At 66.3% G+C, this 54,134-nt stretch carries 57 protein-coding genes and 3 pseudogenes (1 of these 60 running past the window's edge); 38 read left to right on the plus strand and 22 right to left on the minus strand.

Features of this window, described 5'->3' with window-relative positions:
* The 4 genes and pseudogenes from FXO19_RS19040 to FXO19_RS00015 form a co-directional block, all read left to right on the plus strand.
* Positions 1-362: pseudogene (locus FXO19_RS19040) on the plus strand (hypothetical protein); the annotation flags it as partial.
* A gap of 738 nt (positions 363-1,100) precedes the next feature.
* Entirely contained in the window at positions 1,101-1,616 is a 516-nt protein-coding gene (locus FXO19_RS00005) for a hypothetical protein (RefSeq protein ID WP_149193025.1), read from the plus strand.
* On the plus strand, positions 1,613-1,822 hold the full coding sequence (locus FXO19_RS00010; RefSeq protein WP_149193026.1) for a hypothetical protein: 210 nt from the start codon (positions 1,613-1,615) through the stop codon (positions 1,820-1,822). The genes FXO19_RS00005 and FXO19_RS00010 overlap by 4 nt, the downstream gene beginning before the upstream one ends.
* A 253-nt stretch (positions 1,823-2,075) precedes the next feature.
* Positions 2,076-2,792 carry a dihydrofolate reductase family protein gene (locus FXO19_RS00015; protein WP_223115386.1) on the plus strand — a complete coding sequence of 239 codons (717 nt, stop codon included), beginning with the start codon at positions 2,076-2,078 and terminating at the stop codon, positions 2,790-2,792.
* A gap of 166 nt (positions 2,793-2,958) precedes the next feature.
* Here the strand turns inward: FXO19_RS00015 and FXO19_RS00020 are convergent, their stop codons facing one another.
* Positions 2,959-3,861, minus strand: coding sequence for an AraC family transcriptional regulator (locus FXO19_RS00020; RefSeq protein WP_149193027.1), 903 nt, complete (start codon positions 3,859-3,861; stop codon positions 2,959-2,961).
* Positions 3,862-3,924: 63 nt separating this feature from the next.
* Here FXO19_RS00020 and FXO19_RS19045 point away from each other — a divergent pair, with 63 nt between their 5' ends.
* From FXO19_RS19045 to FXO19_RS00035, 4 genes are all read left to right on the plus strand, one after another.
* Entirely contained in the window at positions 3,925-4,113 is a 189-nt protein-coding gene (locus FXO19_RS19045; RefSeq protein WP_187775553.1) for a hypothetical protein, read from the plus strand.
* 283 nt (positions 4,114-4,396) lie between these two features.
* Complete coding sequence (locus FXO19_RS00025; RefSeq protein WP_149193028.1) at positions 4,397-4,615, plus strand: hypothetical protein; 219 nt, start codon at positions 4,397-4,399, stop codon at positions 4,613-4,615.
* A 93-nt stretch (positions 4,616-4,708) separates the two neighbouring features.
* Positions 4,709-5,539 carry a helix-turn-helix domain-containing protein gene (locus FXO19_RS00030; protein WP_187775554.1) on the plus strand — a complete coding sequence of 277 codons (831 nt, stop codon included), beginning with the start codon at positions 4,709-4,711 and terminating at the stop codon, positions 5,537-5,539.
* 42 nt (positions 5,540-5,581) lie between these two features.
* The gene (locus FXO19_RS00035) at positions 5,582-6,037 is read left to right on the plus strand and encodes a VOC family protein (RefSeq protein WP_149193030.1); all 456 of its coding nucleotides are present in this window, start codon (positions 5,582-5,584) and stop codon (positions 6,035-6,037) included.
* Between the two features lie 63 nt (positions 6,038-6,100).
* Here FXO19_RS00035 and FXO19_RS00040 read toward each other — a convergent pair whose 3' ends face one another.
* Positions 6,101-6,397: a hypothetical protein gene (locus FXO19_RS00040; protein WP_223115387.1), complete on the minus strand. Its 297-nt coding sequence runs from the start codon at positions 6,395-6,397 to the stop codon at positions 6,101-6,103.
* 127 nt (positions 6,398-6,524) lie between these two features.
* Positions 6,525-7,013: a YaiI/YqxD family protein gene (locus FXO19_RS00045; protein ID WP_149193032.1), complete on the minus strand. Its 489-nt coding sequence runs from the start codon at positions 7,011-7,013 to the stop codon at positions 6,525-6,527.
* 154 nt (positions 7,014-7,167) lie between these two features.
* Here FXO19_RS00045 and FXO19_RS00050 point away from each other — a divergent pair, with 154 nt between their 5' ends.
* Positions 7,168-7,344, plus strand: coding sequence for a type II toxin-antitoxin system RelE/ParE family toxin (locus FXO19_RS00050; protein ID WP_149193033.1), 177 nt, complete (start codon positions 7,168-7,170; stop codon positions 7,342-7,344).
* Positions 7,345-7,359: 15 nt separating this feature from the next.
* Positions 7,360-7,722 (plus strand): HigA family addiction module antitoxin, encoded by a 363-nt coding sequence (locus FXO19_RS19775; protein WP_425481429.1) that lies wholly within the window; start codon positions 7,360-7,362, stop codon positions 7,720-7,722.
* Here the strand turns inward: FXO19_RS19775 and FXO19_RS00060 are convergent.
* The 4 genes and pseudogenes from FXO19_RS00060 to FXO19_RS00075 all read right to left on the minus strand — a co-directional run.
* A pseudogene (locus tag FXO19_RS00060) lies at positions 7,638-8,285 on the minus strand (type 1 glutamine amidotransferase domain-containing protein); the annotation flags it as partial. The gene FXO19_RS19775 and the pseudogene FXO19_RS00060 sit on opposite strands and share 85 nt — an antisense overlap.
* Before the next feature lie 191 nt (positions 8,286-8,476).
* The gene (locus FXO19_RS00065) at positions 8,477-8,905 is read right to left on the minus strand and encodes a Dabb family protein (protein WP_149193035.1); all 429 of its coding nucleotides are present in this window, start codon (positions 8,903-8,905) and stop codon (positions 8,477-8,479) included.
* A gap of 156 nt (positions 8,906-9,061) precedes the next feature.
* Complete coding sequence (locus tag FXO19_RS00070) at positions 9,062-9,955, minus strand: pirin family protein (protein WP_149193036.1); 894 nt, start codon at positions 9,953-9,955, stop codon at positions 9,062-9,064.
* 138 nt (positions 9,956-10,093) lie between these two features.
* Positions 10,094-10,747, minus strand: a complete 654-nt coding sequence (locus tag FXO19_RS00075) for a hydrolase (protein WP_149193037.1) — start codon at positions 10,745-10,747, stop codon at positions 10,094-10,096.
* 143 nt (positions 10,748-10,890) lie between these two features.
* Between FXO19_RS00075 and FXO19_RS00080 the strand changes: the two genes are divergently transcribed.
* The 4 genes from FXO19_RS00080 (at position 10,891) to FXO19_RS00095 (ending at position 15,273) form a co-directional block, all read left to right on the plus strand.
* The gene (locus tag FXO19_RS00080; protein WP_149193038.1) at positions 10,891-11,784 is read left to right on the plus strand and encodes a LysR family transcriptional regulator; all 894 of its coding nucleotides are present in this window, start codon (positions 10,891-10,893) and stop codon (positions 11,782-11,784) included.
* Between the two features lie 184 nt (positions 11,785-11,968).
* On the plus strand, positions 11,969-12,952 hold the full coding sequence (locus FXO19_RS00085; protein WP_187775555.1) for a sensor histidine kinase: 984 nt from the start codon (positions 11,969-11,971) through the stop codon (positions 12,950-12,952).
* Entirely contained in the window at positions 12,949-13,677 is a 729-nt protein-coding gene (locus FXO19_RS00090) for a LytR/AlgR family response regulator transcription factor (RefSeq protein ID WP_149193040.1), read from the plus strand. Before FXO19_RS00085 ends, FXO19_RS00090 begins: the two co-directional genes overlap by 4 nt.
* Positions 13,678-14,094: 417 nt before the next feature.
* Positions 14,095-15,273 carry a PQQ-dependent sugar dehydrogenase gene (locus FXO19_RS00095; protein WP_149193041.1) on the plus strand — a complete coding sequence of 393 codons (1,179 nt, stop codon included), beginning with the start codon at positions 14,095-14,097 and terminating at the stop codon, positions 15,271-15,273.
* Positions 15,274-15,421: 148 nt separating this feature from the next.
* Here the strand turns inward: FXO19_RS00095 and FXO19_RS00100 are convergent, their stop codons facing one another.
* Entirely contained in the window at positions 15,422-15,820 is a 399-nt protein-coding gene (locus tag FXO19_RS00100) for a helix-turn-helix transcriptional regulator (RefSeq protein WP_255516171.1), read from the minus strand.
* Between the two features lie 219 nt (positions 15,821-16,039).
* Here FXO19_RS00100 and FXO19_RS00105 point away from each other — a divergent pair, with 219 nt between their 5' ends.
* From FXO19_RS00105 to FXO19_RS00125, 5 genes are all read left to right on the plus strand, one after another.
* Entirely contained in the window at positions 16,040-17,257 is a 1,218-nt protein-coding gene (locus FXO19_RS00105) for a type III polyketide synthase (protein WP_305067710.1), read from the plus strand.
* Positions 17,254-18,186: an aldo/keto reductase gene (locus FXO19_RS00110; RefSeq protein ID WP_149193042.1), complete on the plus strand. Its 933-nt coding sequence runs from the start codon at positions 17,254-17,256 to the stop codon at positions 18,184-18,186. Before FXO19_RS00105 ends, FXO19_RS00110 begins: the two co-directional genes overlap by 4 nt.
* Positions 18,187-18,214: 28 nt before the next feature.
* On the plus strand, positions 18,215-18,667 hold the full coding sequence (locus tag FXO19_RS00115; RefSeq protein WP_149193043.1) for a nuclear transport factor 2 family protein: 453 nt from the start codon (positions 18,215-18,217) through the stop codon (positions 18,665-18,667).
* Positions 18,668-18,781: 114 nt separating this feature from the next.
* On the plus strand, positions 18,782-19,369 hold the full coding sequence (locus FXO19_RS00120; protein ID WP_149193044.1) for a hypothetical protein: 588 nt from the start codon (positions 18,782-18,784) through the stop codon (positions 19,367-19,369).
* Positions 19,370-19,468: 99 nt separating this feature from the next.
* Positions 19,469-19,678, plus strand: coding sequence for a hypothetical protein (locus FXO19_RS00125; RefSeq protein ID WP_149193045.1), 210 nt, complete (start codon positions 19,469-19,471; stop codon positions 19,676-19,678).
* Positions 19,679-19,893: 215 nt separating this feature from the next.
* Here the strand turns inward: FXO19_RS00125 and FXO19_RS00130 are convergent, their stop codons facing one another.
* Both FXO19_RS00130 and FXO19_RS00135 read right to left on the minus strand, forming a co-directional pair.
* Positions 19,894-20,805: an SDR family NAD(P)-dependent oxidoreductase gene (locus FXO19_RS00130; RefSeq protein ID WP_317133779.1), complete on the minus strand. Its 912-nt coding sequence runs from the start codon at positions 20,803-20,805 to the stop codon at positions 19,894-19,896.
* Between the two features lie 197 nt (positions 20,806-21,002).
* The gene (locus FXO19_RS00135; RefSeq protein WP_187775556.1) at positions 21,003-22,523 is read right to left on the minus strand and encodes a Kelch repeat-containing protein; all 1,521 of its coding nucleotides are present in this window, start codon (positions 22,521-22,523) and stop codon (positions 21,003-21,005) included.
* 287 nt (positions 22,524-22,810) lie between these two features.
* Between FXO19_RS00135 and FXO19_RS00140 the strand changes: the two genes are divergently transcribed.
* Positions 22,811-23,563 (plus strand): hypothetical protein, encoded by a 753-nt coding sequence (locus tag FXO19_RS00140; RefSeq protein WP_149193047.1) that lies wholly within the window; start codon positions 22,811-22,813, stop codon positions 23,561-23,563.
* Positions 23,564-23,994: 431 nt separating this feature from the next.
* Here the strand turns inward: FXO19_RS00140 and FXO19_RS00145 are convergent, their stop codons facing one another.
* Together FXO19_RS00145 and FXO19_RS00150 are read right to left on the minus strand one after the other, a co-directional pair.
* On the minus strand, positions 23,995-25,128 hold the full coding sequence (locus tag FXO19_RS00145; RefSeq protein WP_223115389.1) for a Gfo/Idh/MocA family protein: 1,134 nt from the start codon (positions 25,126-25,128) through the stop codon (positions 23,995-23,997).
* Positions 25,129-25,341: 213 nt separating this feature from the next.
* Positions 25,342-26,541 (minus strand): S1 family peptidase, encoded by a 1,200-nt coding sequence (locus tag FXO19_RS00150; RefSeq protein ID WP_149193048.1) that lies wholly within the window; start codon positions 26,539-26,541, stop codon positions 25,342-25,344.
* A 184-nt stretch (positions 26,542-26,725) separates the two neighbouring features.
* On the opposite strand from FXO19_RS00150, the gene FXO19_RS00155 reads away from it, so the two are divergent.
* From FXO19_RS00155 to FXO19_RS00165, 3 genes are all read left to right on the plus strand, one after another.
* Complete coding sequence (locus tag FXO19_RS00155; protein ID WP_149193049.1) at positions 26,726-27,586, plus strand: class I SAM-dependent methyltransferase; 861 nt, start codon at positions 26,726-26,728, stop codon at positions 27,584-27,586.
* Between the two features lie 439 nt (positions 27,587-28,025).
* The gene (locus FXO19_RS00160) at positions 28,026-28,979 is read left to right on the plus strand and encodes a glutaminase (protein ID WP_149193050.1); all 954 of its coding nucleotides are present in this window, start codon (positions 28,026-28,028) and stop codon (positions 28,977-28,979) included.
* A 371-nt stretch (positions 28,980-29,350) separates the two neighbouring features.
* Positions 29,351-30,091 carry a LysM peptidoglycan-binding domain-containing protein gene (locus tag FXO19_RS00165; protein ID WP_149193051.1) on the plus strand — a complete coding sequence of 247 codons (741 nt, stop codon included), beginning with the start codon at positions 29,351-29,353 and terminating at the stop codon, positions 30,089-30,091.
* Between the two features lie 56 nt (positions 30,092-30,147).
* Here FXO19_RS00165 and FXO19_RS00170 read toward each other — a convergent pair whose 3' ends face one another.
* Positions 30,148-31,062: a LysR substrate-binding domain-containing protein gene (locus FXO19_RS00170; RefSeq protein ID WP_149193052.1), complete on the minus strand. Its 915-nt coding sequence runs from the start codon at positions 31,060-31,062 to the stop codon at positions 30,148-30,150.
* 137 nt (positions 31,063-31,199) lie between these two features.
* On the opposite strand from FXO19_RS00170, the gene FXO19_RS00175 reads away from it, so the two are divergent.
* From FXO19_RS00175 to FXO19_RS00200, 6 genes are all read left to right on the plus strand, one after another.
* Positions 31,200-31,595: a RidA family protein gene (locus tag FXO19_RS00175; RefSeq protein ID WP_149193053.1), complete on the plus strand. Its 396-nt coding sequence runs from the start codon at positions 31,200-31,202 to the stop codon at positions 31,593-31,595.
* 1 nt (position 31,596) lies between these two features.
* Positions 31,597-32,742 (plus strand): oxidoreductase, encoded by a 1,146-nt coding sequence (locus FXO19_RS00180; protein ID WP_149193054.1) that lies wholly within the window; start codon positions 31,597-31,599, stop codon positions 32,740-32,742.
* A gap of 250 nt (positions 32,743-32,992) precedes the next feature.
* A complete protein-coding gene (locus tag FXO19_RS00185) occupies positions 32,993-34,417 on the plus strand; it encodes a circularly permuted type 2 ATP-grasp protein (RefSeq protein WP_187775557.1) in 1,425 nt (474 codons plus the stop codon).
* Positions 34,417-35,358 (plus strand): alpha-E domain-containing protein, encoded by a 942-nt coding sequence (locus FXO19_RS00190; RefSeq protein WP_187775558.1) that lies wholly within the window; start codon positions 34,417-34,419, stop codon positions 35,356-35,358. The genes FXO19_RS00185 and FXO19_RS00190 overlap by 1 nt, the downstream gene beginning before the upstream one ends.
* Positions 35,358-36,173, plus strand: coding sequence for a transglutaminase family protein (locus FXO19_RS00195; RefSeq protein ID WP_149193057.1), 816 nt, complete (start codon positions 35,358-35,360; stop codon positions 36,171-36,173). Before FXO19_RS00190 ends, FXO19_RS00195 begins: the two co-directional genes overlap by 1 nt.
* Positions 36,174-36,226: 53 nt before the next feature.
* Positions 36,227-36,652 (plus strand): 1-acyl-sn-glycerol-3-phosphate acyltransferase, encoded by a 426-nt coding sequence (locus tag FXO19_RS00200; RefSeq protein ID WP_255516173.1) that lies wholly within the window; start codon positions 36,227-36,229, stop codon positions 36,650-36,652.
* Here the strand turns inward: FXO19_RS00200 and FXO19_RS00205 are convergent.
* Positions 36,600-37,133 (minus strand): GNAT family N-acetyltransferase, encoded by a 534-nt coding sequence (locus FXO19_RS00205; RefSeq protein ID WP_149193058.1) that lies wholly within the window; start codon positions 37,131-37,133, stop codon positions 36,600-36,602. The two genes, FXO19_RS00200 and FXO19_RS00205, sit on opposite strands and share 53 nt — an antisense overlap.
* Before the next feature lie 215 nt (positions 37,134-37,348).
* Between FXO19_RS00205 and FXO19_RS00215 the strand changes: the two genes are divergently transcribed.
* Together FXO19_RS00215 and FXO19_RS00220 are read left to right on the plus strand one after the other, a co-directional pair.
* Positions 37,349-37,765 carry a MarR family winged helix-turn-helix transcriptional regulator gene (locus FXO19_RS00215; protein ID WP_149193059.1) on the plus strand — a complete coding sequence of 139 codons (417 nt, stop codon included), beginning with the start codon at positions 37,349-37,351 and terminating at the stop codon, positions 37,763-37,765.
* 45 nt (positions 37,766-37,810) lie between these two features.
* Positions 37,811-38,206: a tautomerase family protein gene (locus FXO19_RS00220; RefSeq protein ID WP_149193060.1), complete on the plus strand. Its 396-nt coding sequence runs from the start codon at positions 37,811-37,813 to the stop codon at positions 38,204-38,206.
* 479 nt (positions 38,207-38,685) lie between these two features.
* On the opposite strand, the gene trmY is transcribed toward FXO19_RS00220, so the two are convergent.
* A complete protein-coding gene (trmY, locus tag FXO19_RS00225; protein WP_255516175.1) occupies positions 38,686-39,390 on the minus strand; it encodes a tRNA (pseudouridine(54)-N(1))-methyltransferase TrmY in 705 nt (234 codons plus the stop codon).
* A gap of 30 nt (positions 39,391-39,420) precedes the next feature.
* On the opposite strand from trmY, the gene FXO19_RS00230 reads away from it, so the two are divergent.
* Together FXO19_RS00230 and FXO19_RS00235 are read left to right on the plus strand one after the other, a co-directional pair.
* Positions 39,421-40,299, plus strand: a complete 879-nt coding sequence (locus FXO19_RS00230) for an acyltransferase (protein ID WP_149193061.1) — start codon at positions 39,421-39,423, stop codon at positions 40,297-40,299.
* A 130-nt stretch (positions 40,300-40,429) separates the two neighbouring features.
* A complete protein-coding gene (locus tag FXO19_RS00235) occupies positions 40,430-40,990 on the plus strand; it encodes an outer membrane beta-barrel protein (protein WP_149193062.1) in 561 nt (186 codons plus the stop codon).
* A gap of 160 nt (positions 40,991-41,150) precedes the next feature.
* On the opposite strand, the gene FXO19_RS00240 is transcribed toward FXO19_RS00235, so the two are convergent.
* On the minus strand, positions 41,151-43,142 hold the full coding sequence (locus FXO19_RS00240; protein WP_223115390.1) for a TonB-dependent receptor plug domain-containing protein: 1,992 nt from the start codon (positions 43,140-43,142) through the stop codon (positions 41,151-41,153).
* A 286-nt stretch (positions 43,143-43,428) separates the two neighbouring features.
* Here FXO19_RS00240 and FXO19_RS19780 point away from each other — a divergent pair.
* Positions 43,429-44,277, plus strand: a pseudogene (locus FXO19_RS19780) (acyl-CoA thioesterase/BAAT N-terminal domain-containing protein); the annotation flags it as partial.
* 203 nt (positions 44,278-44,480) lie between these two features.
* Positions 44,481-44,765: an acyl-CoA thioester hydrolase/BAAT C-terminal domain-containing protein gene (locus FXO19_RS00250; RefSeq protein ID WP_149193776.1), complete on the plus strand. Its 285-nt coding sequence runs from the start codon at positions 44,481-44,483 to the stop codon at positions 44,763-44,765.
* Between the two features lie 181 nt (positions 44,766-44,946).
* Here the strand turns inward: FXO19_RS00250 and FXO19_RS00260 are convergent, their stop codons facing one another.
* The 4 genes from FXO19_RS00260 to FXO19_RS00275 all read right to left on the minus strand — a co-directional run bounded on the left by FXO19_RS00260 (position 44,947) and on the right by FXO19_RS00275 (position 50,530).
* Positions 44,947-48,630, minus strand: a complete 3,684-nt coding sequence (locus FXO19_RS00260) for an amino acid adenylation domain-containing protein (protein ID WP_223115391.1) — start codon at positions 48,628-48,630, stop codon at positions 44,947-44,949.
* Positions 48,631-48,983: 353 nt separating this feature from the next.
* Complete coding sequence (locus tag FXO19_RS00265) at positions 48,984-49,646, minus strand: glutathione S-transferase family protein (protein ID WP_149193065.1); 663 nt, start codon at positions 49,644-49,646, stop codon at positions 48,984-48,986.
* Positions 49,647-49,689: 43 nt separating this feature from the next.
* Positions 49,690-50,001, minus strand: coding sequence for a DUF6958 family protein (locus tag FXO19_RS00270; protein WP_149193066.1), 312 nt, complete (start codon positions 49,999-50,001; stop codon positions 49,690-49,692).
* Entirely contained in the window at positions 49,994-50,530 is a 537-nt protein-coding gene (locus FXO19_RS00275; RefSeq protein WP_149193067.1) for a GFA family protein, read from the minus strand. Before FXO19_RS00275 ends, FXO19_RS00270 begins: the two co-directional genes overlap by 8 nt.
* Positions 50,531-50,958: 428 nt before the next feature.
* Between FXO19_RS00275 and FXO19_RS00280 the strand changes: the two genes are divergently transcribed.
* Complete coding sequence (locus FXO19_RS00280) at positions 50,959-51,234, plus strand: hypothetical protein (protein WP_149193068.1); 276 nt, start codon at positions 50,959-50,961, stop codon at positions 51,232-51,234.
* Between the two features lie 389 nt (positions 51,235-51,623).
* Here FXO19_RS00280 and FXO19_RS00285 read toward each other — a convergent pair whose 3' ends face one another.
* On the minus strand, positions 51,624-52,103 hold the full coding sequence (locus FXO19_RS00285; protein WP_149193069.1) for a VOC family protein: 480 nt from the start codon (positions 52,101-52,103) through the stop codon (positions 51,624-51,626).
* Between the two features lie 199 nt (positions 52,104-52,302).
* Here FXO19_RS00285 and FXO19_RS00290 point away from each other — a divergent pair, with 199 nt between their 5' ends.
* Positions 52,303-52,815, plus strand: coding sequence for a dihydrofolate reductase family protein (locus FXO19_RS00290; RefSeq protein WP_149193070.1), 513 nt, complete (start codon positions 52,303-52,305; stop codon positions 52,813-52,815).
* Between the two features lie 38 nt (positions 52,816-52,853).
* Here FXO19_RS00290 and FXO19_RS00295 read toward each other — a convergent pair whose 3' ends face one another.
* Positions 52,854-53,246: a GFA family protein gene (locus FXO19_RS00295; RefSeq protein WP_149193071.1), complete on the minus strand. Its 393-nt coding sequence runs from the start codon at positions 53,244-53,246 to the stop codon at positions 52,854-52,856.
* A gap of 433 nt (positions 53,247-53,679) precedes the next feature.
* Here FXO19_RS00295 and FXO19_RS00300 point away from each other — a divergent pair, with 433 nt between their 5' ends.
* Positions 53,680-54,134: the 5' portion of a S66 peptidase family protein gene (locus tag FXO19_RS00300; RefSeq protein ID WP_187775559.1), read on the plus strand. It continues 586 nt past the right edge of the window; the window shows 455 of its 1,041 coding nt (coding positions 1-455); its start codon is at positions 53,680-53,682; the stop codon falls past the right edge of the window.

Genomic DNA, 54,134 nt, shown 5'->3' on the forward strand with positions numbered 1-54,134 from the left:
CCGAAGCCCCCCTCGTCTTCGGCATGACCCTGGACCAGTTGGACACGCTCAACCGCCTGCACGACCGGCTGCATGCCTACGGCGACCTGGTCTTCGGCGTCGAGCGTATCGACCTGGCCGACGGCACACTGACGATGCTGGGCGATGCGATCTTCGAAGAGGCCGACGCCGCGAGTGCGCTCATGCACAAGGTGACGGGGCAGCGCCTCCCCGACGAAGCCGGGCACCGACACCGCGTACGCGAGGAGCCGGCGATCTACGGTGTACCGGTCAGCCCGGACCTGACGCGTGACGCGGCCATGCCGATGCTGCCGCCGCCCGCGGATGCGGGCTGGCACCCGCAGGCGGCCACCCGCCACTGATCGAGCAGGGCGCGGTGCCGGGCTCGTTAACGATCCCTGGCACCGCGTCCGCGCGATCCGTATGCGTTGGTGCAGGTGCAGCTCCAGCGTTGCGGTCATAACGTCCTGGAACGTCGAAGCTGGAGGTCACGTGCAGGGCCGTCCAGGCGCGGACGGCGTCGAAGCGTCGGTCGTCACCTCTGCGTCGGGCAGCGCCGTGGCATCGGGCGTCGGCGGCGTCCGCGGCCCGCTTCCATGGCCGGAGCGGCGTCGAGGATCCGCGCCTGCGGCGTCGTCGCGACCGGCCTCGTGCAAACGGGCCGGAGCCGACGGCTTGCCCCGTTTCGCGGCTTCGGCGCGTGTCGATTCCGACGACCTGATCAGCCCCTGTGCTTGCAGCCGTCCCCACATGTCGGCCTGGTCCTGCGCATCCCATGAGGTTTGCGCGAAGGCGGGAGGGCTGGCCGTCAGCACCATGGCACATAGGCACAGGGCGGTTGCGGGCAATCGTGAATGCAGATTCGTGGTGGGCATGGGGCGACCTCCTTGGCGGGTCTCGTGCGTGGCCAATGCCACGGACCCGATTGGAGGCCGGGGACGGCATATCGTCCATGTGGAGAAGCTAGGGTTTCGCTACAGATTCGATGCAATAAAGGTGTTGGGTCGGCGATCACCCTTCAGCCGTCCCGGGCCGGGCTGGTCCTGCGGCGCTGCGGTTCCCCGGGAGACTGGAGCACCCCGCCCGCCTAGACTCCGGCCATGGCCTTCAACGTCCGCCAGATCTTCGCCGCACTCAATGACGCCCGGGTCGACTACGTGGTCGTGGACGGGCTGGCGGTCATCCTGCACGGATATCTGCGCGCTACCGCGGATCTGGACCTTGCGATCGGCCTGGCTCCGGACAACGCCGGGCGTGGCATGCGCGCGCTCGCTTCCATCGGCCTGCAGCCGCGACTGCCGGTGGCCATGGATGACTTCGCGGATGAGGGCAGGCGCCTGGACTGGCTGCGCAATCGCAACATGGTCGTGTTCCCGCTGTGGGATCCCGGGAACCCGCTGCGTTCGGTGGATGTCTTCATCGACGAGCCGATCGGGTTCGGCGATCTCATGGCGGACGCGGTGGTCAAGGATCTGGATGGACTCGAGGTCCGGATTGCCTCCATCCCCCACCTGATCGAGATGAAGCGGCGAACTGGGCGTTCGCGCGACCTGGACGATATCGACAAGCTTCAGCAAATCCTGGCCGCCCCGCAGGAGGGGGAGGGTGGTCCATGAACCCGTCTCCTTCGCCTTCGCTGGAATTCAGTTTCAAGGACGCCGAACGCGCGCAGCTCATGGACTGGGTGCGGCTGAGCGCGGGCGCGAAGATCGACTTCTTCGAGGAGATGGTGGAGTTGGCCTACCGCAGTGGCGCGCTCGCGCCGGAGCGGCTGGCACTGCGCGACAGGCCAGTCCCGCAATCTTCGCCGGATGGCCGATAGCGGTCGGCCCACCGGCAGGCTGCGGCGATGGGCCCGGCGCCGGCGCGCAGGCCGCTGTGCCCGCACTGATCAAGTGTTTCCAACGCGAGAGCAAGGTCTCGATGCATCCGAAGGCAATGGCATCGTTGCATCCGAACACTGCCTCGGGCGCCAGGCGGTCGCTTGGCTTGCGCCTGCATTGATGAGACGGGCAAGCTCAGCCAGCAGGTGTCGAGATCGGCGCCTGGCGTTCGTCGCTGGAATGCATGACATCTTGGCGGCCAAGGCCATGGCCGCCGGGCCCGCCCTACGATGCCCACTGGCAAGCGACGACTACCGGAGCACACCGATGTCCCTCACCCGGATCCACAATCTGTCCATCTCGCTCGACGGCTTCGCCACCGGCGAGCCCCAGTCGATGGAAACCCCCTTCGGCCATGCCGGCGAGCGGCTCCACGAATGGATGTTCGCCACCCGGTTCTGGGCCAAGACCAGTGGGACCATGGGTGCCGATCATGCCTTCGCGGAGCGCCACGAGCCGGGCATCGGCGCCGAGATCATGGGGGCCAACAAGTTCGGACCGCCCGGCTGGCAGGACGACGCGGACTGGAAGGGCTGGTGGGGGCCGAATCCGCCGTTCCATACGCCGACCTTCGTCCTCACCCACCGGCCGCGACCGCCGATCGAGATGGCGGGCGGCACCACGTTCCACTTTCTCGATGCGTCCCCGACCGAGGCGTTGCAGGCCGCGCGTGAAGCCGCCGGCGGCCAGGACGTGCGCATTGGCGGCGGCGCAACCGTGGTCCGCGACTTCGTTGCCGCCGGACTCGTCGACCACATGCACCTCGTCCAGGTTCCGATCGTGCTCGGTCGCGGGATCCGCGTCTGGGACGGCCTGGAGGCGCTCGAGGAGGACTACGACATCGAGGCGGTCTCAACCCCGAGCGGCGTCACCCACCTGACCTTCACGAGAAGGACCGGAGGGAATTGAATCGCCGGGTCGCGTTCTTAGCTGGCGCAGTCGAAGCGCTCCGCCTGGTCCGGCCTTTGAGAATCCTTGCTTCTTGATCCACGGAAGCGATGATCAAGAACGCTAAAAGTGAAATCAAGGAGTAGATGGCCTATCGAGGATGGGGAATACCTGACCCCGTGCCCGATCAGGCCGCTTTCGTCGCTCCGAACTCGGCGTACGCGCGCGGTTGGCGCGCTGCATCCAACTGCCTGACCTGGCTGGTGGTCATGCCGAACGTACCCTTGAACGCGCGGCAGAACGCGCTCTGGCTTTCGAAGCCCAGCGCGGCGGTGATCTCGCAGACCGGCATGCGCGTTTCGCGGACCAACTGCCACGCACGCTCCGAGCGCAGCCGTGCGGCGTACTCGGACGGCGTTTCCCCGAACACGTCGCGGTAGCTGCGAATCAGGTGGCAGGGGGAGTAGTTCGCGCTGGCGGCCAGCCGTGCCAGGTCGACGCGTCCGCCGTCGTGCCGACGGATCAGGTGCTGTACCCGCAGCAGCCGCATCAGCGTCTGCTGCCGACGCAGCAACGTGCGCCCGGTGCAGCGCGGCAACAAGGCATGCAGGTCGCGCTGGTGTTCGGTCAGCGCTGCGCACAGCATGTCGACGACCGTACCGGCTCCCAGCGCGCCCAGGTCCGGGCGTCGCGCTACGCGCGCCAGGCGCACGGTCAGCCGGCGCAGCTCGCGGGTGCAGTGCGATTCCGACGGCAACAGGTCGACCGCCGGCTCACCGGGCCGCGGACGCTGGTGCCGCGCCCAGGCCGCGGGGCTGCCGCACACCGCCAGCCAGCGTCCGTCGCGACGGCTGCCGGCGCGCAGCGCACTGTCGCGCCAGATCAGTAGTTCGCCGGCGTGCAGCAGCCAGCGGCAGTCCAGCGTCTCCAGTTCGATCCCTTCCGCCAGCGGCAGCCAGACGCTGATCCAGCGGGAGGGGATCGCCAGCTGGATATTGCGGCCGCTGCCGTGGAGCACCTGCAGTGCGTCGTCGGGCGCGGACAGGTCGAGCAGATCGTGGGAGCGCAACGGGCGATAGAGAGGATGCATGGCGGTCGTTTCGCTTGTCGGGAGAGGTAAGCGACGGCGGCCGGCGGCCGCAGCACATCGTAAGTGCCGGAAGTGCCGGCGCCGATCACCGGAGCCCGCTCGCCGGTCGCCGGGATCGCGTGGGTCATCGACGGCGATGCCGTCCCACGACAACGTTGTTGCGGAGCGAAGGTGGATCCGATTTCCGGCGTCATCGCGAAGCTCGACGTGAAGACGCTGGCCATGCTGGCATCCGCGGCCGACGCCAGCTAGCGTGCCGTTCGATGACCAACTGTGCGTCGGCCGCACAGCTCGCGTGCGGGTGACCGGGCCGGTCGGTCAATGCGTTGAGCGGGGTTCAATGCATGGACGAAGACGGTGAAACTGAGCTCTGTCTGCCTCCGGACAACCCGCACGCTCCGCGTCCGCACTGATCAAGGCAACCGAGGGCGGAGCAAGGGGCGGCCGTGCCGTCGACGGTCTGAATTCTTCAATCCGGTCCCGTTCGTAGTGGCCGTATAGCATTCGTCCGCATGTGGCGCACCCGAGCGGGGCCATGCCCACCGACGACCACGCCAGATACTTCGCCGATCACGGTGTGGCCAAGCAACAGCAACAGCAAATCCCCCTCAATCCCCCTTTTTCAAAGGGGGAAGATAGGCTGCGAGAAATCTGGGGAAACCTCAGGGTCAGGTTCGCTTCTTGGGTGGGCTGCCTTGCGCGGGTGGTGAGCTGGTCGCGTGTCGACAAAGCATCGATCTTGGCTTCGGCCTGAAAAGGGGATCTGCCCGTTTGCCGCTCTCATGCATGAGAACAGGGCAGGTGGCGCACTTCGGCCTCGTTCTTCGTTATTGTCCGCAGCATGCACATGATCCTTCTGCCTTCGGCACGCCTGCGTCCCTACGTGGCGTCCCTGTGGGTGGGCGAACGGCCGGTAGCGCCCGATCGGGAACAGGTGTTGCCCACGGGCACGATGCATATTGCCCTGCGCCTGCAGGGCGGCCCGGTACGGTTGTACGGCGACCGTGGGTCGACGTGTGTGCAGCATGCGGGCGATGCGCTGGTGGCCGGCGCGCGCGCGGGCAGCTACTGGAAGGATGCGTCGGTGCCGACGCGAACCGTCGGCGTGCAGTTGCGGCCTGGTGCGGCACGGGCGTTGTTCGGCGCGTCGGCGGCGGAGTTCAGCGACCGGCACGTGCCGCTGGATGACGCGTGGGGCCGGGATGGCACGTGGCTGCGCGAGGCGCTCCATGAGGCGCGGGATCCGCACGCGCAGCTTGCCGCACTCGAAGCCGCATTGCTGGCGCGGCTGGCGCCACGTGCCATGCACCCGAGCGTTGCCCGGGCATTGGCGCAGATACGGGCGATCCCCTCGGCGGAGCGGTTGCCGGCGGTAGCGGGCATCAGCCAGCGCCACTTCATCGCGCAGTTCCGAGAGGCAACCGGCCTGTCGCCCAAGCGCTACGCGCGCGTGTGCAGGTTCCAGTACCTGTTGCGGCTGATGGAGGCGGGCCGGGGGCATCCATTGGCCGAGCTTGCGTCGGCGGCCGGCTACAGCGATCAGTCGCACTGCAACCGTGAGTTCCTGGCACTGGCGGGCACCACGCCGCACGCCTGGCAACTGCAGCGGCGCGCCCGCCCGCCAGCGCCGCCCATGCCAAGGCGCGCGAGGTCAGTTTCGTCCAAGACGCCCGTCTGAGCGCCGGGTATCGTTGGCGCCTGTATTCCCAAGGAGATCGCCATGAGCGCCCAGGCTTTGTTTCCCTATCTCTGCGTGGCCGACACCGCGCGCGCAATCGATTTCTATCGCAGCGTGTTCGGCGCGACCGAACTCTTCCGCCTGCAGGAGCCGGGCGGCCGTATCGGCCATGCGGAAATGGACTTCGATGGCACCACGCTGATGCTGTGCGACGAGTTTCCGGAGTTCGACATCTGCCGGCCGTCGGGCGGGGCAGGCTACAGCGCCACGATGCACCTGCACGTGGGCAACGCCGATGATGTCATCGCGCGCGCGGTCGCCGCCGGTGCCACGCTGCTGATGGCGCCGAGCGACGCGTTCTACGGGGAACGTTCGGGCGTGATCCTCGATCCGTTCGGCCACCGCTGGAACATCGGCCACAGCCTCGAGGACGTCACGCCGGAGGAGATGCAGCGCCGTTATACCGCGTTGTTGTCTGACTCCACGCAGAACCAATAACGGGGTCAGCTTGAGCTACCCCGTATCTGGGCTATCCCCACTTGCCCGGCCCCGTTTGCCCCGCTATTCGACCTCAGGACTGTCGCCGGATTCCACACGGTATGCCGCGCGGCCGATGGGGCGTTTGAACCACGCATCGAAACGCCCGGCAAGAAACTCGTCGCCTTCGGTGAAACGCGGTTCCACTGAGGAAAAATCCAGCCGTGCGACTGCCGCTTCCTCGTCCAGCCCTTCCGCAATAAGCGGCTTGATCTGCACCGCGACCAGTTCGAATGCCTCGATCAGCAGATCGGCATACGCGGCGTCGTGCTGGATGTCGCCGTGGCCCGGGACGAGGATGGCGAAGTCGAGCGCCTTCAACTGTCGCAACGTCACCGCGCCAGTGCAGGCAGTGCCTATGGTCATAGCGATCGGCGGCTTCGCTGAGCGGTCCGTATGACGAGCGCTGTCGACGCGACGGGAGGGCGGCTAATGTGTATTGGTCCGGCTACGGAGTCTTGGAGTCGCGCCGCCTCGCTATCCACCCGTCCAGCTGTTTCGCAAATGCCTGCCGGTCCCGCGCACTGAACGCGGTCGGCCCGCCGGTCTGCACGCCCGCGCCGCGCAGCTCTTCCATGAAACTGCGCACGGACAGGCGCTCGGCGATGTTGTCCTGGGTGAAGCGCTCGCCGCGGGGATTGACGGCCTCGGCGCCGTTGGCCAGCACGCGCGCGGCGAGCGGGATGTCCTGGGTGATCACCAGGTCGCCCGGCGCGGCGCGTTCGGCGATCGCATCGTCGGCGGCGTCGAAGCCGCCCTGCACCTGTAGCGCCCGGATCAAGCGCGAGCCTGGCGTGCGCAGCCACTGGTTGGCAACCAGGGTCAGCGGCACCTGCGTCCGCTCGGCGGCGCGGAACAGGATCTCCTTGATCGGGCCAGGGCAGGCGTCGGCATCCACCCAGATCTGCGCGGGCGGGGTTCCGGTTGGTGTGGTCATCGCCTGCTTCCCATATGCGGCCGAGGATAGCCCAGCGGGCGAGGGTGCCGGCCCCGACGTCCGTGTGAGGGCGCGCGGTTCCCGCCAGCATGGTCCTGCGGCCGGGCTGGACTCGGCGATCGCCCAACGCGATGATGGGGCTGGCTAGCTGCGCATGCTCAATGCGGCGGCGACGCTGGACGATCTGCGGATTCCGCCGGCCAATCGGCTGGAGGCGCTGAAGGGCGACCGGAAGGGCCAACACAGCATCCGGATCAACGACCAATGGCGCATCTGCTTCCGCTGGAAGGCTGGCGATGCGCATGACGTGCAGATCGTCGATTATCACTGATCAATGGTTCTAGCCATAAAAAAGCTGCCCAACATCCATCCCGGCGAAGTCCTGAACACGGAGTTCCTGTTGCCCCTGGGAATCAGCCAGAACGCGCTGGCGCGGGCAATGGGCGTGCCACCCCGGCGGGTCAATGAAATCGTGCTGGGCAAGCGCGGCATCAGCGCCGACACCGCTGTGCGCCTGACCGACATGGTCCGTCGTCACGCCGCTTCCTTGCGATCGCTGACCGCCTTCAGGACGAGTTCCGCGGCCTCCTTCGAGGATGCCGGGTTCTGGCCGGTGATCAGCAACCCGTCCTGCACGGTATGCACGCCCCAGTCGTCCGTCGAGGAGAACTCCGCGCCCTGCTCGCGAAGCACGTCCTCGAGCAGGTAGGGAACGACCTCGATCAAGCCAACGGCGGCTTCTTCGGAGTTCTTGAAGCCGGTGACCTTGCGGCCCTTCGCGATCGGATCGCCGCCGGGCGCCTTCGCGTTGGTGAGGATGCCGGGCGCGTGGCAGACGAGCCCGACCGGCTTGCCCGCCGCCAGCGTGTCCTCGATGAGCGACAGGGCCTTGCGATCGTTGGTGAGATCCCAAAGGGGTCCGTGGCCGCCCGGAAAGAACACGGCATCGTAGTCCGCCTGGTCGACCTCGGACAGCTTGAGCGCGTTGGCGAGCGCGCGGCTCGCCTCCGGGTCGGCTTCGAACCGGTGCGTGTCGTCGGTCTGGGATCCCGGGTCGTTGCTCTTGGGATCGAGCGGCGGTTGGCCTCCCTTGGGCGAAGCCAGCACGATCTCGGCCCCCGCGTCCTTGAACGCATAGTAAGGGGCAGCCAGCTCTTCGAGCCAGAACCCGGTCTTTCGGCCGGTATCGCCGAGCTCGTCGTGGGACGTGAGGATCGTCAGAATTTTCATGGTACTTCTCCTGTGAGCGACAGGGTCAATGTAATGCGGCATCCGCGGCCGTTGTTGCTCGAATGCTCTTCGATCCTTGCCTGATGCTATGGATGTTCGGGGGCGGGTTGGACAGCCGTGAGGCGGGTGCCCATCGACAAGACGGGACGGAGAGAGTTGATCCACCTTCGTGCCATGTTCGCCTCCGCCGCGGGCACGCTCACCGGTCACATCACATAGGTTTGAGCGGTGAGTTACGGCGCGACGGCCTTGACGTCATACACGACTACGCGCTGCCACAGGTGCTCGCACTCGGCGACGAACTGCTTGTGAATGGGATGGACCTGGTAGGCGTTCTGCCCGGCCACGTCGTCGAAGAACAGGATTTCCGAGGCGCTGTAGCTGCCGTCGACGACGCCGCGCTGCTCGGTATCCGCCGGCACGCCGATGTGGATGCCTCGCACGGTGTCGACGCCCGCCAACGTTCGCAATCCGGCGAGCAGCTTGGCGAGATCCTCCTTGGAATCCGGATTCTTCAGCCAGAAGAACACGTGGTGCACGACCGGCGGGAACGATGCCTTGCTGGTGGACATGGGAGCGGCGGCGCGGGCGCCGGTGGCGGCCATGCCGGCGGCCAGGGCGCTGGCGGCGACGAGGATATTTCGGCGACTGTGATCGGTCATGATCCCGGTCCTTTCAGTTCATAGCCTGTGGGCCTGCGAGTATAAGGCGCTGGCGTGGGTGGCGGCCGCCAGCAGCGTGGCGGCGAGGGTGCGGGTGAGTGGAATCATGACGATGAGCTCTCTGTTGCTGGGACATGCAATCCGCCATCGCGGTACTCACGACATCGCGGGTGTGGGCGGCGCGGGATCATCCGGTAGGGGAATGAACTCGGCATCGTCGGCATCGGGCAGCTTCATGCGGCCCGCTTTCCAGTCCGACGCGGCCTGCGCGAGGCGGTCCTTCGACGAAGACACGAAGTTCCAGTGGAGGAAGCGCTCGCCTACCGGTTCCCCGCCGAGCACCATCACCGCCGAATGCGCGACGGCCCGCAGCCGTGACGCGTCCTTGCCGAGGACCAGCATCCTGCCGTCGCCGTGGGTGACGCCGTCGAGTTCCACCGCACCGGTGGCGACGTACACGGCGCGCTCGGAGTAACCGGCAGGAATTTCCGCCGTCGCGCCCGGCTCCATGTCGAGATGCGCGTAGAACTGCGGCGAATGCGTCGCAGCGGCCGCGGTGAGGCCGTAGGCGCTGCCGGCGATGAGTTGTCCGTGCACCCCACCGTCGCTCCACTGCGGCAGGTCGTCGCCGGCATGGTGCGAGAAGCCGGGATCTGCTTCCTCGTATTCGGTCGGCAGCGCCACCCAGGCCTGGATGCCGTGCAGATGATCGCCCTGCGCCCGCGCGCGCTCGAACCGCTCGCTGTGGGTGATGCCACGGCCGGCGGTCATCCAGTTGACTTCCCGCGGGCGGATCGCCTGCGCATACCCCAGGCTGTCGCGATGCATGATCTCGCCGGCGAACAGATAGGTGACGGTCGACAGGCCGATATGCGGGTGCGGTCGCACGTCGACGCTGCGGTCCACGCCGGGCGCCAGGTCGAGCGGCCCGATATGGTCGAAGAAGATGTAGGGGCCGACCATGCGGCGCTTGGCAAAGGGCAGTACGCGGCCCACCTCGATTCCACCACCCAGGCTGCGGCGGCGTTGTTCGATGATCAGTTCAACCATGTGGTGTCTCCCGTGTGGCGTCAGCCATCGACGATCCCTGAACCTCGAAAGCCAGCGCCTGGGGCGCGTCGCGAATGCGCGGCGCGGCGCTGCTTGTGCCCGACCGCACGGCCGGCGTCGATGGTGCTCCCGGCTCGATCAGCCCGCGGTGCTCGGTACCGGCGTGTTGAGTAGCTGCTGTTCCCACAGGAACGCGATGCCGCTGCCGCCAACATGGTGCTTGAGCACGTCCGTCAACTCTGCGGCGTGCTCGGTGCGGGCCCAGTCGCGCTGCCATTCGGACACTACGGCCAGCCAGGTCATCATGTTGGCGCCGGCCCCGATCATGCGCTGGATGGCCACCTCGTGCGCCTCGACCGACGTGCCGCCGGACGCATCGGTCACCACCGTGACGTCCCAGCCTTCGCCGAGGGCCTGGATGGCCGGCATCGCGACGCAGATCTCGGTCCACAGGCCCGCGATGATCAGCTGCTTGCGGCCCGTCGCCTTGACCGCGTCGACCACCTTCTTGTCTTCCCAGGTGTTGATGAACGTCCGGTCGATCACCTCCTGGCCTGGGAACACATCGGTGATCTGGGGAAAGAGGAGGCCGCCGCGATCGGCGATCACGCTGGTCAGGATGGTGGGCACGCCGAAGGCCTTGGCGGACTTGGCCAGCGCCGTGGAATTGTTGACCACCATCTGCGGATCGTGGCTGTTGAGGTTCGCGAGCTGGTAAGGCTGGTGGTCGATCAGAACCAGCACCGAGTCTTCGGGACGAAGAAGTGAATCAAGGCCGTTGCGAAAAGTCATGACAATCCTCTGCTGCCGCAAGTTGGGGGAGGGGAGACGTGCGCCCGACGTGGCGCCGTCGGAGGACAGACAGTGCCATTCCCGCTCATGGCGCGGTAGCGCTCTCCCGTGCCAAACTGTGTCGCGGAATAGGGAACGCCGACGTGGACATCGACGAATTGCGGACATTCGTGGAAGTCGCCGATGCGGGGGGCGTGTCGCCCGCTGCGCGCCGGCTCGGCATCTCCAAGTCGATCGTCAGCCGGCGGCTCGGCCGGCTCGAAGCGGAGCTCGGCGTGCAGCTGCTCGCACGCACTACCCGCGGCGCCGCGCTCACGGAAGCCGGGATCACGTTCCGCGACCATGCCGCCCGGGCCTGCGCCGAGATCGATGCAGCCAAAGAAGCCATCCTGCCTGCCGGTGACCTTCGGGGCCGCTTGCGGATTGCCGCGCCACTGTCCTTCGGGCCGACGCACTTCGCGCCCGTGCTGGCGGAAATGGCGCGAAGCCACCCGCAGCTCCACATCCATACCGTCTACAGCGATCGCTTCGTCGATCTCATCGGCGAGGGTTTCGATTGTGCGATCCGGGTGGGCTACCTGCCGGACTCCAACCTAGTCGCAAGATGTGTCGGGCCGATCCGCGGCAGACTCGTCGCGAGCCCCGGTTATATCGAAGCGCACGGCTCCCCCGAGACGCCGGAGGAGCTCGCCGCCCACGAGGCCCTCATGCAGGGAACGGAAGCCTGGCAACTCACGGATGGCGACAAGACCGTCACCGTGCATCCGCGGGGGCGCTTCAAGGCCGACAACGGCACAGCGCTCGTCGCTGCCGCGGTGGCAGGGCTCGGTATTGCCTGGCTACCCGATGGCCTTACCCAGGAGTACCTGGCTTCAGGTGCGCTTGTTTCGGTGATGACACGCCATCCACCACCTGTGGCAGGGATCTACGTCATCCGCCCGCCGGGTCAGCATCCCGCGCGGAAGGTGCGCATCCTCACCGAATTGCTGATCGAGTGTTTCGACCGGGCTCCGCACATTGCGGGTGTCGTTCGCTAGATTGTTGCGCTCTTCGGCGATCCGCTGGCCTATACTGAAGCGAGGCTTTCGCGATTGCCAACGGCGAACGACCAACGACGGCACATAGCGCCTGGCGCGTTAGGGTATGCGGCGACAAACGACGTTGACATGGTCCTGGGTGAGCGCCTGGTGGGTGCTCACCGGGCTGGTTTGGACAGGGCAAATGTACGAGGCCTTTTCCGGAAGGGTCGCCGCGTCCTATCTGCTGCGCACGGAGATGGCCAAGGCCATCCTGTGGATTCCGTTCACCCTGTTCGTTTTCTGGTGGGTGGGCCGCCATCCGATGGAGCGTGGCGCCGTGTTGCGGTCGTTCGGATGGCTGGCTCTTGCCGTTGCCGGAATCATAGTGGCGCGTGCGTTGTGCGTTGCGGCGCTCAACCCATGGATAGGCTGGTACGACCAGCTACCAAGCTGGCTCGTACTCCTGCGCACGAGCTTTCTCAGCAATTTGCTTACTGCCTGGATGATCGTTGGCGTGGCGCATGCGCTCTTGTTCGCACGACGCGAGAGGTTGCGTCAACAACAGTACGCCGAACTGCGATCTCAACTGTCCCAGGCGCGCTTCGAAGCGCTATCGGCGCGGCTCGACCCACACTTTCTGTTCAACGCGCTCCATTCCATCAGCGAGGTGATGCATCGCAACGTGGCGGCTGCCGACCGCATGGTGGTGGGACTTGGAGGTTTGTTGCGGCAAAGCATCGACGGCGGAACGACGCAACAGACGACTTTGGCCGAGCAGGTCGAGTTGATCGAGGATTACGTGGGGATCGAGCAGGTCCGGCTGGGGGCACGGCTTCGCTTTGATCTGGATGTCGATGAATCCCTAGGTTCGGTCGCGTTGCCGCGACTCTTGTTGCAGCCCCTCGTCGAAAATGCGATCCGTTACGCCATTGCTCCACGCATGGCGCCTGGAAGTATCCGCGTCACCGCGCGTAGTCATGGGAATCGGCTGCTCCTTGAAGTTTGCGATGATGGAAATGGCGAGGCTGCTGCGACGCCCGGACACGGCGTGGGGCTGGCGGGCGCGAGGGCGCGGTTGCAGCACCTCTACGGCGACGACTTCCGTTTCGAGGTGGAGACATCGACTGGAAGCGGAACCTGCGTTCATATCGACCTGCCTTTGCAACGGCTTCCGGAGTCCGCATGAGTGAACGTATTCGTGCCATCGTGGTAGATGACGAGCCGATGGCCCTTGCTCGCCTGGCGCGTTTACTACGCGAAGAAGAGGGTGTCGAGGTCGTTGCGGAGTGTGCGGACGGCGCTTCGGCCATCGTGGCCCTTCGCTCGCACCGCCCCGACGTCGCCTTCCTCGACATCCGCATGCCCGGGATTGATGGGCTGCATGTTTCAGAGGACGCCGTAGTGGGCGATACCTGTGTCGTGTATGTGACCGCCCACTCCGAACACGCCGTTCGTGCGTTCGAGACCGACGCCGTTGATTATCTGCTCAAACCATTCACCGTGCGGCGCCTGCAGGCCGCGCTTGCGCGCCTGCGGGCGCGCGTGGCCGGGCGCAGATCGGCTTTTCCTGAGCGCCTTTTGTTGCAGGCGGGTGCGCGCCAGCGCTTGGTGCCGGTACGGGCCATAGATTCGTTGATCGCAAGCGCGAACTACGTCGAGGTTCACTGTGGGCATGAGCGGCTTCTGGTGCGCGAAACGCTTACCGCTATCGAGGCCAAGCTGGACCCCGCGCAGTTCCTGCGCATACACCGCTCGCGCGTGATCCGCATCGGTGCCGCGCACGATGTGGAGCTGTTGCCGTCGGGGCAGTACCTGCTTCGCTTGCGCAATGGTCAGAAGCTATCCGTAGGACGCAGCTACCGCGATCGGTTGCGGAAAGAACTGGGAATGGCGGGTCTTGGCGCATCCTAAGTTTCATGATGCCTGGATCCTTCTCGCGCGCCGGCGCCCAGAAATGATTTGGAAGGTTCGCCCAAGTCGAACGAGTTCCTGACGTTTGGGCCCGAATTTTGGTCGTTCGTCCCAAACGCCTTGCTCGGACAAAGAAATCGCTGCATTCAGTACTGCACGACTTGGCAACCAACCGTGCGCGCGATGACGATGAACCGACGAGACTTCCTGGAAACGTGCGCGACTCGCCGCTTTTCGGAAACGCCCGCTCCGAGAGGGCATCGACGGCTCTGCCGCCGACCCGAAGCCCGTTCCGGCGCTCCTATGACCCACGGTCGGTTCGATGCCGCGCTTCGCGGCGACGCCGACAAGACGGTGATCGCTGAATCCGAGCCGCTACAGCCGCCTTGTCCGCAACCCTCAACTCGGAGAGTCGCCATGCGCCGCCTGCTACCCGCTGCACTGCTGATCCCTGCCGCCTCGGCGCTCGCCATCTGCATCCTTGGCCCCGGCGCGGCAGCGCAGCAGCCGGGGCGCGCCATCGACCTCAGGCCGCCGTTCGAGGCCGAAGTGGTGGCCGACCTCGAGGAACCCTGGGCCATGACCTTTCTGCCCGACGGGCGAATGCTGGTCACGGAAAAACGCGGCAGCTTGCATGTGGTGACGCAGGACGGCCAGGTGTCGGAGGCCATCGCCGGCGTGCCCGAAGTGGACTATGGGGGCCATGGCGGCCTCGGCGACGTGGCGCTGCATCCCGACTTCGCTCGCAATGGCTTGGTCTATCTGACATGGGCCGAAGCCGGCGAACAGGACACCCGTGGCGCCGCCATGGGCCGCGCCAAGTTGGACCTCAACGCCATGCGGATGGACGCGTTCGAGGTTCTGTGGCGGCAGGCGCCGAAGGTCGCGCAACGCAACCATTACTCGCACCGCATGGCTTTCGCGCCGGACGGCCGGCACCTGTTCCTCACTTCCGGCGATCGCTGGATTCCCGAAACGGCCCAGGACACACGCAACAATCTCGGCGCCGTGCTGCGCCTGACTCTCGATGGCAAGGCGGCATCCGGCAACCCGATGTACGACAAGGGCGGCATGACGGCGGAGATCTGGTCCTATGGCCACCGCAGTCCGGTTGCGCTCGCCTTTGACGCCGGGGGGGCGCTGTGGGAGACCGAGATGGGGCCGGCGGGCGGTGACGAGTTCCAAAAGATCGAGAAGGGCAGGAACTACGGCTGGCCGCTGGTCGCCTACGGCGATCACTACAAGGGTCCCGACATCCCCGGCCACGACACCCGGCCTGATCTGCGCGCCCCGGAAACATACTGGAACCCGGTCATTTCGCCCAGCAGCATGATCATCTATTCCGGCGCCCTCTTCCCGGACTGGCAGGGCTCGGCGCTGATCGCCGGGCTGACCTCCCAGGCGCTGATCCGTGTCTCCTTCGAGTGCCCGCTGGCTTTCCGCGAGATCTGCGAGGTGGAACGCTTCCACATCGGCAACCGTCTGCGCGAGATCGAACAGGGGCCGGATGGCGCCATCTGGCTGCTGGAGGACGGCGACAAGGAAGAGGCCGGCCGCCTGCTGAAGCTGACCCCCAGGGCGATCGGGAGAGGCTAACGGTTAAGCCGGCTCACCTACCGCGGAAAGGCGGGATCAGGTTGAGCCACCTCTGATTTCTCGGACATCACAAAGCGCGGGCAATCCTCGCGCGCGCCGCCATGAGCGTTGCCCCTGCCGAATACCATGGCGCAGCCGGTTCGGATCGTTAGCGCGCAAGCACCTCCAGAACCTGAATGGCGATTCGCTTCTTCAGTCCAATCATGGAGCGCAGGTAGGTCAACGCGCTGCTCTCCAATGCATCCAATGCGTAATCGCCCGTGATCACGGCCGGCTCAGCGTCCGCGCCGCTGCGGAAAGGCCCCCGCCCAGTCGCGATCCATTCGAAACTGCTGCCGGTCACTACCGCAATCTGAATCAAATGCTCCACGCTTGGCAGCGTTCCCGCCAGTTGCTCCCACTGCGTTACCGCACTGCGATTGACGCCGACACGCCTCGCCAATTCACTCTGTGATAGCGCGCACACGGCACGGCACTTCCTGATGCGAGACGACATCGCGCTCATAGCGGTCTTTCTCCATTGATAAATATGGAACTGCGACGGCATGGAAGCAACTCTTACTCGTTAGAGATACTGGCTACAGGTTGTCTAGTTTGGCTGACTCCGGCACGTGCGCCGCATGGCGCTACGCCTGAAAGTTATCTGTGCAGCGGGGCTAACGCCCTTCATCCATGACAGCCTATTCCCAACGCGCTCGTGCAGGGATAAAACTATTACCGAACTTGCGAACACTGTGACCGATGTATTCGTGTCGCTGTGACGCGCATGCTGCCGAAGCTCGCGCAGCTCGAGAATCAAGGAGGAAAGATGCCAAGCGCCGCGCATCGCAGCCGACCGTATTCAGACTTTCAACCGGTCGGCGGTCGTCATGCGCAGGCGGTAACGCCAACGCTTTGCTGCCCCTCGGTAGCGGTGCCCGAGCATGTTTTGAGCATGGAGGAAACATTGGCGCTGGCCAGTCGCCTCCATGCCGATCACGAGCAGCTACCCCTCGCACTCCGACTGATCGCCAACACCGGCGTGAAACGACGTCATCTGGTGCAGCCGATCGAGGAAACGTTGCGGCATCCAGGTTTCGAGCAGCGCAACCTGATTTATGTGCGCGAAGCCAAGGCGCGCGTGCCCGCCGTCGTTTTCAGCGCGCTGGCCAATGCATGCGTAAGCATCAAGGACATAGACGCGATCGTCTACGTCTCGTGCACGGGCTTCATGATGCCTCCGCTCACGGCGTGGATGATCAACAACCTCGGGTTTCGCAACGACACGCGCCAGCTACCGATAGCGCAGCTTGGCTGCGCTGCGGGAGGGGCGGCGATCAATCGCGCCCACGATTTCTGCATGGCGCACCCGGGTTCCAACGTCCTTATTGTCGCGTGCGAGTTCTGCTCATTGTGCTACCAGCCCACCGACGTGGGCGTCGGAAACCTGCTTTCCAATGGTTTGTTCGGCGATGCCGTGGCGGCAGCCGTCGTCCGCGGCGAAGGCGGGGCCGGCATGCGCCTGACCCGGAACGGATCGCGGCTGGTGACGGGTACGGAGAACTGGATCTGCTATGCGGTCAAGTCCACAGGTTTTCATTTCCTGCTTGATCGCAGGGTTCCCGGCACGATGAAGCAACTGGCCCCAGAATTGCGCTCCGTGACGGCCGAATACGGGTGGGACGCGGCCTCGCTGGACTTCTACATCATCCACGCCGGCGGCCCGCGCATTCTGGACGACCTGTCGCGTTACCTGGGGGTAGACCCCGCCAAGTTCGCTCACAGCCGCGCCACCCTGGCCGAGTACGGAAATATCGCTTCGGCTGTGGTGTTGGACGCGTTTCGCCGTCAGTTTCTCGCAGGCGTTCGCGAGGGTGCGCGAGGCCTCGTCGCCGGTTTCGGGCCAGGCATTACGGCAGAGATCACCCTGGGCGCCTGGATCAACGCCGCGCCGCCTGGCGTAACCCACGCGCCGCTTACAACCACGAAGGATACGATCGCATGAATGCGCTGCAAGTAGAGATCAATCCCCGTCTGACCATCGGAGGTGACCTGACGGTCAACCGCCTCGGTTTCGGTGCCATGCATTTGACAGGTCCCGGAATGTGGGGCGATCCGCTCGACCCGCAGGCGGCCATCGGCGTGCTACGCAGAGCCGTAGAACTGGGCGTCAACTTCATCGATACCGCAGACTCTTATGGCCCGGGCAACAACGAGAGGATAATCCGCCGCGCTTTGCACCCCTACCCAGATGACCTCGTCATCTGCACCAAGGGCGGGTTGTTGAGGTCCGGACCAAAGGACTGGATCCACGGCGAAGGTGCGCCCTATATCATGCCGTTGGGCCGGCCAGAATATCTTCGTCAACAAGTCGAGATGAGTCTGCGCAATCTGGGGCTGGAGTGTATCGGTCTCTATCAGTTGCACAGCATCGATCCAGCCGTCCCACTTGCCGACCAGATGGGCGAACTCGTCCGCTTGCAAGAGCAAGGCAAGATCCGGCATATCGGGCTGTCGGGCCAGCCTGGCGTCACCATCGATGAGCTGATTCGCGCCCGTGCCCACGCCAATGTCGTCGCCATCGAGAACCTCTACAACATCGCCGATCGCGCGGACGAGGACACACTCCGCCACGCCGAGGAGCACGATATCGCCTTCATTCCCTGGTTTCCGTTAGGCCACGGCGGCTTGGTCGGGCCGGACAACGTCCTCGCGCCTATCGCCCGGCAATACGGTGCGACGGCATCGCAACTTGCCCTTTCCTGGTTGCTGCATCACTCGCCGGCCACGGTTCTGATTCCGGGAACCACGTCGATTGAACACCTCGAACAGAACATGCGTGCTATCGACATCGAGCTAAGCGAATCCGATATGGCTGACATCGATGTCGCGGTCAATCGCGCCAAGCCACCGGTCTGGCGGCCGGAGAGGTGAATAGCCACCGTGATCTGACGGAGGAGTTATGGCCACTCGTGCACATCCAAACATCGAAACATTGCGCGCTATCTATGCCGATCTGAGCTGCATTGATGCGTATTGCGCGAACGACGTCGTACTGCATACCGCGGATCGGGAGATCCAGGGACGGCCGGTGCACGTAATCGGGAAGAAAGCCGTGCATGCCAAGGAGCTCGAACTGATCGCCATGACGGGCAACACGCTCGCCATGGACGTCCAGGACATTATCGCCAACGATCATTTCGGAGCGGTGCTGGGCATCCTGCGGGCGCATCTTGACGGTCAAGACGCCGCGATGCCTTTCTGCGGTCTGTGGCGCTTCCGCAATGGCCTTGTCGTTGAGCACTGGGAGAACGCCTACGACGCGCATGCGCTGGGCCAATTCCTCGTGGGACAGCGAGGTGCGCACCAAGCAACTCACGCGTTGTCAGCAGATCCGTCCCTGGGAGATGCATGAGAAGGCTATCGGCATTTCACCTCGGGGCTTTGGAGCAAGCAAAGGAAGCCATAACGGCCTGGACGGCCATGCAGTTCCTTGTTCGTTCGTCGATGCTTAAAATGGAGACACATCATGAACCTGAAGCTATTTGAGCGACATGCATGGGGCGGCGCATCCTTCGTATTGACTGCTGCGCTTCTGGCGCTGTCTTTCGTTCCATCACCCGGCTACGCAGCGGGGTCGCCCCCCGAGGGAGGGCCCACACAGTGCACCGGAACCAGCCGGCTGACCTTCTCGCCCGGACTGACCAGTACCGAGCAGTCGGTGGTCGTCGGCTTGAGCGACAATTTGTTCAGTTGCGTGCAGTTGCTGCCGCTAATTTCATTCAGCGGATCATCGCAAGCGACGGCTAGTCGTGTCCTGTCGTGTAACACGCTCTTTGGCGGCGGCGGCCCCGACTTTCGCACATTCAACTGGAATCTCGCCCCCGCCAGTTCGAGTGTCTTCCGCTATCAAAGTAACTCCGTGCTTCAAGAGGGCAATATTGTCGTCACGTTCAACGGCACTATCGTCCAGGGGCGCTACACTGGCCGTTCGGCGATCGCAACCTATGTATTGACGCCATTGCTAGGTGGCCAAGCTGTGGATTTCGCCACCGTATGCAACTCGCCAGAAGGGCTCTCCGACGTCAGAGGGGTCATTACCCTGACGATCCTCTAGTAGTCTCCGATAGCGCCGGCCGTCGCCCTCGTGAGGGGCGGCGTCCTGGCGGCAACCGTGAAGGCGCTGTCGACACCCTCGACGTTCAGGAGAACAGCAATGAAGCGACAGATCAGCAAGTTCGCGGCAGCGATGGGTCTCTGCCTCATGTTGGGCGCCGCCAGTGCAGTTGCTCAACCTGCTCAACCCTGCCAGTGGGAGGGGCAGTTCGGCCACACCCTCGAGCCCGATGGCTGGCACGTGTGGCAATGCGAGGCCGGTACTTGGCAGTACCTCGCCTACTGCGGCGCGTATATCTGCATCGTTTAACGCCTGCAAACGGCAAAACGGCGGCAAAACGGGGTGAGGTTCACTTGTTGGATGGCTCGCATAGCAGTAAGGGAAGTGAACCTGACCCTGAGGTTTCCCCACGTTTTCTTCGTAAGATCAGCCAGTTGGCGATGGTCTGACCGGAAACGAGTGCGAAGCGGGCACTGGATCTCCGCCTCGTTCAAAGGCCAACACGGGGCAGAAGGAGGAGGCAACTAATCGCCGTCCGTCCCGCCGCGGTTCACGAACGCGATCGGCGTGACCTTGTAGTTGAGCGCGCTGGTGGTGCCGCAAGTCACATCCAGGGTGACGCCGGTGATCCGGGCGGCCATCCCGGAGGCGAGGAACACGGCGGCGTTGGCGATGTCGTCCATTGCCGGCAGCGCCTTGAGCATGGTGTCGTCCCGCAGCTTGTCGATGAACCCGGCGGCGCGGTCGCCGCCTTGCTCGACGGCTTCGCGGAATACGCGCGAGTCCGGCGAGCCGGCGGAGCGGATGTTCACGACGCGCACCCCGTGTGGTCCCAGTTCGCTGGCAAGGTCGCGGGACAGGCTTTCGATGGCGCAGCAGGCCGGTCCGAAGCCCCCGACATTGGGGTAGCCGATGCCGCCCGGCGTCGCCGTCAGCGACAGGATCACGCCGCTGCCTTGCATCTTCATGCGGCGGCCGGCTGCGGTTGCGGTGATGAAGTGCGATTGCATCGCGATACGGACCGGACGCAAGAAGTCCTCGAGGTCCATGTCGACCAATGCAATGTCCTGCGTGTCCTGCAGGCCGATGGCGTTGAACGAGATGTCGAGCGCGCCATGGCGGCGGACGATACCGTCGACGTGTGCACCGACGGCATCCCGGTCGAGCGCATCCACCCGGGCAGCCTGCGCGTCGCCGCCCGCGGCGCGAATTTCCGCGGCGACGCTCTCCACGGGATCGAGGTTGCGGCCGCTCAGCATCAACCTGGCGCCCTCGCGCGCGAGGGCGCGGGCAACGGCGCCGCCCAGCGAGCCGCCGGCGCCGTAGATCGCGGCGATCTTGTTCCGGAGCATCATGCGTATTCTCCTGTCGCTCGGGCGCGAACCTTCCGTACATGACGGGACCGGCGGTCCGCGCCGGCGACCAGCCCCCGACATCACGACGGGCGAAAGGGCAGGGAATCGACAACGGGGGTAGAAAAGGGGGCAGGGCCTAAAGTTTTCCCTGTTCTCCTGCAATCAATTCAACGGCTTGGCTGCCTCCCCCCTTTGAAAAAGGGGTGTGAGCTCCTGGCTATGAAAAGCTGCCAGGAGGCTCTACTTCCGGGGTGTCTACCTGGCTGGGACCTTACGACTCAGCGTCGGGGCATCGGATGCGGCGAGGGCCTGGTGTCGACCCGGATCTCGGTCGTGGCGGTGTTGTTGCCCAGGTCGCCGTCGCCGTTGCTGCTGCTGGCGACGGCGGTCGCGGGAAGCGGATCTTCGGTAGGCGCGTCGGGCGCCTGCACGTCGATCCGGAGCGCCACGGACGGCCTGCGCGGGTCGTGTCCCGGCCGCAGCTGGCCGTCGCGCGGCGTGCAGGTGATCGACGTGCCCTCCCGCGCGCACTCCCACGGCGCCGTGTCGCGCGGCTCGTGCAGCACCTGGATGGCGCCTATCGCGAGATGGGGCGAGAGCTCGATGTCGAGCGCTGTGTCTTCGGCGGCCACGGCGCCTAGGTTGTCGACCGTCAGTGCGTAATGGAAGTGCGTTCCCGGTGCGACCTGCGGGCGCGACACCTGCATCCTGACCGCCAGGTCGGGGGTGGGCCCGGAACTCGGCACGAACAGTTCGGCGATGGCCATCGGCGCCTCCCAGGGGCGCACGCCGCCGGCGACGAGCACGCGGCCGTCCTGCAGCAGGGCGGTGGCAGGGCGCGCACGTCCGATGGCCATGTCGGCGACGTGGGAGAAACGGCCGGTCTGCGCGTCGTACAGCTCCGCGCTGGCGAGCGGCTCGTCGCCGTTGCCCGCCACCAGCAGCACGCGACCGTCCGGCAGGGGCAACTGGCCGTGGTCGTGGCGTGCCATGTTCAGCGACCCGGTGACGGAGAAGCCGCCGGTTGCCGGGTCGTAGAGTTCGCCGAGCGGGCGCCATTCGCCGTTGTCCAGGCCGCCGGCGACCAGCACCCGCCCATCCGGGAGCAGGCTGGCGGTGGCCATGAAGCGTGGCGCGGCCAGGCTGCCGGTGGCGGTGAAGGTGCCGGTGGCGGGGTCGAACAGTTCCGCCGAGGCCAGCTCGTACGGCTCGTCCGTGGTCAGCCCGCCCGCGATCAGCACCCGGCCGTCGGCCAGGCGGGTGGCGGTATGGGCGTTGCGGTCGACCGTCATGTCGCCCACCGGCGAGAAGCGGCCACTGGACGGGTCGAAGACCTCGGCGCTGGCCAGGCGGTCGTCCGGCCCCCAGCCGCCCGCGATCAGCACCCGCCCGTCGTCGAGCAGGGTGGCGGTGTGGTACATCCTCGGACTGGTCATGTCGGAGGCCGTGCGTTCGAAGCGCCCGGTCGCGGGGTCGTAGATTTCGGCGCTGGCCAGCAGGGCGCGATGGCCGTCGACACTCTCCGACGTGCCGCCGGCGAACAGCACGCGTCCGTCCGCCAGCACGGTGTGGGTGGCGTTGCCGTCGCGGCCCTGCCGCATGTCACCGGTGCGGGCGAAGGCGCCGGCAGCGGGGTCGTAGAGCTCCGCCTCGTGCAGGGTGTAGCCCACGCCTTGCGCGTCGATCCCGATCCCGCCGGCCACCAGGACCCGGCCGTCGGGCAGGGTCGCGGCCATGCCCATGTCGCGGCCGTGGATCAGCTCCCCCGTGGGGACGAACTCCGAAGCCGCGGCGGACATGGCGGACAGCGATAGGCAGATGCAGGCGACTGCGGACCAGCGCCGGCGCAGGGGGCGAATCGATGATGGCGTCATGGCGGATGACCTCGCTGAAAAGGCCGCCGACGGGTTGGGCGGCGATCCGCCAGTCATGCTCCGGCATCCCGCCGAAGTCATTCGCAGCGCGCTACGGATTCATTCCTGTTGCGTTATCGGGGGATTTCGGGTGATGGCGAATCTAGGAATATCCCTAGATTTCACGCGCAGCACGGCCGGGTATGCTGCGGTCGGCACCGCGGAGACTGGCCATGTTGATCGATGGGATCCAGCACACGCCCTACATTCCGACGCCCAGTGCGCCGCCTGCGCCGGTGGAACCGGGGACGCCTGATTACTACCAGCAGCGGTACGACGACTTCGTCGCCCGTAATCCAGGCGTGCAACCGCCCGACTACTACCTCGATTACGGCCAGAAGTACGCCGACCGGTTCAGCTCGCTGGACGGCAGGGATCTTTCGGACGAAGGCCTGGCGTGGCGCGACAGGACGCTGCTGGCGCTGCAGCAGGCCATCGAGGACAAGCGGATCAACGATCCCGAGGGATTCGCCGAACTCGAGCACGATCCGGAGGCATTTCGCCGGTTCGCCTTCGAAACCCATCCCGCGGCCTATGTCGATTCTGGTCTGTACGACTTGCCTGTGCAGGATCTTCTGGTGATCGCGGGTACGCCGGACATCAACGACGTGTTGAGCCAGGAGGGCATCGACCAGTCCCTGATCACGGTCGGGGAGCTGGATCCGGGTGACGTGCCCGACATCCTACTTTCGACCGGCGAACAGTACGTAAGAGACAACGGCGTGCTCGCATTCACGCCGTTCGGGCCCAGCCTGGAGTTCGGGACGCAGGCGCAACGCTTGTGGGAGCGGGCCACGGAGCAATCCTGGATGCCGCCGGGCGTGGAATGGGTGGTGGCGCCATTGCCGACCCTCGACAATGCGCTGCCGGATATCGACCTGCCCGGGCCGCTTCCGGATGATGTGCCTCTGGTTCCGTTCCTGTAGGCGGGCCGCTGTTGATTCGGCGGGTATTGTGGGATTCGTAAGGCGGGCTGAGTCCACCTACGCACACTGGCCGAATTCACTTGCCGGGTGAAGCCAGTCGCCGGTAGGGACGCGGCTGGACGCTTCGTCATGGAAAAAAAGTGTCAGGGCTCCCCGGCACTGAGGTTTCCCCTGTTTTCCTGCAATCAATTCAACGGCTGGCTGCTTCCCCTCTTTGAAAAAAAGGGGGTGCTCGGTGCCCGACCAAGCAACAGCAACAGCAAATCGCTACGCGATTCCCGGCCCTCGCGCAGCGCGCGAGGGCGCTCAAGCCGCCGCAAGCCTGCGGCTTGCAAGCGGCGGCTTTCGCCCCCCTCAATCCCCCTTTTTCAAAGGGGGAAGATAGGCTGCGAAAACCTCAGGCCCCGGCACCTTTCTTTGGATTCTTCCCTTCAGCCCAGGCGCAGGTCGTGTCTGCCGCCGGTGTCGCAGGCGGCATAGATGGCATCGATGATTTTCAGGTCTTTCAAGCCTTCTTCGCCATCGACAGGGACCACGGGCGTATTCCCGTCGAGCAGGATGCCGGCCATCTCGTCCATCTGGATCGTCTGGTGCGTGGCATGCGGCTGCTCGAGTTCGCCTTCGTGGGTACGGCCCTGGATGGGGCCATAGCCCGTGGCGGGCTGCAGTTCGGCGAATCCCTGTTCGCCGGTCATGAAAAAGCGGTCCAGATGGTTCATCTGGTAGGTGGACAGGCAGGACGCCACCGCTCCGCTGGGGAAACCCAGCTGGAACTGGATGGTTTCGTCCACCCCTTCCTTGAACTTGACCGGGTCGGTCTTGGTTGGCTGCGCGGTCACCCATATCGGCTCTTCGCCCACCATGTAGCGGGCGCCGTTGACGGCGTAGATGCCGATATCCATCAATGCCCCGCCGCCTGCCAGCGCCCTGTCGAGCCGCCATTGGTCGGGATCGCCGATGCGGAAGCCGCACTGGCCCTGGAAGAACAGGATCTTTCCGAAATCGCCTGCCTTGCGCATGCGGACCACTTCCAGCGTCTTGGGCTCGAAATGCATCCGATAGCCCACCAGCAGCTTCACGCCGGCCTCGGCGCAGGCGTCGACCATGTCCTGCCCTTCCTTGGCGTTGATCGCCATCGGCTTTTCACAGATGACATGCTTTCCCGCCCTGGCGACGCGGATCGCCTGGTCGCGATGAAGTGCATTGGGGGTGATGATGTAGACCGCATCGATGTCCGGATCGTCCTTGATGCGGTCGAAGTTTTCATAGTTGTACCGGCTTTTTTCCGGCACGCGGAACTTGCTTCCCCATTCCTGCAGTTTGGAAGGCGTTCCACTGATGAGCCCGGTGACTTTGGCGCGTTTGCAGGACTGCATGGCTTCCGCCACCCGGGCGGCATAGCTGCCCAGTCCCATGAGCGCGACGCGCAACGTCGCGCCCCGGTGGCTGCCGGTGCTGGCGGGATCCGCACCGGCGAGTGCGCGATAGGGCGACAGCATCGGCACGACTACGGCCGAAGCCACCAGCTTCTGCAGGACGCTGCGACGAAGATGATCCATTGTCATGGCGGTTGATGAGGCTTCTGGTCATTCGGTTGAACAACTGTACCAACCCTATGGCGCGGAGGCAGCCACCCCATTTGCCTGACACCATTGCGATGAGCGGCCGAGCGGGGCATCGCGTCCGCTCCAGGCCGCGGACACCGCGGAGGACGGACACGGCGGACCAGAAAAAACGCCCCGGCCAACCGGGGCGTTTTCTTGTCCGTTGGCGCAGTATCACTGAGCGGTCAGTAGCGTCAGGTTGTAGGTCTGCAGGATCGGATTGAGCGGTTGGAAGAAGCTCCGGCTGCGCCTGATGGCCCCCCTGCAACCGCCGCTTCCGCCCGAGAGTACGCCCTGTGCCTGACCAACCCCGGTGATGAAGGAGCCACCGGAATCGCCGCTTTCCGAGCACGCGGTGGTGCGGGTCAGGTTCAGGACCGTCTCGCCGCTCGAGTAGTTGACGGTTTGGTTCTTGGCTTCGATCGTGCCGCAGCGCCACTGGGTGGTGCGGCCCGAGCGGCACACCGCCGCGCCCACGGCGGCTTCGGTGTTGCCTCGCACGGTCACGTCGCTGCTGGTGTAGCCCTCGACCACCGGCCGGGGCGTGTGGCCGCTGTCAAGGCGGACCCATGCGTAGTCGGGACCGGTCTGGCCTGGCGACGGGAAGTTGGACGCGGCATAGGAGCCGAGCCTCACGCCCAACGTCCACTGCGAGGGTTCGTGGTAGACGACTTCGCCAGTGTCGCCGCAGTGGCCGGCGGTCGCGAAGCCGGGGCTGCCGCTCTGGGTGACCGAGAAACCGACCGAGCAGGCATAGAGATAGCCGTCCCCCGGGGCGCGAAGAATGCCGTAGCCGCCCAGCACGTCCATGTGCAGTCTGGGCTGTTCGTCGACGGTTTCGAAGCGCACCGTCTCGACATCGAGGCCGCTGACGGCGACGAAGTCGATGGCGGCTTCCTCGCCGCCATGGCCGATGCTGACCACGACACTGTTGGTCGGCAGGTCGACGTACCAGCCGTACACGCCCCTGGGCACCTTGGCGCCCTGCGCCAGTATCTGGTCGAGCCGCCCCTTGGCATTGTTGAGCGAGGCGAGGCTGTGGCGCTGATGGCGAACCTCGACGCCAGCCGGGGCCTTGACCGTCGACAACGTGGTGCCGACGACAAAACCGTGGCTGCCGTCGGCCTTGCGCTCGATCCAGCTGCCGGCGAAGTGGCGACCCAACTGCCTCTGGATGGCTGCCTCGTGCTGTGCGGCGACCCGCTCGGCCTTGAGGTACTCGGCGAGCTGTGTCCCTGACAGGCCCAGATCGCGCTGCAGCGCGGATTTCAATGCGGGATCGATCTCTGCGGCAAAGGCGGAGCCTGCCAGCATTGCGGCCGCCAATGCGATCGGGGTGCAGACGAGGCGTGCCTTCATAATGAACTTGTTCATGAACAAACTCCCGGAAAGGTTGCGAACAGGAAGGTGCTAGCGAATCGGCCCTGGGGGCGGCACGTCGCTCGAAAAACCTAGCACGCAGTCGAACCGGATAATGTGTCGCCAGGCGCGGTCAGAAATCGGAAATGGTGACAATCGTCGCAGTTGAAGTTTCCAGGTTTTTTTAGGAATCGAACCCATGAACACTCCCTCCCATGTCCCGACGCCCGATGAGGAAAGCCAGCGCCAACAGTGGGATCGGGTTGCCGCCGGTTGGCAGAAGTGGTGGCGCACGATCGAGGACGCGGCGCACTGCGTCAGCGAACGGATGGTGGAGTTGGCGGAGGTGGAACCGGGACAGCGAGTGCTCGACATCGCAACGGGGATTGGCGAGCCCGCGTTGCTGGCGGCAAGCCGTGTCGGACCTGCGGGACGGGTCGTCGCGACGGACATTTCATCCCGGATGCTCGATATCGCCCGGGAAAGGGCGGCGATGGCGGGGCTGGCGAACGTGGAGTTCAGGCAGGCCGATGCGGGGTGGTTGGATTTCCCGGACGGCAGCTTCGATGCGATCCTCTGCCGATGGGGCGTGACGTCTCTGCCGAATCCGCCGGACGCCTTGGCGACGATACGCCGCGCGCTGGCCACCGATGGCGTGTTCGCCACGGCTGTGTGGGGCACAGGGGCCGACAGCCGCCCGTTGGCGAGCCTTGCGACGGCTGTCGCCCGGGACATGTTCGATCTGCCAGCGCCACCACCACAAGCGCCTTCGCTGCCTGGATCAGCGGAGGGCGCATTGAAGCAGGCGATGATTCACGCCGGGTTCGCGGATGTACGCGCCGAAGAGATCCGGCTGACCCTGGAGTGGGCATCCGCCGAAGCGTGCACGCAATACATCCTGGACGTGTCGCCGGACATTTCCGCCTTGTTCCTCGACAGGTCGTCCGGGCAGCGGGCGGAGTATCGGCAGAGACTCGCCGAAAGACTGCGGCCGTACGTGATCAGTGATGGCAGCGTGCGCATTCCGAACATGACGATCTGCGCGGCGGGACGGCGATGAGGGTCCGGATCGTCGCGATGGAGGTGGCAGAACCGAAAGGAACGGAGCGAACCATCCACCGCCAGCTTCGGCGGCGGTGACCCTGACGATCCGAGGATCATGGACGACACTGAGGTGATCATCCTGCCCCCGTAGGAGCGCGCCACGCGCGCGATGCCGCGGGCATCTCGCCGCCAACGGATTCCGGTCACCGACGTGCATTCCGGCCCGTGGCGAGACCGCCGATGACCGGGACCGGACACGCCGCCGGCATCGCGCGCATGGCGCGCTCCTACGACGGCGGCTGTCGCCCGCTCGCGCCTGAGGCACGGTCCGCCGGCCGAGGATCATGGACGACGCGTGGTCTTGGAGCCCGGCGTCCGATGGGCCACGGCGCCTGACGCGACGCTTACGCGTCGCCGCATACGGTAGGCGCACCTGCACCGCCTACGGAGCCCGCATGCGCAAGCCCCCGCCGAATCCACACGACCTCAGCCGGCATGACCTGGACGATATCCTCGGCACCATCAACGAGGAGGTACGTCAGCGTTTCGGCGAAGGCGAGGTGGCCGACTACATCCCCTCGCTGGCCGACGTGCCCAAGGACCGCTTCGGCATGGCCCTGGCCTTGCTGGACGGCAAGATCCACGAGGTGGGGCATTCGCGCGAGCGTTTCTCGATCCAGAGCCTGTCCAAGGTGCATACGTTGACGCTGGCGCTGGAAGCGGTCGGTGACGGGCTGTGGAGGCGGGTGGATCGCGAGCCCTCCGGCGACCCGTTCAACTCGCTGATCCAGCTGGAGCACGAGAAGGGCATCCCGCGCAATCCCTTCATGAATGCCGGTGCCTTGATCTGCGCCGACGTGATCCTGTCCAACTTCGACGACGCGGAGGCCACGCTGCTGGCGTTCATGCGTGCGCGCTCGGGCAACCCGGAAGTGGGCACGGACGAAGCGGTCGCCAAATCCGAGCGCGAGAGCGGCCACCGCAACGTGGCCATGGCCAACTTCATCCGCAGCTACGACAACCTGGACAACGACGTGCAGGATGTCCTGGACTTCTACTACCTGCAGTGTTCGTTGTGCATGGACTGCGTGGACCTGGCGCGCAGCGTGCAGTACCTGGCCGATGGTGGTCATTGCGGAGCGTCGGGCGTGCAGGTGACCACCGCCGAGGGCGCCACGCGCATCAATTCGGTGATGATGACCGCCGGCACCTACGACGCCGCGGGTGACTTCGCCTACTACGTCGGGCTGCCCGCCAAGAGCGGGGTGGGCGGCGGCATCGCCGCGGTGGTGCCGCATGTGATGGGCCTGTGCGTGTGGTCGCCCGGGCTGGACGAGAAGGGCAACTCGCTGCTCGGGCGCTATGCGTTGCACCGCTTCACCCGGATGACGGGGCTGTCGGTGTTCTGAGCGCGAGCGGAGGAACATGCATGGCATCAGCCGGCAAGGCATCAGCCGGGCGCCCCAGGCATGCGGCCGGAGTTCCGTAGGAGCGCGCCATGCGCGCGATGCCGCGGGCATGGTGCCGCCATGCGATTCCGTCTACCGGCGCGCCTTCCGGTTCGCGGCGGGACCGCCGATGACCAGGACCGTAGACGTCGCCGGTATCGCGTGCGTGGGCGCGCCTACACGGCAGCTGCGTATGGCGGTGGTGGGCTGCGCGGGCGGGTGCGCAGTCAGGAAGTTGACGTTGGGTAACCTAGGGTCGACCCCTAGTGGTGATGCCGGTGCCGCCGCGCCTATGCTGCGATTCCCACTGTCCATAACGTAAGGATTGCGCCATGAGCGGCGATATTCCCTATTCCGGTCCAAGCTTTCGGGATTCCGCATTGGTGACTTTGGACGAACTCCGGGCCGGAACGACCCAAGCCCCCGCAGGCACGACGGCCTACGAGGTGAAGCCGGGCGACAACCTGACCAAGATCGCGCAGGAGAACGGATACGCGAGCGTGGAGGAGCTGCTGGCGAACAATCCCCAGTATGCGGAACGCAATCCCGATCTGATCTATCCGGGCGAGGTGGTCTTCGTGCCTGCAGCCCAGGATCCGCAGACCCGGGCAGAAGAGGCCGCGCAGGCGCATAGCGAGAGCGTTGCGAACGGGGAGCCAAACGTCGATGGTTCCGATCAGAAGTTCTACAACCAGGCCTCATCTCACGCCGCCGGACTTGCGCAGACGACGGATGAGACGGCGCAGGCCTGGATCGAAGCAAAGGAAGCATCCGCATCCCACAGCGCGCGTGTCGCGAATGGGGAACCGAACGTCAGCGGTTCTGATCAGCATCTCTACAACCAGGCCGCGAATGGCGCCAGTACGGAATTCGAGACGGCCGCGCAGGCGGAGATCGAGCTCGGGTCCCGTACCTTCGCCGCGAGCAACAGTCCTGAGGATCGCGCCAGCGCCGCCATCGAGGCCGGGGAAGGTATCGCCCAGAGGCTGGAGGCGCAGGGGCTTCCCGAAGCCGCTGCACGTGTGCGTGAACTGGCACAGCAACAGGCGGAGCAGATCCGCAACGAGGGCTGAGGTCATCGCACTGGGGAAAGGTGCCGCGGAAAGGTGCCGGTACGGATGGCACGTAGTCAAGAGGCGGGAGCTCCTGAATTCCCGCCGTCTGCCTTGATCGCCTCGGCGCGCAGCCACTCCGCGGCGGCCGCTGCGGCCGGGTCGCGTGCACCGCCTTCGGGCATCACCAAGTGATAGGTGTGGCCGGCGATCGATGGGCCGAACGGCTGCACCAGATGGCCGGCGGACAGTTCCTCGCGCACCAGCGCCAGGCTCAGCAGCGCGATACCCTGGCCGGCCACCGCCGCCTGGATCGCATGCCCCTCGTCCGAGAACCGCAGTTGCGCGGCGGATTCGGCGGCGAACCGCCCGGCCTGCGCGAACCAGACCTGCCAGGTGGGGTTGAGCGGTAATGGGCGCCGCCACTCGAAATGGATCAACGGCGCCTTGTCGAGGTCCGCAGGTGACGCGATGCCGAGCGCGGGATTGGCCACCGGCGCGAACCAGTCGGTGAACATGGCTTCTGCCACGAGCCCCGGGTACGGGCCGCGCCCGTAGCGGATGGCGATGTCCACCTCGCTGCCGGCCAGGTCCACGGGCTCGTCCGACGCGTGCAGTTGCAGATCGATGCCGGGGTGCAGGCGATGGAAGCCCGCCGCCCGTGGTACCAGCCACTTCGTGGTGAAGGCGCTGGTGGCCGAGATCGTCACCCGGGCCCGGCGCCGGGTTCGCGCCAGGCGCTCGAGTGCGGCCTCGAATGCATCGAAGCCGGCGCGCAGCACCGGGTACAGCTGCGCGCCGGCCTCGGTCAGCGCCACCTTGCGCGCCTGCCGCCCGAACAGCGGCATGCCGGTGAGCGCCTCGAGCGCGCGGATCTGGTGGCTGACCGCGGTCGGCGTGACCGCCAATTCGCGCGCGGCGTGCTTGAAGCTGCCGTGGCGGGCGGCCGCTTCGAACGCGCGCAGGGCGGACAGGGGCAGGCGTCGGCGCATCGGGATAGGGATGAGGTGAGCTCATCTTATAGCTGACGATTTCGCGTTTGTCGACGGGGAAATTTGGCATCAACATGGATGCAAGCCGGGATTCGAGATGAATCCAGATTCCCTTTCATCGAACCGAGGAACCGATCATGCGCGAACGCGTCGTCACCCAGCCCGACCACTACGCTCCCTACCTGCTGTCGCAGGGCATCCGCTACGGCAACCTGCTGTTCGTCTCCGGCCAGGCCGGCGCCGGCGACGACGGCCGGATCGTTCCTGGCGGCTTCCGCGCCCAGGGCGAGCAGGCCTTCGCCAACCTCCGCCGGGCGCTGGAGGCCGGCGGCTCCAGCCTGGACCAGGTGATCAAGGTGACTATCTTCGTGACCGACATGGGCCACTTCCAGGACGTGGTGGAACTGCGCCGGACGTTCTTCTCCGAGCCGTATCCGGCCGACACCATCGCCGAGATCAAGGCGCTCTACGACCCGGCCGCGATGATCGAGATTGAGGCGATCGCCGCCGTCGATCCCGCCGGGAGCCGCTGACATGGCAGCGGACGGACATCCGCTGCAGCCGGATTCAAGCGTCGCACCGCTGTTCGCGCCGCTCGCTCTCGGCGGCCTGGCGCTGCGCAACCGCACGGCGGTGGCGCCGATGACCCGCGTGAGCGCCTCGGCGGATGGCCACGCGACCGCGCGCATGGCGGACTACTACCGCGCCTTCGCCGCGGGCGGGTTCGGCCTGGTGGTCAGCGAAGGCATCTACACCGACCAGGCCCATGCCCAGGGCTACCTGTTCCAGCCGGGCCTCGCCGACCACTCGCAGCGCGAGGCCTGGCGGCCGGTGGTGGAGGACGTGCATCGGCACGGCGCGCGCATGATCGCGCAGCTGATGCACGCGGGCGCGCTCTCGCAGGGCAACCGCTTCCGCGCCGGCACCCGCGGCCCGTCGGCGGTGCGGCCCAAGGGCCGGCAGCTGGCCTTCTACCGTGGCGACGGTGAATACCCGTTGCCGCAGGCGATGACGGAGGACGAGATCGCCAATGCGGTGCGCGGCTTCGCCGACGCCGCGGCGCGGGCCCGCGAAGCCGGCTTCGACGGTGTCGAGATCCACGGCGCCAACGGCTACCTGCTCGACCAGTTCCTCGCCGAGGGGGTCAACCTGCGCGACGACGGCTACGGCGGCGACGTGCGCGACCGGCTGCGATTGACGGTGGAGGTGGCGCAGGCGGTGCGTGCGGCGGTCGGTGCGGATTTCGTGGTGGGCGTGCGCATCTCGCAGGGCAAGGTCAACGACTTCGACCACAAGTGGAGCGGGGGCGAAGACGCCGCGGCCGTCATCTTCGGAACGCTCGGCCGGTTGCCGGTCGACTACCTGCACGTCACCGAGTTCGAGGCATGGCAACCCGCCTTCGGCGAAGGCCCCAGCCTGGCGGCGTTGGCGAAGCAGCACGCGCCGATACCGGTGCTGGCCAACGGTTCGTTGCACGATCCCGCCCAGGCCGCCGGCATGCTCGCGCGTGGCGAGGCGGACGCGGTCACCCTCGGGCGCGGCGCGCTGACCCATTCCGACTGGCCGCAGCGGGTGCGCACCGGTGCCGTGATCGCTCCGTTCGACCGCGAACTGCTTTCACCGATCGCCGACCTCGCCAACGCCGATCGCCGCCAGGCCAAAAGGGATGGAGGGAACTGACCGACTCTCGCATCCTCGCCAAGGCCATGCTGCGGCCGGTCGCCCGGCCTGACTGCGACCGGCCTGTTCAAAGGCCTTCTCCACCATGCGCTGGAATCGGGCGTCGCCCAGCGCTTTCTGTGTCGCATAGGCGCGGATGCGGCCATCGACCGCTACCCCGCTTGGAAGTAGGGGATTCCCTCGATCCCCCTTTCATCCCTTCTTTATGGCGCGCAGGTCACGGTGTGTCTTACGTTCTCGCAGGATCCTGATGCCCGGCACACCATTCATCTTCGACGAAATGGGCTGGCCAGACGCCATCCGGCCGCCATATTCGCTGATCGACGCCTGGTTGAAGTCGGCCACGGCGGAGCAACTGGGGCTCAAGCGTCGCGAAGCCGAGGTTCTGTTCCGGCGCATTGGCATCACGTTCGCCGTCTATACCGAAGGCGGCGACGCCGAGCGGCTGATCCCCTTCGACCTGATCCCCCGCGTGCTGGCCCAGGCCGAGTGGCGGCGGCTTCGACAGGGGCTGGAGCAGCGGGCGAAGGCGCTCAACGCCTTCCTGCACGATGTCTACCACGACCGCGACATCATCCGCGCCGGCCGCATCCCCGAGCGGCTGATCCTGCACAACGCCGAATTCCGGCCGGAAATGAACGGCCTGGATCTGCCGGGTCGCGTCTATTCGCACATCTCCGGCATCGACATGGTGCGCACCGGGCCGGACGACTACTACGTGCTCGAGGACAACTGCCGCACGCCCTCGGGCGTGTCGTACATGGTGGAGAACCGCGAGGTGATGCAGCGCCTGTTCCCGGGCCTGTTCCGCCAGGCCCGGGTGGCGCCAGTGGCGCACTATGCCGACGAGCTGCTGGAGACCCTGCGCTCGGTGGCGCCGCCCAATTGCCACGGCGAGCCCACCGTGGTGCTGCTGACGCCCGGCACCCACAACAGCGCCTACTACGAGCACGCCTTCCTGGCCGACGAGATGGGCATCGACCTGGTCGAAGGCGCCGATCTGCTGGTGCGCAACGACGTGTGCTACATGCGCACCACCGCCGGGCTGGAGCGCGTGGACGTCATCTACCGGCGCATCGACGACGACTACCTCGATCCGCTAGTGTTCCGCCCCGAGTCGGCCCTGGGTGCCGCCGGGCTGCATTTCGCCAACCGCGCCGGCAACCTCACCATCACCAATGCCGTGGGCGCGGGCATCGCCGACGACAAGGCCGTGTACATGCATGTGCCGGAGATGATCCGCTTCTACCTGGGCGAGGAGCCGCTGCTGTCGAACGTGCCCACCCACGACTGCAGCAAGCCCGACGAGCTCAAGTACGTGCTCGAGCACCTGGACGAACTGGTGGTGAAGGCAGTGCACGGCTCCGGCGGCTACGGGATGCTGGTCGGCCCGCATGCGAGCAAGCAGGAGCTGGAGGATTTCCGGGCGCTGCTGAAGGCGAAGCCCGAGACCTACATCGCCCAGCCGACGCTGGCGCTGTCCACCGTGCCCACTTTCGTCGAATCCGGCGTGGCGCCGCGGCACGTCGACCTGCGGCCGTTCGTGCTGTCGGGCAGCGACAAGGTGCGCGTGGTGCCGGGCGGGCTGACCCGGGTGGCGCTGCGCGACGGCTCGCTAGTGGTGAATTCGTCGCAGGGCGGCGGCACCAAGGACACCTGGGTGCTGGAGGAATGATGCTCGCGCGTACCGCCGACGGCCTGTTCTGGCTGGCCCGCTACATGGAGCGGGCCGACTACGTGGCGCGCCTGCTGCAGGTGGCGGAGCACATGAATGCCGTGCGCGTGGACACCAACCGCAGCAGCGAATGGGAGTCCGCCATCGTCGCGTCCGGCTGCGCGGAGAGCTTCGAGGCCACGGTCGAGCCGGCCGACGAAGCCAGCGTGATCCGCTTCCTGGCCTTTGAGCGCGCCAATCCATCGTCGATCGTCAACTGCATCGAAACCGCCCGCCGCAACGCCCGCGCGGTGCGTACATCGCTAACCACCGAGATGTGGGATGCGGTGAACCAGACCTCGCTGGAACTCGCCGACTTCACCCAGGGACCGTTGGATGCCGACCGCCTGGCTGAGTTCCTGGACTGGGTGAAGGCGCGCGTGGGGCTCTTCCACGGTGTCTGCTCGAACGGCATGCTGCGGCGCGACAGCTACCACTTCATCCGCACCGGTCAGTTCCTCGAGCGTGCCGACAACACCGCGCGCCTGCTGGACGTGAAGTACCACGTGCAACTGCCCGAGGTAGCCGACGTCGGCGGCGTGGTGGACTACTACCAATGGCTGGCGATCCTGCGGGTGGTCGGCGCCCGACGCGCCTACCGGGTCCTGTTCAAGGGCCGGGTGCAGCCCGCGCACGTGGCCGAGCTGCTGATCTCGCGCACGGTATTTCCGCGCTCGCTGGCGTTTTGCTTCGAGCAGATCACCCAGCACCTGGATGCCATCCAGGCGCAGGATCCGCAGCTGGCCGCCGTCGCCCGCCGCCAGGCGCACGTGATGTACGCGCAGCTGCGCTTCGCCAGCATCGACCAGGTCATCGAAGATGGCCTGCACGAATACCTCACCGACATGATCGACCGCACCCGCGACCTGGGCGCCGAGATCGCCAAGGGACACTTGTTCTGATGCTGCTCACCATCACCCACGACACGCGCTACCACTATGGCCAGCCCGCCTGGCTGGTGGTGCAGGCCCTGCGCCTGTGGCCGGCCCCCAGCGAAAGCCAGCGGGTGAAGTACTGGCGTGTCGAGGTGAACGGCAAGGCGCTGCCGCCCACGGGCGTGGACGGCTTCGGCAACCCGGTGGCCACCCACGCCATTGATCGCCAGGTGAGCGACCTACACCTGGCGGTGCATGCCCAGGTGCGCACCAACGACCGCAGCGGCGTGCACGGCGACGATGCCGGCGGACTGCCGCCGATGTTCTTCCTCAAGCCCACGCCGCTGACCCTGCCGTCGCCGGGCATCATCGCCCTGGCCGACGCCGCGGCGGGCGAGGGCGAGGCGCTGGAGCGCCTGCACTGCCTGGCCAATGCCGTGCGCGACAAGGTGGACTACGTCAGCGGCACCTCGGACGCGTGCACCAGCGCCGCCGAGGCCTTCGAGGTCGGCACCGGCGTCTGCCAGGATCACGCCCAGGTGCTGATCGCGGCTGCCCGCCACCTGGGTTACCCGGCCCGGTACGTCAGTGGTTACCTGTGCCCGATGGAAGCCGGCTTTCCGGCGGCCAGCCATGCCTGGGCCGAGCTATTCGTGGACGGGCTGGGCTGGGTGGGTTTCGACCCGGCCAATCGGGTCTCGCCCGACGAGCACTACGTGCGCGTGGCCTGCGGCCGCGACTACCGTGACGCCGCCCCCGTGCGCGGCATGCGCCGCGGCGGCGGCGACGAGACCCTGGACGTGGATGTGAGCATTACGCAGTCGGCGCAGACTACCCAGTAGGGTTTCTTGGTTTTACGGAGATCCCGAGTGACCTGCTGCTTGCGGCCAACACCGTGTTGCACGTCGTGCCTCTGCTGGCGATGGCGTTGGTCAAGGCGTTGCTGCCGTTCGGTCGCCTGCGCAAGATCAGCAATCCGGTGCTCACCGGGTTGGCGGAAAGCTGGATCGGGGTGAACAGCTGGATGCTGGACCGCTTCCTGCGCACGCGCGTCCATGTGCAGGAGGATGTGGCGCTGCAGAAGGATGGCCACTACCTCGTGCTGGCCAACCACCAGAGCTGGGTGGATATCGTGGTGTTGCAGAAGGTCTTCAATCGGCGCATCCCGCTGCTGCGCTTCTTCCTGAAGCGGCAGCTGTTCTGGGTGCCGCTGCTGGGGCTGGCATGGATCGAACCAGCTGAGCGCGTTTCGGCCCGGATGACGGTCGCTAGAGAACCTTGCGCCAGATGCGGTCGTCGTCCAACCGGTCGCCAAGCTTGAACGTGCACCTGCCCACCTCCTCGAACCCGTGGCGAGCATAGAAGCGCTTGGCCCGTTCGTTGTGATCGAACACCGTCAGGTAGAGCTCGGGCGCGTCCTGCGCGCGGGCGGATGCCATCGCCCAGCCCATGAGTGCTTCTGCGACGCCCTTTCCTTGCCACTGGCTGAGGACGTAGATCTGCTGGAGTTCCAGCGCGCCTGCACGCGCGTCTTGTGCGGGTGCGCGCAGCGGAGTCAGTTTGGCATATCCAATGGGCACGTCGTCCACCGTGGCTATGCGCCAACTGACGGATGCATCGGCAAGATCCTTGGCCATGGGCCCATCCTCTGCCCATGTCCGATCGCAGAAGTCGCGGAAGGCATCTTCTTCATACAATTGGGAAAAGGTATCGCTGAAGATCTGGCGGGCCACTTTCAGCAGGTGCGCCTGCGGCACCGCGTATGGCGATACGTAGCGAACCCCGGAGATGTTGGTTGTCATGGTCATTGTGGGAGTGGGGGAAGGGCGTCAGGGCAATTTCTGATCTCGTGCTGAGGATCCATCCACCTGCCGGTTCCAGGCGTAGGCCTCTGTAAGCAAGTTGACTTGACCGGCTGGCGGGGCGTCTCCGGCCGGCGAATTGTGCCTGGAATCTTTACACGAATCCGTGCTCGATACAGTTGCATAGCTAACTAAATGGCGTTAGTCTCTACCGCATGTTCGATCGCTGCCTGTACTTCAATACCGCCGCCTTGTCGCGGATGCTCGAGCGCGTCTGGACGCAGGCATTCATTCCATTCGGCCTGAGCCCCCCGCAGGCATTCCTGCTGCGTGCGGTGATCGCACAACCGGGACAGTTGCAGCGCGAACTGGCCGACGCCCTGACCATCACCCGGCCCACCGCGACCCGGCTGCTGGACGGGCTGCAACAGCGGGAGCTGATCGAGCGCCGCAGTTCTGGCAACGACGGCCGCGAGCTGGAAATCCACCCCACAGCCGCCGCGCTGGCGATCGCCAACGATCTCAACCGCGCCAGCGCGGCCGTTACCCGCCGCCTGCAGAAGACGCTGGGGGAACGGCGCTTCGGCGACGTCGTTGCGCAGATGCGGCAGGTACGCGAAATGCTGGGCTGAATCATGCCCATATAGTTGTCTAACTAACTAATAAGGAGTGCCGATATGCCCATTCTCAATGTCAAGGTCGCCGCGGTGCGCTCGCAGGCGCTGTCGAAGGCGATAGCGTCGCTGCTGCAGGACCTGACCGCGCGCGTTCTGCGCAAGGACCCGGCGGTGACCGCCATCGCCATCGATTTCGTCGCCCCCGAGGATTGGTACGCCGGCGGACGCAGCCTCGCCGAGCAGCGCAAGAGCAGCGTCTATTTCGACGTAAGGATCACTGACGAAACCAATACCAAGGACGAGAAGGCGGCGTTCATCCGCGAGGCCTTCGCCGGGCTGGCCGCCTTGCTTGGAAACCTGCACGAGGAAAGCTATATCCATGTACATGATGTGCGTGCGGCAGCCTATGGCTACGGCGGCGTCACCCAGGAAGCGCGTTACCACCAGCGCGGCTGACGGTCCAGACGTCTGGCCGCCGGCCGCGCCAGGTTCCGGATCGAAGCGGCCGCATGCCAGCCTGAGAAGATGTCAGGGACGAACGGCGTTTACTTGAGCACCGTCATTCCCGCCTTCGCGGGAATGACGAGCAAAAGCAAGCCGTTGCCGGCCATGTAAGCGCTATCCAGGCACACTCCCGTAGGAGCGCGCCATGCGCGCGATGCCGCGGGCATTGTGCCGCCGTGCGAATCCGTCTACCGCGGCCCCTTCCGGTTCGCAGCGGGATCGCCGATGACCGGGACCGGAGACGTCGCCGGCATCGCGCGCGTGGCGCGCTCCTACGGAGCGGCGGTGCAGGACTTTCGGTTCCGGAATCGGGCGAAGTACCTCAAGCCAATGCCATTCGTCCTGGCACCTTGACGGGCGCCTGTGCGCGGGCCGGCAGTGCGCGCCGTGCCGCGCCCCCGCGCCCCGGCTTCCTGCTAATTGCACGGCTTTCATCTCTGATCCAGCTCGTGATGGATCAACACGACGCACTGCGATGCGAACAGCATCGTGGGACCCAACGTGATCCGGGTCGCGCCCAGGCGGTCTAGGCTGTGAAAGGTCTTCTTCGGCATCGGGATGTGGTCGGTCAGCAGGAAGCAGGGATTGTCCTGGAACGCCTGCCCGCGGATCGGCGTGCCCTTCCTGTCCATGACGAACAGCTGATGGTCTTCGGCAAGCTGCTGCACCAGGCGCTCGAAGCTCACGGTGCGCACCGTGACGCCGGGTTCCACCGGTCGCGTCTCGTCCTTGCCCATGCCCCTGGACGCGTCCAGCGCCTGGGCGATCTTGCCCAGCAGCGCCTGCTCATTGAAGCCGCCGATGTCCTGCATGGCATTGGCGTCGAACCGGATCGTGCGCGAAAAGTCCGGTGTGCTTTCCAGGACCAGGTAGACCGTCACGTCGGCGCGATGCGACTGGGCCACGAAGATCGCGTTCATCAACGTATGGGCGAGGATCTCCGGATGGGCCTCTGCGCCGACGGACGCCAGCAACTTCTGGCTGTCCGTGGGTGCCGCCCGTGCTCTCAGTACAAAGGTTCGCATGGATGTCGTCGTGGTTTGTCGTCCGGCGCGGCAACTGGCGTCCGCCCGGCCATTGTCCACGAATCGCAGGCCGGGATCGCAGGCATGAACCTGGCCCGATTTCCGCGACAATAGGCATCCCATCGAGGTTGTCGCACTCTCATGCTCCCATTGCGCGTGACGCTGATCGCCCTGCTGCTTGCGGCCAACACCGTGTTGCACGTCGTGCCGCTGCTGGCGATGGCGTTGGTCAAGGCGTTGCTGCCGTTCGGTCGCCTGCGCAAGATCAGCAATCCGGTGCTCACCGGGTTGGCGGAAAGCTGGATCGGGGTGAACAGCTGGATGCTGGACCGCTTCCTGCGCACGCGCGTCCATGTGCAGGAGGATGTGGCGCTGCAGAAGGATGGCCACTACCTCGTGCTGGCCAACCACCAGAGCTGGGTGGATATCGTGGTGTTGCAGAAGGTCTTCAATCGGCGCATCCCGCTGCTGCGCTTCTTCCTGAAGCGGCAGCTGTTCTGGGTGCCGCTGCTAGGGCTGGCATGGTGGGCGCTGGATTTTCCGTTCATGGGCCGCCACACGCCCAAGCAGATCGCGCGCCGTCCCGAACTGGCCGGACGCGATGTCGAGGCCACGCGCCGTGCCTGCGAGAAATTCCGCGAGATCCCGGTGGCGATCATGAACTTCGTCGAGGGCACGCGGTTCACGTCGGCCAAGCATGCCCGGCAGGGCGTACCGTACCGGCATCTGCTCAAGCCCAAGTCGGGCGGCGTGGCGTTCGTGCTGGACGCGATGGGGACGGGCCTGCACGCGATCCTCGACGTCACTATCGCCTATCCCGACGGGCGGCCGTCGCTGGTGGACCTGCTGGCGGACCGTGTCCCCGCGATCCACGTGCATGTGCGCCAGCGCCCGTTGCCCGCGGAGTTGCTGCACGGCGACTACCAGAACGACCGCGCCTTCCGCGTCCGGTTCCAGCGATGGATGAACGCGTTGTGGCAGGAGAAGGATGCGGACATAGCGCGTCTGCTGGCGGACTGAGGGGCGGTCGACCGGCACGCGGAGGTCGCGTCAGCCCTCGGATTTAACGAAATGTTGACGCCTCGACCCGTGCCGGTCAGCATACGCGCGCCCGATCGGGCCTGAGTACACCAACCTAGGACGGAATTCCATGAAGAACACCCTGATGCTGGCCTGCACCCTGGCGCTGGCGACGCTGAGCGGCACCGCGTTCGCACAGGACGCGGCCGGCGGTTTCATCCGCGGCGAGATCGGCCGCAGCGACATCGACCTCGATGTCGACGGCTTCGGCTCGGCCAGCGAGGAGGACACTTCCGCGGTGTTCGGCGGCGGCTACTGGTTCAACGAGTACGTGGCGGTCGAGGGCCATATCGGCACCCTGTACAACACCCATGTCGACGATGATGTCGAGCTCGACCTGATCACGTTCGGCGTGGGCGTGGCGCTGAAGAAGAGCTTCGGCGGCGCGCACACCGGGTTCTTCGTCGGCGGCCGCGCAGGCGTGGCCCGCCTCACCGCGCAGGTGCGCGAAGACGACTTCGACGTGATCGACGACGAGAGCGACATCAAGCCGTACTTCGGCGTGAGCGCCGGCTACGACTTCAGCCAGCGCTTCGGCCTCAGCCTCAACTGGGACCGCCGCCAGGCCGACTTCGACGGCGTGGAGGTCGACGTCGACACGATTGCGGTCGGCGGCGAATTCCGCTTCTGATCGGGGATCCCGAGTCCTCTGGAAGGCCGCCTCCGGGCGGCCTTCTTCATTGCGCGTTTTGCAGTGGCAGGACAGTCCCTGCACCGAATGGCGCTTATTCGAGGAGAAGGATGCGGAGATGGCGCACTTGCTGGGCGGCTGATCGACCGCCGGCGCACCGTCAGAACTTGAGCCGTACCCCGCCATTGACCACGAAGCCGTCCGACGGCGCCCACGCGTCCACCGTCCACCGGCCATCCGGCGCGGGTCGTGGCAAGGTCATCGGGTGGTGCCGGGTCTGACGGATGTCGAGAATGTTCTCGAGGTTGAGGAACAGGCTGACTTTGCCCAGGGTGATCTCGCCCAGCGCGCCGAGTTCGACGTATGCACGGCCGGTGTCGCGGTAGGGGTTGCCGTCCAGCGCCTGGCGGCCGGTGTAGTACGCCTCCAGCCCGAGCCGGCCGCGGCCGTGCTGTTCCCACATGGCGACCAGCCCGGCGGTGTGGCGCGGCGTCAACGGCACGCGGCGGCGGCCAGTACCGGCGGGGTCCTGCTCGGTGGCGTCGGTGTACACGTAGCTGCCGGTGACCGTGAAATCCTGCCAGCGGTAGCGCACCAGCAGTTCGCTGCCGCGGGTGCGGGTCGTCCCGGTGGCGTTGACCAGCCGCACGCGTTCGGTGCCGTCGGTCGATGTGAAGGGCTCCAGCCGCACGGCGTCGTCGATGTCCGAGGCGAACAGGGTGACGCTGGTTTCCAGCCCGCCTACGGCGTAGCCCAGGTCGAGCGAGCCGGTGGTGGCGGTCTCCGCCTCCAGCCCCGTCAGCGGTTCCAGCCGCGACAGTCCCGCCGCCTCGATCTCCTCCACGAATGGGGTCGGCGCGTGGAAGCCCTTGCCCATCGAGGCGCGGACGGTCCACCGGCCCGGGCGGTAGAGCAGGGAGACACGCGGGCTGACGTGGTGCCCGTATTCGCTGTGGTGGTCCCAACGGGCGCTGCCCGCGAGCGTGAGGTCGTCGTGCAGCGCGTGCTCGGCCTGGGCGAACAGGGCCGGCACCGTGTAGCGGTAGTCGAACGCACCGAAGGTGCGCGAGCGGAAGCGGTCGGCCTGCACGACGGCGCCGGCAAGCCAGGACGTGTCGCCGACCCACGATGCGTAGGATGCCTCGGCAAATGCGGTCTCGTGGCGGTCGTTTTCGACCACCGCGCCGAAACGGTGCCGGTGGTCGGTCGTCATCGCCGAAGCGCGCAGGTGCAGGGTGTCGGTGTCGCCCACCGGCAGCTCGACGACCGTGCCCGCGTCCAGGCGCGTGGTGTCCTGCGTCAACGGGAACGGCGCGCCGTCCGGCATCCGCGCGCCGGCGAGGGTGCCGCCCGTGCGGTCCTCGGTCATCGCGCCGAAGGTCACCAGCGCCTTCCCGCCGTCGGGGGAATTCCAGAACATTCGCGGCCGCACCGTCCAGCGATCGAAGGCCGGCATGTCGATCCAGCCGTCGCCGTCGAGGTCCTGGCGTGCCTGGTCGTGGAAGCCACCGACGAGCGAGTAGCTCCAGCGGTCGCCCAGCGGCGAGGCGGCATAGGCGGTGACGTCGTGCCCGTCGCGGCTGGTGGTGTTGAAGAGGAATTCGGTTTCGCGTTCGTCGCGAGGCCGGCGCGAGATCAGGTTGATGACGCCGCCGAGCGCCGAAGGGCCGTACAGGGCCGAAGCCGCCCCCTTGATGATTTCCACCTGGCCCAGGTCGGTCGGCGGGATCTGCAGCAGTCCGATCGACGAGGCCTGCCCGCCATACAGCGGCAGGCCGTCCGCCAGCAACTGCGTGTAGCGCCCGCGCATGCCTTGCATGCGGATGTTCGCCGCGCCCAGTGCGGGGGAGGTGACCTGCACCCGTACGCCGCCGGTCTCGGCGACCAGCATAGCGATGTTGCCGGGGGTCATCAGCAGCTTTTCGTCGATCTCCTCCTGTCCGATCACCTCGACCCGGATCGGCTCCTCGGAGAGCCGGCGCCCCGAGCGCGTGGATTGGACGACGACGGCATCCAGTTCGACCGCATCGTGATCATGCTCGTCGGCGTGGTGGTCCTGGGCAATGGCGACGAAGGGGACGGTCGTGGCGGCCAGCAGGCAAGTGGCGAGCGCCAGCGGATGTCGGGGTCGGAGCGGATGGAGTCGATGCAAGGGTGCGTTCCATGGAGCCGGTGGTGTCGGCGCGTGTGCGGGAGTGCCGCGTGTCGCGCATTGCGCGTGCCGGATTGTACCGGGGCGTCGCGGAGTCGCAGACAAGGCTGCTGCGCCGTGGCCCGGGATGAGCATGCTATCGCCTGCGGCAGGCGTCGCGCTGCAGCATGACCCCTAAACCATTCCTTCCTTCCACGCATCCAAGTGTTTGTATCCGGCGCCGGGCTTGGCCTGTCTGCGCAGCGAAGCATCAAGCCCATTTCCACCCGCCCATGGAGGCTATCGCGTGAAGGCTAGTTCATGGTTGTATGCAGGATTGCTTGTTTTTGGATCCCTGGCCCTAGCGGGCTCGCCGTCCGCGCAAGACTTCGAACGGGCGGAACAGGACGTTTTTCCTGGCGACAGCATCTCGACCGCGCTGCAAGGGGTCACGCCGGGAACGGAGGTTGAACTGATCGCGATTCGTTCCGCTCCCTGGGCCGGGAACGTTGCGCTTCGCGCAACGGCCACGTTCCGCGCGGACGCCGACGGCCGGGTGGATCCAACGACATTGGCACCTGTTTCCGGCAGTTACATCGGGATCGATGCCAGCGGGCTGTTCTGGTCGATGGCGCCTTCTCCCGGAACTGAGGTTGATGTTCCCGCGGATACGATTCGCCTCCAAGCGAAGGTGAACGGGTCGGTGGTGGCAAGCGGCACGCGCCGCCTGCATTCTGTGCTGCCCGGGGTCGAATGGACCGATGTCGAGCGATTCCCTGGGGCGCGCCTGTATCGTCCCGCCAGGAGCGATGCCAACCCGCGTCCGGCGATCATCGTGCTGGGCGGCTCGGAAGGAGGCGCCTATACCGCAAATCTGGTTGCGCCGCGCCTGGCTGCGCAGGGCTACGCGGTGCTGGGATTGCCCTACTACTCCCCCGACTACGGGACCGGCCAGGAAGTGCCCGGCTTGCCGTCCCGTTTCGTCGGCATCCCGGTGGATCGGTTGCAGGACGCGCATGACTGGCTGGTGGAGCAGGACGGGGTCGACCCCAAGCGCATAGGTCTGTGGGGCATCTCCAAGGGCGCGGAGTTCGCGGTCATCGCCGCGTCCCGCTTCGCCTGGATACGTGCGGTCGCGGCCATCGTTCCCAGTGATGTCGTCTGGGAGGGGTTCGTCGCCGACGCAGGCGCCGAAGATACTCTCTCGTCCTTTTCGTGGCACGGCGAATCGCTGGCGTGGATGCCTTACGACGGCATGCGGGCGGCCGTTTTCCGCATCGGACGCGGCGAGGATCCCCGCTTCCGTGCTGTCCATGATCGCGGACGCGCGGCCAATCCGCACCGCTCGAATCTGCCAGGATTCCCATCGAGCGGTTTCGTGGCAGGCTATTCCTGGCAGGCGCTACGGATGATGAGGTCTACGACTCCGCGGGAATGGCGCGCAACATCGCCCGGAGCCGGTCTGCAGCGGGCCTGGAAACCGAACTGCTCGTATTTGAAGATGCGGGGCACGGGATCGTCGGGGACGGTTGGAGCCCTGGGAGTTCATACGCGAAAGGCTCCCCACAAAAGACCGCGGCCGCACAACGCGCGCTGTGGCCGGCGACTTTGGATTTCTTCAACCGGGCTTTCGGGCAGGATTGAAGCAGCAGTCGATGGCGGATGCATCAAGCGTGCCTACGAACGCCAGCAGGGCCTGGCTGTCGGTGGGGGCGGCGCGCGCTCTGAGGACGAAAGTTCGCATGGGTATCCTGGCCGGTGGGACGTGCGGCCGGTCCATGTTCCTGCAAACCGGAGGCCGGGGCGACGCAGCGCCTCTTCCTGCCTATCGGAGCTCCGCGCCCGAGCTTTGCCGGTCGGCCATGCGCCCGATGAGCCAGACGAATGGTTCGACCTGGCCACTCAACACGCAGCCGCCCTGGATGGCGCTGTCCAGCAGGCCCTGCACGTCGGACGCGCACAGGGCGGAGATCGCGCGCTCGTCGGCGAGCCGCAGCGAACAGGACGGCGCGTGCGTGGGGGCCGGCGCTGCCACTGTGACGTCTCGCCCTTCGATCCGCATCGTGACCGGCGCTTCATCGTCCGGGAGCCCGATCGACACCGCCAGGCTCGGCGTCGGGCCTGCCACCGTGGCCAGCGCGCCTTGGAGGTAGTTGCGGAAGGCCATGGCCCAGGCCTCCACGCCGGATCGTCCCGGGTGTGCGTAGTGCGAACCCGCTCCGGCTCGCTGGTCCGGCGCACCATGGGCGTCACTGCGTGCAACCGACCGGTCCGCTTGCGATCCGCCGTCGCCGGGTACGTGATCGTCCAGGGCCTGCCGCGCCGCTTTGACTTCGCGTTCCACGTCGATCAGCGTCGCGAGCGTTTTGTCCACGTCATCGCGCGTGTGCGCTGCCGAGCAGATGAAGCGCAGGCGGCCGCGTCCGCGCTCCACGATCGGATAGGTGACGGCGGTCGTGTGGACGCCACGCGCATGCAGGCCGTGCGCGATCGCATAGAGCGTGTCGCTGTCGGGAAAATGCGGGGTGACGATGGGGCCATCGCCCGTGCCCAGGTCGTAGCCGGCGTCGGAGAAGCGTTGCCGCATGTAGTGGGTGGTGTCCCACAGCCGCTCCCGCAGCGCGTCGTCGGCGCGCAGCCGCCGCAGGGCGGCGAGCGCGGCGGCGATATCGGCGGGCGTGGTGGTCGCCTGGAAGACATAGGCCCTCGCCGAGGTCTTGAGCAGGGCGATGTGCGCCTCGCTGGCGGCGATCACGCCCCCGAGGCTGCCGAGCGCCTTGCTGAGCGTGGTCATGATGAAATCGACCTGGTCGGTGATGCCCTGGGCCGCGCAGATGCCGGCGCCGCGGGGGCCGTAGAAACCGAACGAGTGCGCCTCGTCGACGAGCACGAGCGCGCCGTAGCGTTTCGCCATGTGCACGATGTCGCGCACCGGCGCGGTCCCTTCGCCCATGCTGTAGACGCCTTCTAGCACCACCAGGGTGGTGCGGTGGGGCGAGACTTCCGCCTCCAGCACCGACTGCAGGTCGGACGCGTCGTTGTGCTTGAACGTCCTGATCGTCGCGCCGCTCAGGCGGGCGCCGTCGACGATGGAGGCGTGGCAGAGCTGGTCCATCACCACCACGTCCTTGTCGCCCAGCAGGCCCGCGATCACGCCGAGGTTGGCGGTGAATCCCGTGGAGAACAGGCAGCCGACCGGCTTGCCCACCAGTTCGGCGAATTCCTTCTCGAAGTCCAGGTGCAGGTCGGTCATGCCGGATGCGGTCGGCGAGGTGCCCATCCCGGTGCCGAAGCGTTCCAGCGCGGACCTGGCCTGCGCGATGACGTCGCTGTCGCGGTTCAGGCCGAGGTACAGGTTGGTGCTCCAGATGATGGCCTCGTGCTCCTCGCCGGTGTGCACGTCGGCGACCGTGCCCTTGTGCCCGCTGCCGGTGCGGACCAGCTTGCTGTAGGGCTCCCGTCCCGAGCGCGTCAGCAGGCCCTTGAACTCCCGGATGAGCGTGCCCTTGTCGGTGGCCGACCACGCGGGCGCTCTGGCCGCCAGGAACGGCGGGTGGCCGGACTGGATCTGCGCCTGGAAATGGCCCAGCGTGTCCGCGGCTGCACCGTGTGCATGCGCGCCGGACGCGCGATCGGTGGCGCCGCTCCCCAGCATGTCGGCCAGATGATCGGCAACGGCGTTGGGCGTGGGATGCTCAATGAACGTCGATGCGGGCAGCTTCCGGCCCAGCACCGTGGACAGCCGATGGCTCAGCTCGACCGAGTCCAGCGAGTCGAGGCCGAGGGCTTCCAGCGCCCGGTGCGGCGGCACCTGTTCGAGGTCGCGAAGGCGCAGGAAGCGGGCGATTTCGGTTCGGATGACCGACAGCAGGGCCGCATGTCGCTCGTCCTTCGACAGGCCCGCCAGGCGGTGCAACAGGCCCCCGGCATCGCCGGAGGCCATGGTGTCGGAATGCGGGCCAGGGGTGTCGGATACACCGTAGTCGCGGCCCAGCTCCGGGCGCGGGAGCCGCTTGCGGTCGAGCTTGCCGTTGGGCAATCGGGGCAGGTCGGCGAGGTGCATCACGACCTGGGGCACCATGTACTTCGGCAGCCGTTCCGCCACGTGAGCGCGCAACGCGTCATTCGTCACCGCCGCGTCGCGGCTCACCGCATACCCGGCGAGCATGGTCTTGCCACCGCCTGCGTCGACCACCGCCGCCGCTGCGCCGTCCACGCCCGGCATCGACTCCAGCGTCGCCTCGATCTCCTCCAGTTCGATCCGGAAGCCGCGGATCTTGACCTGCTGGTCGATCCGCCCCAGGAACTCGATCTCGCCGTCTTCCGTCCACCGGCATCGATCTCCGGTCCGGTACAGCCGTTCGCCCGGGAGCGGCCCGTCGATCGGCCCGTTCGGATCCACCTCGACGAACTGTTCCTTCGTGCGCGCCTCATCGTGCAGGTAGCCCCGTGCGAGCTGGTCGCCCGCGAGGTGCAGTTCTCCCGAAACGCCCACCGGAACCGGTTGCATGGCGGCGTCCAGGATGTACGCACGGGCATTCAACATCGGCTTGCCGATCGTGATCGTCTTTACGCCTGCCGGGACCTCGGTGGCCGTGCAATACACCGTGTTCTCGGTCGGTCCGTACACATTGAGCACGCGTGGCCGCTGCGGCAGCGCGTGCAGTTGCTCCACCAGCGGGCGTTTCAGCACGTCGCCGCCGAGCACCACGCAGCGCACGCCTTGCGGCAGCCCGCCGGCCGCGAGCAGCCCCTGCATCGACGACGGCACCATGATGGTCGTCCGCACCCGGTCGGCCGCCGGCAGTTCCGGCAGCGCCAGTGCGTTCTCCGACAGCACCACCGTGCCGCCGAGCGACAACGTGCCCAGGATTTCCATGACGGAGGTGTCGAAACAGACGGAGGCCGCCGCCAGCACGCCTGCAAGCTCCTCGTCATCCAGCAGCTGGCGCATCGATCGGGTCATCGCAACGACGTTTCGATGCTCGACGGCAACGCCCTTGGGCTGGCCTGTCGAGCCCGAGGTGTAGATGACATAGGCGAGGTCGTTCGCCGAGGGGCCGGCCATGGTGTCCGGGGTCCGTTCGCCCACCGCATCGAGCCGTATCAGCTCGGCGGCCCCGGCGCAGAGCTCCGCCGGCTTCTCGCCGTCCACGACGACGGCCGCCGCCTGGGCGTGCTCCAGCATGTAGCGCACCCGTTCCCGTGGGTACTCCGGATCCAGCGGCACGTACGCACACCCCGCGCGCAAGACGCCCAGCAGAGTCGCCGCCAGTTCCCACGTGCGGCCCAGGCACACGCCGACCAACGCCCCCGGCTGCACGCCCCGTGCCGCGAGCTCGCCCGCGATCGCGTTCGCCCGTGCGATCAGGTGCGTGTAGTCGATCTCCGCGTGTCCATCGATGATGGCCGTGCGTCGTGGATGCATCTGCGCCTGTTGTTCGACGAGCCCCCAGATCGTTTCCGTCTGGTCGTACGCCTGCGCGGTCCGGTGCCATTCGACGGGCACGCGGTGCGCCGTGTCCCCGTGCAGGGAGGAGGGGCTCTCGGCAGGTGCGATTGTGTTCTGCGTCACATCTTCCGGTGCGTGATGTCGTCCAGGCCGCTGCATCGAGCACTCCTTGGGAGAAGAAATCGGCTTGGCAGTCTAGTGCCTGCGTCGCCGGAAGGGTGCGGAGGTGATGGATGTGCAGTGACGTGGTTATTGGCTGCTCAGGCGCTGTATCGAGAAGCGTGCATGGTGCGTCGGATGATGGAAGGCGGCATCACGCAACGGGGCCTGATGTGAATGGCATCGAGGCCGGATATTGCTGCAGTCGCACACGTGAAAAAAGATCCGCGCGGGCCAGTCACCCCACGCTCTCACGCATGCCCGCCGGCCGCGGCGCCGGCGGTGAACACCGCCCGTTGCGCGGCGAACGCGCGCCGGTAGGCGGGTCGCGCTTCGCCGCGGGCCACATAGGCGACGAGGTTGGGGAAGTCTTCCAGAACGCCCATGCCGTCGGTCCGGCGGAGCACCATCACCATCATCAGATCGCCGGCGCTGAACAAGCCGTCGAGCCAGTCGGCATCGCCGAGACGATTGGAGAGCTGGCCCAGCCGCGCGCGAATCCGACCTTCGAGCAGGGGCAGGCGTTGCTCGTGCCAAGGCTGGTCGCCTTCCACGTACGGCGCCTGCTCGAGCTCGACGATCGACGGCTCCACCGTGTTGAGCGCGGCGAACATCCACGCGATCGCGCGCGCGCGGGCGTTGGCGTCCTTCGGCAACAGGCCCTCATGGCGCTCGGCGAGGTGCAGCACGATCGCCCCCGACTCGAACAGGACCAGATCGCCGGCTTCGAAGGTGGGGATCTGGCCGAAGGGGTGAAGCGCCAGGTGCGCAGGCTGTTTCATCTGGTCGAACGACACCAGGCGCACGTCGTAGGGCTGGCCCACTTCCTCGAGCGCCCAGCGCACGCGCATGTCGCGCGCCAGTCCCTGGCCGCCATCGGGCGAACGTTCGAATACGGTGATGGTGGGGGGCATTGGAGGTTCCTGTGGTGCGGACGACGCGTCCGCCCGGGTGGCATCAGCCGCTGGGTGTCTGCTGGAACAGCCGGACGGGCCGGGTCGGCCCGCGCGCGATCACGCCCTTGGCTTCGAGGTCCAACTGGACCGCTTTCAGCCACCAACCGGCCTTGTCGCCGCCGGGAAAGAGCGCGTCGGGCAGGGCGGCCAGCAATGCCGCCTTGGCCTCCGCGACCGTGAGTCCCGGCGCGGCTTTCGGCAGCACGCCGAGCAGCGCCTCCCGCATGGCCAGGTACTTGGCACGATTCATCCGTTGGACGTGCCCCGGCGAGGTGATGCTCTGGATCTCGATCTTCTCGTCTGCCTCAGGCATTGATTTCTCCCGTCACCTTGATCTGCGGATTGCGCAAGCCCATCGCGATCCAGGCCTTCAACAGGGCCAGGAAGAACGGCCCGGACTGGCGTTTGAGATTGGGCACGTCGTCGGGAAGTACCGACGGGTCCGCCAGATCACCGGTCATGGTGCGCATCTGCAGCGCGGGCAGGGTGCCGGTCGGCCACAGGCCGCCATACAGGCTCAGCCAGTGTCCGCCCTTGAACTCCAGAAACAACGGCGTGTGGCAACAATCGGCCACCACGCGCCTGCTGCCCGCGTCGGGAGACAGGCGGAACGCCTTCATCCGCTCGTGGCCTTCGGCAAACCGCACCCGGTCCTTGCGCTGGAGCACATACCGCGTCCCGTCATGCCGGCCCAACACGGGCCGGGAGCCGGGCAGGCGCTGCAGCCGCAGGCCCGCCGCCCGGCAGCTGCTGCAATAGCACTCGACGCTGGCGATGGGCGCCTTCTCTGCGATCAGTGTGACCTGGCCACAGGCACAGGTCAGTCGATGGACCAGGGACATGTCGGGCTTCCTGATGGGCTTACCTCCACGACGGATGGCGGGGCAGTTTTCGACATGCGGGGCGACGGACTGATGGTCCGTGGCGAGACGATTGCTGAGGGTCACGGCCGGAGCCCCGTAGGAGCGCGCCATGCGCGCGATGCCGCGGGCATGGTGCCGCCATGGGATTCGATCTGCCTGTGTGCCTCCCGGTTCGCGGCAGGACCGTCGATGATCAGGACCGGAAACGTCGCCGGCATCGCGCGCATGGCGCGCTCCTACGAAGCAGCGGGTTTGACTTTCGACCATGGCGCGGAAGTCGCAGCCCCCAAGCGCGTCGCGGAAACGAGAACCAGTGCTCGTTGTCACCCACGCGCTATCTGTTTTTAACGCCACGTACTCGGAAAGCCGGCAGGGTGCGGGTTCAACCCGAAGACATGGAGTGTGCAATGAACAAGTGGCGTCTTTCCGCCTCCGTATTCCTGATGACAGTCGCCTACAGCGCTGCCGCGCTCGCCGACGTCCACCATTTCGATGTGATCGGAGAAGCCTACGGGCACACCAGCGAGGAGGCGATCGACAACGCCCTGCGTGTGGCGAGCACCAAGTGCTACCAAAGCTGGGGCCGTGCTTCGCAGGAGTACACGGTTCTGGCCGAGTGGGTCGACCCGGGCACGGGCTACCCGTACGCCAGGGTGTCCGTGGGCTGCGCGGTCGAGGACTGACCCGGGTTCGAGAGCAGGCGTCAGAGGGCAGGGAGCCAGGGGCAGATTCGACTGGCGCTTGCTCAACGGGAACGTCCTGCTCTTGTTCGTCATCCCCGCGAAGGCGGGAATCCGTGGACGTCCAGCCACGGAAATCAACCTCCTCGGCTGACCAGCCCCTGGGCTGTTGTAAGGCACTTCCCGTCTTCGCGGGAATGGCGATGCTTGAGTAAGCACCATCCGGAGCAGAGTCGACTTTCTCACCGCCCGTGAGTCGGCAAGCCGCCTCGCGCGGCCTGCCGACCTTTGCAGGGCCGGCCGTTGAACCCGACGGACTCGATCGTACGGCGGAACCGACCTGGCCGAAGGGGGCCGTCGCAGCAGGTGCAGGCGGACGCCCCCGGCAAGCCTCACCCTCGTCGCGCAGCCTCGATCGCAGCGATGTCGATCTTCCGCATCTCCATCATCGCTTCAAACGCACGCTTGGCCGCCGCCCGATCGGGATCGTTGACGGCCTCGGTCAGTGCGCGAGGCGTGATCTGCCAGGACAGGCCCCACTTGTCCTTGCACCAGCCGCAGGCGCTTTCCTGGCCGCCGTTGCCGACGATCGCATTCCACAGGCGATCGGTCTCGGCCTGATCGTCGGTGGCCACCTGGAACGAGAACGCCTCGCTGTGCTTGAACGCGGGGCCACCGTTCAAACCGAGGCAGGGGATGCCGAGCACGGTGAACTCGACCGTCAATACGTCGCCCTGCTTGCCGGACGGATAGTCGCCGGGTGCGTGATGGACGGCCGTCACGGCGCTGTCCGGGAAGGTTTCGGCGTAGAACGTCGCGGCGTCGAGGGCGGTGCCGTCGAACCAAAGGCAGATCGTGTTCTTGCTGGTCATGTTAGTCTCCAGAGGAGTGGTTGGGACGGGGATGTGCCTGTACGACGAGTGGGGCGACCGCGATTCGACAGACCGGATGAATGAAACAAGGTGTCAGGGGCGAATGGCGCTTTACTTCAGGTGCTTTTGCCTGTTTACGACATGCAAGGCATCAGCCGGGCGGCCCAGGCACACGGCCGGAGATCCGTAGGAGCGCGCCATGCGCGCGATGCCGGCGACGTTTCCGGTCCTGGCCATCGGGCGGTCCCGCCGCGAGCCGGAAGGCGCGCCGGTGGACGGAATCGCGTGGCGGCACCACGCCCGCGGCATCGCGCGCATGGCGCGCTTCTACGAAGCAGCGGCACAGGGCCTGTGGCGCCACTCGACCTGCAGGCGACAATGGCGGGCCAGGAAATCACCGGATCGCTATCCGTTCTGCGCGCAGCGCATCGAGCAGGAAACGCACGACCCGGTCGCCGACGGGATCGAGGCGGCGCTGGCACAGGCGACGGCGGTGCCGGGTGCCGGCGACATCGCCGTTGCCGGCGGCGCCTCGACCGTCAACCAGTCACTGGCGGCGGGGCTGCTCGACGAACTGCGACTGCACATCGCCCCGTTCACACTCGGCGCCGGCACCCGCGTCTTCGAGGGCGTCCCGCCCCTGAAGCTCGAGCAGGTCTCGTCACGTACCGCCTCGATCGTCACGCATGTGACCTATCGCATCGTCCGCTGACTGCTACCTCGCCGGCGCCTGGGCGCCGTTCGTGTGACCTACGCCTCGAAGCGGCTGGCGGCGTCGCGGTCGCGCTCGTATCGGTTCGCGAGCGGAAACGGCGGCAACCAGGACTCGCGACGGACGGTCCAGAGTTCGTAGGTGGGCATCAGTTGGTCGGTGGCGTCCAGGGATCCCAGGTGCACTTCGATTTCATCCGCAGTGCGTGAGAATACGGATGAGCCGCAGCGGGGACAGAAGAATCGTCCGGCGTAGTCGCGCGTTTCGCCCGCGATCGTCACCGCATCCTGGGGGAACACCGCGGAAGCGTGAAACAGGGCCCCATGATGCTTGCGGCAGTCGAGGCAGTGACACAGGCCGACCCGGTACGGGAGCCCCGATGTCACAATGCGCACGTTGCCGCACAGGCAGCCGCCCGTGAATCGGTCCATGCTGCGTCTTCTCCAACACCAAGCGGGCTGAACGTTTACAACGAACAGCGCGGTCATTGCAATTGCTGGCTGCGGACGGGGCCACGTGCCGCCGTAAAGGTGTCAGGGGCGAACGGCCCTTACTACCGTCATTCCCGCGAAGGCGGGAAGTGCTTTACAACAGCCCGAAGGGCTGGTCATCCATGGACGTCATGCCATTGAAAATCAACGTCCCTAGATTCCCGCCTTCGCGGGAATGACAAGCAAAAGCAAGACGTTGCCGGTTCAAGCAGGTGCCATTCGTGTCAGGGGCAATTGTCGACCTTCTCCATCACCAGCTCTTGCCAGCGCCCGCAATCGGGCAGGACCTGGTCCGTTGCCGTGGCGTGCCGATTGTTGGGTGCAGGGTCGGTTGCTAGTCTAGTCCGGAACCCCCGAATCGGCAGACGGCAACTTGGACAGGCGACAATTCATCGGAAATGCTGCGCTGGCGGCCGCCTTGCTGCCGCTCGCCGGCGGGCGCGGCGCGATGGCGGCCCCGCGAGGGCGATTGCTGCCGGTGCCGCTGGCCAAGGGCGACACCGTCGCACTGGTCAGCCCGTCATCGGCCGTCGACGACACGTTCGACCTGCAGCTTGCCCGGGAGGTCATGGAGGCGCTGGGCTTCGAGGTCAGGACCGGGGCGCACTACGCGGCGAGGCGAGGGCACCTGGCGGGCACCGATGCCGGGCGCGCCGGCGACATCAATGCGATGTTCGCCGACGGCGAGGTCAAGGCCGTCATCTGCGTACGCGGCGGCTCCGGCGCGGCGCGCCTGTTGCCGCTGCTCGACTACGACGTCATCCGTGCCAATCCCAAGGTGCTGCTCGGCTATTCCGACGTCACCGCTCTGCACAACGCCATCCATGC

This window comes from Luteimonas suaedae (assembly GCF_008312895.1).
Classification (GTDB): Bacteria; Pseudomonadota; Gammaproteobacteria; order Xanthomonadales; family Xanthomonadaceae; genus Luteimonas; species Luteimonas suaedae.

Bases quoted from the DNA above. Each gene is read 5' to 3' on its own strand.
- FXO19_RS00005 (WP_149193025.1), top strand. From the start codon at position 1,101: ATGGCCTTCAACGTCCGCCAGATCTTCGCCGCACTCAATGACGCCCGG.
- FXO19_RS00010 (WP_149193026.1), top strand. From the start codon at position 1,613: ATGAACCCGTCTCCTTCGCCTTCGCTGGAATTCAGTTTCAAGGACGCC.
- FXO19_RS00020 (WP_149193027.1), bottom strand. From the start codon at position 3,861: ATGCATCCTCTCTATCGCCCGTTGCGCTCCCACGATCTGCTCGACCTG.
- FXO19_RS00025 (WP_149193028.1), top strand. From the start codon at position 4,397: ATGCCCACCGACGACCACGCCAGATACTTCGCCGATCACGGTGTGGCC.
- FXO19_RS00030 (WP_187775554.1), top strand. From the start codon at position 4,709: ATGATCCTTCTGCCTTCGGCACGCCTGCGTCCCTACGTGGCGTCCCTG.
- FXO19_RS00035 (WP_149193030.1), top strand. From the start codon at position 5,582: ATGAGCGCCCAGGCTTTGTTTCCCTATCTCTGCGTGGCCGACACCGCG.
- FXO19_RS00045 (WP_149193032.1), bottom strand. From the start codon at position 7,013: ATGACCACACCAACCGGAACCCCGCCCGCGCAGATCTGGGTGGATGCC.
- FXO19_RS00050 (WP_149193033.1), top strand. From the start codon at position 7,168: ATGCTCAATGCGGCGGCGACGCTGGACGATCTGCGGATTCCGCCGGCC.
- FXO19_RS00065 (WP_149193035.1), bottom strand. From the start codon at position 8,905: ATGACCGATCACAGTCGCCGAAATATCCTCGTCGCCGCCAGCGCCCTG.
- FXO19_RS00070 (WP_149193036.1), bottom strand. From the start codon at position 9,955: ATGGTTGAACTGATCATCGAACAACGCCGCCGCAGCCTGGGTGGTGGA.
- FXO19_RS00075 (WP_149193037.1), bottom strand. From the start codon at position 10,747: ATGACTTTTCGCAACGGCCTTGATTCACTTCTTCGTCCCGAAGACTCG.
- FXO19_RS00085 (WP_187775555.1), top strand. From the start codon at position 11,969: ATGTACGAGGCCTTTTCCGGAAGGGTCGCCGCGTCCTATCTGCTGCGC.
- FXO19_RS00090 (WP_149193040.1), top strand. From the start codon at position 12,949: ATGAGTGAACGTATTCGTGCCATCGTGGTAGATGACGAGCCGATGGCC.
- FXO19_RS00095 (WP_149193041.1), top strand. From the start codon at position 14,095: ATGCGCCGCCTGCTACCCGCTGCACTGCTGATCCCTGCCGCCTCGGCG.
- FXO19_RS00100 (WP_255516171.1), bottom strand. From the start codon at position 15,820: ATGCCGTCGCAGTTCCATATTTATCAATGGAGAAAGACCGCTATGAGC.
- FXO19_RS00105 (WP_305067710.1), top strand. From the start codon at position 16,040: ATGCTGCCGAAGCTCGCGCAGCTCGAGAATCAAGGAGGAAAGATGCCA.
- FXO19_RS00110 (WP_149193042.1), top strand. From the start codon at position 17,254: ATGAATGCGCTGCAAGTAGAGATCAATCCCCGTCTGACCATCGGAGGT.
- FXO19_RS00115 (WP_149193043.1), top strand. From the start codon at position 18,215: ATGGCCACTCGTGCACATCCAAACATCGAAACATTGCGCGCTATCTAT.
- FXO19_RS00120 (WP_149193044.1), top strand. From the start codon at position 18,782: ATGAACCTGAAGCTATTTGAGCGACATGCATGGGGCGGCGCATCCTTC.
- FXO19_RS00125 (WP_149193045.1), top strand. From the start codon at position 19,469: ATGAAGCGACAGATCAGCAAGTTCGCGGCAGCGATGGGTCTCTGCCTC.
- FXO19_RS00130 (WP_317133779.1), bottom strand. From the start codon at position 20,805: ATGTCGGGGGCTGGTCGCCGGCGCGGACCGCCGGTCCCGTCATGTACG.
- FXO19_RS00135 (WP_187775556.1), bottom strand. From the start codon at position 22,523: ATGTCCGCCGCGGCTTCGGAGTTCGTCCCCACGGGGGAGCTGATCCAC.
- FXO19_RS00140 (WP_149193047.1), top strand. From the start codon at position 22,811: ATGTTGATCGATGGGATCCAGCACACGCCCTACATTCCGACGCCCAGT.
- FXO19_RS00145 (WP_223115389.1), bottom strand. From the start codon at position 25,128: ATGACAATGGATCATCTTCGTCGCAGCGTCCTGCAGAAGCTGGTGGCT.
- FXO19_RS00150 (WP_149193048.1), bottom strand. From the start codon at position 26,541: ATGAACAAGTTCATTATGAAGGCACGCCTCGTCTGCACCCCGATCGCA.
- FXO19_RS00155 (WP_149193049.1), top strand. From the start codon at position 26,726: ATGAACACTCCCTCCCATGTCCCGACGCCCGATGAGGAAAGCCAGCGC.
- FXO19_RS00160 (WP_149193050.1), top strand. From the start codon at position 28,026: ATGCGCAAGCCCCCGCCGAATCCACACGACCTCAGCCGGCATGACCTG.
- FXO19_RS00165 (WP_149193051.1), top strand. From the start codon at position 29,351: ATGAGCGGCGATATTCCCTATTCCGGTCCAAGCTTTCGGGATTCCGCA.
- FXO19_RS00170 (WP_149193052.1), bottom strand. From the start codon at position 31,062: ATGCGCCGACGCCTGCCCCTGTCCGCCCTGCGCGCGTTCGAAGCGGCC.
- FXO19_RS00175 (WP_149193053.1), top strand. From the start codon at position 31,200: ATGCGCGAACGCGTCGTCACCCAGCCCGACCACTACGCTCCCTACCTG.
- FXO19_RS00180 (WP_149193054.1), top strand. From the start codon at position 31,597: ATGGCAGCGGACGGACATCCGCTGCAGCCGGATTCAAGCGTCGCACCG.
- FXO19_RS00185 (WP_187775557.1), top strand. From the start codon at position 32,993: ATGCCCGGCACACCATTCATCTTCGACGAAATGGGCTGGCCAGACGCC.
- FXO19_RS00190 (WP_187775558.1), top strand. From the start codon at position 34,417: ATGCTCGCGCGTACCGCCGACGGCCTGTTCTGGCTGGCCCGCTACATG.
- FXO19_RS00195 (WP_149193057.1), top strand. From the start codon at position 35,358: ATGCTGCTCACCATCACCCACGACACGCGCTACCACTATGGCCAGCCC.
- FXO19_RS00205 (WP_149193058.1), bottom strand. From the start codon at position 37,133: ATGACAACCAACATCTCCGGGGTTCGCTACGTATCGCCATACGCGGTG.
- FXO19_RS00215 (WP_149193059.1), top strand. From the start codon at position 37,349: ATGTTCGATCGCTGCCTGTACTTCAATACCGCCGCCTTGTCGCGGATG.
- FXO19_RS00220 (WP_149193060.1), top strand. From the start codon at position 37,811: ATGCCCATTCTCAATGTCAAGGTCGCCGCGGTGCGCTCGCAGGCGCTG.
- FXO19_RS00230 (WP_149193061.1), top strand. From the start codon at position 39,421: ATGCTCCCATTGCGCGTGACGCTGATCGCCCTGCTGCTTGCGGCCAAC.
- FXO19_RS00235 (WP_149193062.1), top strand. From the start codon at position 40,430: ATGAAGAACACCCTGATGCTGGCCTGCACCCTGGCGCTGGCGACGCTG.
- FXO19_RS00265 (WP_149193065.1), bottom strand. From the start codon at position 49,646: ATGCCCCCCACCATCACCGTATTCGAACGTTCGCCCGATGGCGGCCAG.
- FXO19_RS00270 (WP_149193066.1), bottom strand. From the start codon at position 50,001: ATGCCTGAGGCAGACGAGAAGATCGAGATCCAGAGCATCACCTCGCCG.
- FXO19_RS00275 (WP_149193067.1), bottom strand. From the start codon at position 50,530: ATGTCCCTGGTCCATCGACTGACCTGTGCCTGTGGCCAGGTCACACTG.
- FXO19_RS00280 (WP_149193068.1), top strand. From the start codon at position 50,959: ATGAACAAGTGGCGTCTTTCCGCCTCCGTATTCCTGATGACAGTCGCC.
- FXO19_RS00285 (WP_149193069.1), bottom strand. From the start codon at position 52,103: ATGACCAGCAAGAACACGATCTGCCTTTGGTTCGACGGCACCGCCCTC.
- FXO19_RS00290 (WP_149193070.1), top strand. From the start codon at position 52,303: ATGCGCGCGATGCCGGCGACGTTTCCGGTCCTGGCCATCGGGCGGTCC.
- FXO19_RS00295 (WP_149193071.1), bottom strand. From the start codon at position 53,246: ATGGACCGATTCACGGGCGGCTGCCTGTGCGGCAACGTGCGCATTGTG.